Origin of the sequence: Ruegeria discodermiae (assembly GCF_030758345.1) — a bacterium.
Classification (GTDB): domain Bacteria; phylum Pseudomonadota; class Alphaproteobacteria; order Rhodobacterales; family Rhodobacteraceae; genus Ruegeria_C.
Genome location: NZ_JAVAMO010000017.1, coordinates 57,672 through 115,342 on the forward strand (window position 1 = coordinate 57,672; position 57,671 = coordinate 115,342).

The following is a 57,671-nucleotide window of genomic DNA, read 5'->3' on the forward strand; positions in this document are numbered from 1 at the left end:
GGGCTCTGCTCCAAGCGCCGCATCGAGGCCGACCTTGTAGCTGGGAACCAGAAACAGCGTGTAGGCGGTGCTTTGTTCCAGCTTGCGGCAGGCAAAGAGCCGCGAAAACCCGCGCCCGGAATCGTTGTGCAGCACTTCTCCCGGAGTACCGCTGACCCCGTCCATGTCCACCTGCACATGTGCTGTGGCCCAGGCATGGGCCAGATTGGGCAGGCTCGCCTCGGCGGACGCCACTTCGATCCGCGGACACAAGGCAGAACCCTGATCGAGATAACTGAACTCATCGCGTTTCAACACAATGGCTACAAGCCAGGGGGTCAGGCGGTTCACCGCGCCACTGTCCAGTGTGTAGCGCCAGGGAAGGTCTGCGTCCTTCAGCTGGACGAATGGGAAATAGTTGGGCTCAAAGCCTTTGTTGGCATCCTCAGGCTCAACTCGCATGATCTGTCCTGGGTCGAGGCCTATCACGTCGCCCGGCCCCATCAAGTCTGATGAAACCGGAACGGCGGACCCCTGGACGCTGCCGTTGCCGAGAATCTCCAGATCATAGCTCAGGCGCTGCCGGATACCGGCCAGGTCGGCATCCGCCGCCGCGCCGCTGCGAAGGTTGGGAAGAAAGGCGAATTTTCCGACGCTCATATCTCTCTGCCCTTACGCTGCTATGTAACTGGCAACTGGTATGTCATCGGTCGTCTCTCGTTGCGCAGTCAGGCTTGGGCTGACCGCGTCAACTTCCTGGATCAGGATTCTTAGGCTGCCGCCTCGAGTGACCTTCGATTGCAGGCCAGCCACCACATCTTCTGTCACGAACGATGTCTGGGCCACCGTCACCGGCGCCGATGAAACAAGTTGCGCCTTCTGCGCTGTCATCCCGCGCAGATCGCGGTGCAGCGTTCCGGCGGACACCCTGGTAAACGTCGCCGATGACAGCGCCGCCTGGTGAATACGTGCGGGTTGGTCGCTGTCATGGAGCGGTATCTCAATGATTTCATAAGCATACTCATCCTCGACCAGTGCCGGACCGCTGACCATCGCATCGTCAGAAAACTGAAAACCCGCTTTGTGGAGTTCAAAGACAGGGTCCGACAGCCGCTGCGCGTCACTGATGGAAAAGAAGTGACCGCGGACAAACTCCGCCTCTGCCGGAACCATGTCCAACGGAGTGCCATTGTTCAGCACGCGAATATCGACGTCCGCCGGACCGGACACATCTGCCTCGCCGATTTTTTGCAGGGTAATCTGCAACGGGACGGCCGATTGCATGAACCGTAGACCGCCCAGCGGGTCGACGGGTTTGTCCTCATCCGCTAGGGTGCGGAAGCTAACCGCAGGTACGGCGCCCGACTGCTCGACAGGCTGAAACCCCTCGGAGCGCTCTACTGCGTCACGCAACAGATCGACGGCGCTGGCCACAAAGGTTTCGATGGTCTCGCGCTGGCCCCAGCGATGCTCCACCGCGAATCGCACTTTAATGCCCAGGACTTTCACCCAAACCTCGCCGTTGATGTACCAGGTGTTGGGTCCGTGCAGCTCGATCGAGAAGTAGAGGCTGGCCTTGTCCTTGCCATCGACCAGAATACGCAGACTACCGCGCAGCGAAACCTGGAAGCTGAACGGGTTGAAATAAATCAGCGCATCGAAAGCCACATATCCGTCTGCCGCCACCCGTCCCAAGAGTGGCACCTTGGGACCTTGCGCGTACATATCGGCCCTGGCACCCACTTGCAGCGAGTTATATGTGATCGCCTGATAAGCCGAAAACGTCAAACGCGGGTTGTTGCCGCCAAAGCTGATCGACAGCCGCGCCAAATCTGGCAGGTTGTCAGGCTTGGGATAGTCCGGGTGCAGACCCCCGAAACTCGCCACCTGTTTGATGTTCTTGCCCCAACCGGTGCGGATCGCCACGTCGCCATCCACAGCGAAAGTCAGCACACGGGAACCTTCCAGTGTCGCGTCAAAGTCAATTGTGCCGGCGGTGAAGTCGATCTCGCCCATAAACTGAAGTTTGAGCGATACCAGGACCTTGTCCTCGTCCGGCAGGATCATCGACACCCCGCCCAGGATTACAATCCGGACGTCCTGACCGAACTCCAGAAGCACGCCCATGGTGATATGGATGAGGCTCGGCTGCCCCCAGCTAATGCGCACGCAGGGGCCCACGATATGTTGACCTTCTTCTGCCGGCATGATCAGCGCCATGTCGTCCAGGATTTGTCCCGCACTTTCGATTGGGTCCGGCGGGAACAGCAACCCGTCCAGCCGTCCGTCAAACAACACCTCGCGCATCGCGTCGGTGTCAATGGTACGGTTGATGCCGATAAAGCCGCCGACTCCGGTGAGGAAAAACCCAAACGCCAACGGCACTGTGAATTCGGCAAAGATCGACCCGGCAAAGCTGAAACCCGGTTCGCCATCGGGCATCTGAGTGGTCAGGATCGCGAAGGCGGAAAAGCCGAAATTCTCGAACTGAAGCGCCATCGCGCCGCGGTATTCGTGATCGGAAACCGAGATATACCCGCCGCCGGTGATGGGATCAGCGTTCAGTGACAGCGCATAGCCGGATGGTGGCTGAAATCCAAAGTCGATCTGTGCCGAACCTAGGTTGCCCGGATCAGCGGAGCTGCGCGGCGTGACAGTGGCCTTGACACCAACGCCTTCCGCTCCGGCAAATAGCGGCCCCAGCTGCAGCGATCCATCGACCGTTGCCGTCATCACCGTGGCTTGCTCGGTCAGATCGCCATAAAGCGAGATGTTGACCTGATCGAGTGTCAGCACGTTGGCGAGGGTCTTGTCGATGGGAATGACAAAGCTCAGGCCCAAACCACCGCTGATCTCGAGCCCGCTTTTGTTGCTCCAATTCAGGCCTGCCTCGAAGGGGATTTCCAGCTCGATCGCTTCTAGAATCTTGTTGAGCAGACCGTCGCCTTCGCCCGCGCCGAGATATATAACAGCGTCCTCAATTTCCCCGTGCAAGGTGAATTCGGGATCGCTCGGCGCGCCGGCAATACCCAAACCGAGGCCCGCGCCCCTCAATTCCAGCCGAGTGGCCTCGGGTCTGCCAAGGACAAGGATCGGCGCGTCGACCGTGTCCCAGACGATGTCGGCGATGACATTGATGTCGGTGCGGCTGCTCAGCATGCGAACACCGTCCGGTGAGACCCCGACCCGCAACGGAGCGGTCGCAAAATCACCTGCCAGCGCCAGTGTCACCGGGCTGTCGTTGTCGGGGATTCCGATACTGGCCGCTGCGCCGCCGAAGACCGTCGGCGACAGGGCAAAGCCGGTTGGCGCGCCGCTTGGCTGGCCGTCCGGAGGCAACGGTGTCATCAGGATCGCAGGTTTGATCTGGGTGCCATCGCCTGGCCGAAAGGTGATCGGTGGCATGGCCGTCAGCAGTTTCATGTCAATGGCATGCGGGTTGTCCGCGGTCACTTCCGGACGCAGCACGTCCGGGCCGGCGCGGCTGACGCTTGCGGTTGCTCCCAGTCCACTTAGCGCGCCTTCAAGGGCATCGAGGAAAGTCGCGTGATCAAAAGTGCCGCCCCAGCCATAGACTTCAGGCAAGATCTGGTCAGGGGCCGAAAGCGCGCGCGCGAGCGCGCCCCAATCGACTATGCGCTTGTCATAGACTAGGCGTCCGGTTGTGGCATCCGCTGGCTCCGGCTTGCGCTGCAGGACACCGAGGAATGTCAGAATGCCGAAGAAGCCTGGGGTTTCCTCGGCCAGACCTTCGAAGAGCAGGAGGGCAAGAACATCCTCAGGTAGGCTTTGCCAGAATGCGGCCTCGTCAAACGGATGGTCCATTTGGCCCATGGGCGGCAGGTCGCCCAGATTATGCAGCGCCGCTACTGCGCTTTGCAGAGCAACCATCTGACCCTCACCGTCGCTGACGGCATCAGAAAGCCCATCCACAGCGGAGCCGACCGCCGTAAAGCGGCCCAAAACCGCGTCGTCAAGTGCAGCAGCCCGCCAGCCGAAGTCATCCAGGAAAGCGCGCAACGAAGTGGTGCTTTGCGCAGCGTCCGACAACGGCGACAAAATTCGCGAAGCCAGCGCCAGCATATCGTCGAGGAACTGGTCGCTCATGCCGCGCCACCCCCACCATCACCCGGCAGCAGCGGGATTGCGACCGAGGCTGGCTCCCAGCCGCCGGGGTTGCCCCAGGCGACATTGATGTCGCACCAGGATGCAGCTCTATCGTCCTGCGGGAAAGGTGGTGCAGCCAGAACCGCGTTTTTTGGCCAGGTCCAGAATCCGGTGGGGCCGGCGGAGGCCAGCCGGATTTGCCAGAGGTTCGCCTGCGGCCAGGCACGAAGGCCAGGAGATGTGAAGAACCAGCGGTCGGCCTGGTTTCCTGATTTGGGAACCCCAACAGGACGTCCAAAGGTATGGGCCATGGACTGCCAGAAATGCGTCGCCAACCCAGCGCGGTAGACCGCGTGGAGAACCTTCACAGGCGCATAGGCTCCGATGTAATAGGGCAGGGCACCGTCCTGAACGATGTAGTCGCGAAAATAGACCCGGCGGATCGTGCGATAGAATCCAAGCACCGCAGCGAAGTCGGGCCCGATTTTGCTGAGGACTTTTCCGGCATCATCTTTGAGCCATTCCGCCTCCTTCCAATTGTCGCCGTCAACGTCGACATCGACCGCAAAATAGATTGGAGTAAATGGAGGTTGGCCAACTGCCATGGCGTTTTCAAAGGCTTGGCGCATGGAGCTTTCTCTCATCCGGTGCGCAGGGTCAGCCGAGCCCAGCGGGTCAGCGGCTTGTTGGTACAGGCTCACCACCTTTAGGCCACCTGCAGCGATGTCCATGGCTTCCTGAGCGGACAAGTCAGGTCCGCCCCTTGGTGGTAAATACCGGCCCGTGAACGTTGGTTTGTGAATGATCGGATCATGCTCGAAATCGGTGCCGCCATCGGAGTTTTCGCGTGGGGTCCGAACCGTGAAGACGTCTTGCAGAAAGCGTATCTCCACTTCCGTGTCACTGGCACGCTCGTAGTCCGCCTGGCTTGCTGGGTCCAGATGGTCCAGGCCGATCTGCGTGGGCGGCGTGTTGATGTCTTCCGAAGAAATGTTGGTATTGGTGAACCAAAAGACGTTTGGCTCGCCATCAGAGCTGGTGAAATTGTAATTCCCCTCAGGCTCCGGTCCGTTGATCTGATAGCTTTTCTGTGGGCGCAACGCCCAGTCCAACGGGTCCGGACCGTCAGTGACCGGCGGCGCCTCATCAATCGTGACGAGCCTAAGCATGTCGATCTCGTTATCGGTCAGGGCCGGATCATCCGTCGGAATGGTGTCCAGAGCGCAATCCCAGACGCGACGGAAATGCACTGGCAAGTCCGTGGTACTGCTGAACCATCCGATTGACATCAGCGGAACGACCTCGGCCGCCTCCGGCATTCTGCGCGCCCAGATGCTGATGGGCGCGGGCTGAAGCCAGGTTTTGATCGGGCGGTTGTCCTCCTGCCCGTCCTCTGGCTCAGGGCCGACCGGTCCTTCGGTTGCAAGTGCGCCTAGGGCGTTGCGGACAGCGGTCTCTGGCCAATAGGTGTCCGTCACGCCGTCCGGCGCGGTTCCATATAGTTCGAAGTCGCAAATGATCCCTGGATAAAACGGATGGGCCGTTGACCCGGCACCGTCCGAATAGCCGTAATTCATGACCGCCTTTGACCAGTGCCGCCAGTAGTGAGGCGAAAGCTGCCCCGGCGCTGTTTCCAGATAGACGACCAGTGTGTTTCCCTGTGCGATCAGGTCGCCAACCTTCAAAGCCGCCTTGATGGCATTTAGGGTAGATTCGGCCTCGAGTTTCGCCAGAATTCTGGCGTCGCGCCCGGTGGCCGCCTGCCACTTTGCATTCGCGCGCTGGATGGGAAAAATCTTTTCGGGGACTTCCGCGTCACCACCCTCTCCGTGGGCCCAGAGGCAAAACGCCTCATCAACGGCGACCTCGTCATCGGAGGCATGGCCGTGAAAGTAGCGTCCTGCGAACGCCGCCATGTCGCTGCTGGTCATGAACGGCGGTAGGACAAACCAGTTGATCTCGCGGTTGCCTTTTGTCTTGTCATCAAGAAGATCGAGCTCCGCCGCAAACCCCGGCGTCGGATTGGCGCCCGCAAAACCCGGGATTGCGGCGTCGCCCTCATACATCATCTGCAGCTTGTTTAGATGGGCGCGGCCTGTCGTAATTCCATAGCGCATCGCGAGTTCACTTCTAGGCTAGATCCACATGCACATCCAGAACAGCGGTTTCTAACCCGATCCGCTCCACTAAAATCTACTGTTAGAAACCCGGCTTTTTCAAAGCTCTAGACCTAGTGTCGAGGCTCTCGTATTTGCTTGTATATTTCAACGCTGCGCTCGCATGGCCCTGATTTCAGCGCTTTCTTGCCTGCCTGCCAGTAATGAATGCTTAGACGGGCGTTGTTGCGTAATTTACGCTTGAGGCGTGATGGCCCCTTTCCCCGCTGATGTCATGCCACACGGGATCTGTTGCAAACTTTTGACTGTTGACGCTCATGAGTACTTCGAGTGAATGGATATCGAAATATTGAAGTCGAAGGTCTTTTTTATGATCTCTTTCAAAGGCGCGCAGTACCCGAAAGATGTGATCCTCTTCGCAGTGTTCTGCTATGTCCGATACGGTGTGTCCTATCGCGATCTAGAAGAGATCATGCAGGAGCGAGGCGTTGCAGCGGATCACACTACGCTGAACCGATGGGTGACGCGGTATGCAGGCTCAATCGCTGAAGCGGCGCGTCGTCGAAAGGGACCGTGCGACCGCTCTTGGAGAATGGACGAGACTTACATCAAGGTAAAAGGCAACTGGGTCTATCTCTATCGAGCCGTCGACAAACACGGCAAAACTCTCGATTTCATGCTTTCCCCGCGACGAAACAAACCGGCTGCGACAAAGTTCTTCGCCAGGATGCTGGAGGTCAACGGGCTTCCGAGGAAGATCGTCATTGACAAAAGCGGCGCTAATACTGCTGGCATCAAGGCGATAACTAGGATGCTCAAAGGCTTTGGTTGTCCGATCCCGATCGAGATGGTGAGGCGGAAACACCTCAATAACATCGTCGAACAGGACCACCGTTTCATCAAAAAACGAACCTGCCCGATGCTCGGCTTCAAATCTTTTGCTACGGCTTCAGCGACTCTCGCAGGCATCGAGGTCGCGCACATGATCCGTAAAGGCCAGTTCACACCCGGACTCTGTCCATTTCGTCAATTTGCAGAACTGGCAGCATAATCCGCAGGTTCGGTGCCAACTCTTTGTTTAGTCAGAAACTTCGCAACAGATCCCAAAGCCGTTGATGCGTTGACGTCAACGCCGAAAGTGGCCGTTTCAACCCGCAAAGCGCCCACGAAAACACGCGCAGCAAAAAGCAAGACGTCGCCAAAGACAGGAGCGGCACCCAAGGCAAAAGCAACGACCGCTGCCAAAAAGCCGCGTGCTCCCAAAGCGACAAAAACTGCCAAGGCCTAAATCCACGCCGATCTGCGACCGCGATGGTGGACCTAACCAAACACCATCACAGTCGTTTCGACCGAACTAGAAAGCAGCAAGGGTATGTTCCAAACCCCGCTCAATATGCAGCTGCAGAACCTGCGCCGCTCGGTCCACATCTCGGTCCAGCGCTGCCTCGAACATGCGGCGGTGTTCTTCCACCGCCTCTTCTCCCCGATAGGTCAGGACGAGCATCTGGTAGCGCAGATATTTGTCGTAGAGTACGGCGTGCAGCGACAGCAGGTTCGTTGATCCGCAGGCCTGGATCAGCGCCTTATGGAACTCCCAATCGTAGCGTTTCCAGTCTTCCTTCTGGCTGTCATCGCCGCCAAGCATCTTCTGCTCCATCAGATGCAGCTTGTGATGCGCGGCGACCAAATTGCCTTCCCAGTCGGTATCTCCATTATTGATCGACAGCCGCAGGGCGTGGCATTCCAGAAGCACCCGAAGTTCGGCAATTTCAGTTAGATCCTCGCGCGACACCGGTGTCACGAAGAACCCGCGCTGGTCCTGAGCTTCGACGAATCCTTCGCTAGCCAAGCGGTTCAGGGTCTCGCGCAGAGTGGACATGCTCGCCGAGTAGCGTTGCCGCAGACCATCCAGCTTGAGTTTGGTGCCGGGGGCGAGATCGCCGAAGATGATATCGCGCTTGATCCGCTGATAGGTGGAGGCGCCAACCTCGTTTAGGGACTTGGCCATCGCTTTCTGCCTGACGTCTTTGATTTTGTCCGTCAATCTATCACCAAGAGGCCCCCGCACAACCCGTCATATCGTCAGGGTAAAATAAAAATATCCGATGATATTGATATTGCCATATAAATCATCTTAATGTGCGCCCGGACACCGGGAACCCAGGGGACTCCATACATGCCAGATGCAACCTCTATCGCCGTAGTTGGCTTTGGCCTAATCGGACGGCGCCACGCTGACGTGGTGCAGCGATCGCCTGATCTATCGCTTGCCGCGGTCGTCGACCCGGATGGTGATAGCCGGAATGCAGCCATTGAATTGGGCGCCCAGGCCTTCGCATCACTGGACGAGATGTTCGATACCGTGACACCTGACGGTCTTGTGTTGGCTACGCCGACGCCGATGCATCTCGACCAAGGTTTGGCCTGCATTGCACGGGGCTGCCCGGTCCTGATCGAAAAGCCAATTGCGGTCACTTCGACCGAGGCGGGCATCCTGACCGATGCGGCAGAGGCAGCAGGCGTACCGCTTCTTGTCGGACATCACCGGCGCCATAACGGCATGGTGCGAGCGGCCAAGGCCCTCCTAGCCGACGGGGCGATCGGAGATATTCGCGCGGTGCAGGCAACCTGCTGGTTCTACAAGCCGGATCACTATTTCCAAGCAGCGCCCTGGCGGATGCGCAAAGGTGCAGGCCCGATATCGGTTAACCTCGTGCATGATGTCGATCTGCTGCGCCATTTCTGCGGTGAGGTTCGATCTGTTCAAGCTATCGCCGTTCCCTCGGCCAGAGGATTTGAAAACGAGGATCTAGCAACCGCCATTCTGACTTTTGCAGGCGGTGCTGTCGCGACGATTTCGGTCTCGGACAGTATAGTCGCACCGTGGAGTTGGGAACTCACTTCTCGAGAAAACCCCGCATATCCCGCAACGAATGAAAGCTGTTATCTGATCGGTGGCTCGGAGGGTGGATTGTCCCTGCCTGATCTCAGGGTTTGGCGGCACGAGCCAACGCCGGATTGGTGGACGCCGATTTCGGCGAAATCAGTGACCTGCGGGTCTGAGGATCCGCTGGCTACACAGATGCATCACTTTGCAGAGGTCATCCAAGGCATCGAAACACCATTGGTTTCCGGGCGCCAAGGCAAGAGATCGCTGGAAGTTGTCGAGGCCATAGCGGTTTCCGCCCAGACCGGTGCCGAAGTGTGCATTTCAGATGCAACAGATGCAAAAACCGGCATTCGCAAGGTAGCTGTTAAAATACAAAACATCAGATATTATTGAAAATATCTTGCAAAATATCAAAAATCAGCAATAACTATTGTGACCTCGTTGCGATGGTCTGATCCAAGGGAGGAAACCATGATCACCAATTTTACCCGTCGTGCGGCCATCGCGTCGCTGGCTGCCCTGGGGCTGGCCGCCGGCATCGCGGCACCCGTTTTTGCTGCTGACAAGATCACATTGCGGATGGCGACATCTGGTTCGGAAACGGATCAGCGTTCGGTGGCAATGGCCGACGTATTTGCGCCGATGGTGGCCGATTTCGTAGACTACCAACCCAGCTATAACGGCACGATCTTCGCGCAGGGCACCGAGCTTGACGCGATCAGCCGGGGCAATCTGGAAATGTCGATTACCTCGGCGCAGGAACTGGCGCAGTTCTTCCCCGAGTTTTCGATTTTCACGGCAGGTTATGTCCATCAGGACGCAGACCATCAGGTGGCCGTGTTCAACGATCCTCTGATGGACGCGTTCAAGGAAACAGTTGAAAACGACCTTGGCGTAAAGCTCCTCTCGGTCATGTATCTTGGTCGCCGCCAAGTAAATCTGCGCCAGCCCAAAGAAGAACTAACCGTCAGCACACCGGCGGATCTGGCGGGTGTGAACCTGCGGATGCCCGGCACAGACGCCTGGCAATTCCTTGGCAAGGCACTGGGCGCGGCACCTACTCCGATGGCCTTTTCCGAAGTCTATACCGCCCTGTCGACCGGTGCCGTCGATGGGCAGGACAACCCACTGCCAACGGTCGTTGATGCGAAATTCTACGAAGTGACCAACCAGATCGTTCTGACTTCGCATTTGGTGGACCTGAACTACATCGCGATCGGAAAAGAAGTCTGGGACGGGCTGACACCTGAGCAGCAGGAGGCGGTTCAGAAAGCCGCTGATGCCGCTGCCGAATCCGGCCGTCAAAAGCAGCTCCAGAAGGAGGCCGACCTTGTCGCCTTCCTCGAAGAGCAGGGTTTGGCCGTCTACGAGCCCGACCTAACCGAATTCCGCAACCAGGTTCAGTCGATGTACCTCGACAGCGAGTTTGCTGAGACCTGGCCGGAGGGTGTCTTGGACAAGATCAACGCGCTCGGCAACTAAGCCATACCGGCACGATCAGGAGGGAGAACAGCCATGAAAACATTCATCAGGGGGTTCTCCCGACTTGCAGAGGCTATTGCCGGCGGCATGCTGGCGGCAATCTTCGCGATCTTTCTTTTGCAGATATTGCTTCGCTATTTCTTCACGCCTGCCGGATGGACGCTTGAACTGATCGGCATCCTTTGGGTCTGGGTGATCTTCTTTGCCTGCGCCTTTGTCGTGCGCGAGCAAGATCATGTGAAATTCGACATCATTTATCTTTCAGTGGGCAAACGGACCCGGCAGATTTTTGCGCTGATCGCAGCAGCGGCTATCGCCATCGGCATGCTTTATACGTTCCTGCCGACCTGGGACTACATCGAGTGGATGAAAATTCGCAAGACTACCACCGTGCGAAACCCTTTCACTGGCGCCAAGATCCCCATGCGGGATGTGTTCTCGATCTACGCGGTATTCATCCTCGCGGTCGCGGCACGCTACGCCTGGCTGTTCTTTGACGTGTTGCGCAACGGACCCCCGAAAACCGAATTGGAGCTTGTCGTCGAAGCGGTTCACGAGGCTGAGCAGGATGAAGAGGGAGATGCGAAATGAGCTTCGAACTCCTCACATGCCTGCTCACTCTGTTTCTGCTCGCTGGTGTCGGAACGCCTATCGGATATTCGATCCTGCTGGCCTCTGTGGCGTATCTTGGCGTTGCCGGGCTGGACGTGGCCCTTGCTGGTGAAAAGATCCTTCAGGGCTTCTACAAAAGCACGATCCTTTTGGCGGTCCCATTGTTCATCGTTGCAGCGAATATCATGAATGCGGGCTCGATCACCGACCGGTTGCTTAACTTCTGTGTCGCCGCAGTCGGACGCTTCAAGGGCGGCCTGGGCCATGTGAATGTGGTCGCCTCGCTGATCTTTTCGGGGATGTCGGGATCTGCCGTGGCTGATGCCGCCGGGATCGGAAAGATCATCATCGAGATGATGACCAAGGACAATCGCTATAGCCGGGGTTACGCGGCGGCGATTACAGCGGCCTCTGCCACCATTGGTCCGATCATCCCGCCGTCGATTCCAATGGTTCTCTATGCGCTGGTGTCGAAAGCCTCGATCGGATCGCTGTTTCTTGCGGGGATCCTGCCCGGTCTGATCATGGGCGCTGTACTGATGGCGATGAACACCTATCTCGCCGGAAAGCGGGGCTTCGCCATCGAAGACCCGGTTCCGCTGCGGGAATTGCCTGCCAAGACCGCCAACGCCTTTCCCGCACTGCTAATGCCCGCGATCCTGCTCTACGGCATCTATGGCGGCGTTACGACCCCAACCGAAGCGGCGGCCGTCGCGGCGTTCTATGCGCTGATGCTAGCAGCGATGTTCTACCGCGCGATTACGCTGGGCGGTCTCTATCGAGTCTTTGTCGACAGTGCGCGGTCTTCCGCTTCGGTGGGCATCGTGATCGGTGGCGCTTTCATCCTGAATTTCATCGTTATTCAGGAACAGATTCCGCAATCTATCTCGGCGATGCTGGAAGGTGCGGATATCAGCCCGATCGTCTTCCTTATCCTCGTCAATATCCTGATCCTTTTGCTGGGTTGCGTGCTGGACGCTACGACGATCATTCTGGTGATCGTGCCGCTGTTCATTCCAACCTGCGAGGCACTCGGAATCGATCTGGTGCATTTCGGAGTGCTGGTTGTTGTCAATTCCATGATCGGCTTGATCACCCCGCCTTATGGCATCCTGCTTTTCGTGATCAATGCAGTCACGGACATCCCGCTCCGCGAGATCATTGCCGAAATCTGGGCCTTTCTCGCAGTCCTGATCGTTGCCCTGCTCGCCATGCTGCTTATGCCCGAACTCGTTCTCTGGCTGCCGCGTGTCTTCGGCTATCAGGGATGATCGGCGAGGTTGGGTATGGCAGGGCTGTCCATCGCAACGACGTCGGTTCCCGGTGACCTGATGACGAAACTGGATGTAATTGCTGCATCCGGTTTCAGCGGAATCGAGCTTTACGAGCCTGACCTTACCGGGTTTCCAGGTCGTGCGGCGGAGGTTGCGGGCAAGGCCCGCGATTTGGGCCTGTCCATAGATGTTCTTCAACCCTTCCACGAATTCGAAGGTCTGGCCGGTGCCGAACGCGCGGCTGCGTTCATCAGGCTCGACCAGAAACTTGCCCTGATGCAGGCGCTTGGCGCCAAAACGTTACTTGTCGGGGCCAACACCCGCGCCAATGCGTCACCGGACCGGGATACACTTGTGGCAGATCTTTCAGAGCTGGCAGACCGGGTCGGCAATTCCGGGTGCCGCGCCGCTTTCATCGCGCTGCCATGGGCGGCGCATACCCGAACAGAGATGCAGGCGCTGGATCTGATTGAGGCTGTAGACAGTCGGCATCTGGGGCTCGCGCTGAATTCCTATTTCGCGCTGGCTGACGGCTCGCAGGCCGCCCGTCTGCGCGACATTCCCGGCAATCGCGTCTTTCACGTTCAATTGTCGGATGCCCCTGTCATCGATGTCGATATCTCACAGCTCAAAAGCCATTTCGGCCTGTTGCCGGGGCAGGGCGGACTGAACCTGCAAAGTTTTGTCCGGATCGTGGCACGTGCGGGATACAAAGGCCCGTGGTCACTGGCGCGGATAGGTTCAAGCGCCGGGGACAGTCGCGACACATACGCAAGGGACGGTTACCGCGCCCTTGTTTCGTTGCTCGACGAGGTCGCACAACGCGAACCCGCCCTGCCGCGCCCACTATGTGATCTTCCGCCGCGCGTCTATCCGACCGGTGTGGAGTTCATCGAGTTTGCCGTAGACGAAGCCGGGAACCGTTCGCTCACACAGCTTCTGCGCAGCATGTCCTTTCGCAAAGAGCGCAAGCATATATCGAAGTCTGTCGAGCTTTGGCGACAGGGCGCCGTCAACATTGTCGTCAATTCTCAGACCACGGGATTTGCGGCGCAAGCCCTGTCAGAGCATGGGCCCTGCGTCTGCGACATGGGATTGCGCGTGAAGGATGCCGAACAGACTGTCGCCCGCGCCATGCAACTTGGCGCGCCCGCCTTCTCGCAGCCGGTTGGTTCGGGTGAACTGGACATCCCTGCCATCCGGGGTGTCGGCGGTACGGTGGTGCATTTCATCGATGAAAAATCCGATCTGCATCGGGTCTGGGATATCGAATTTGACCCGGTGCCAAAGGACGCTGCCCCGCAGCCGGCCGGGCTCAGGCGGATCGATCATGTGGCGCAGACCATGCGCTATCAAGAGATGCAAAGCTGGTTGACCTATTACACCTCAACCTTCCAGATGGAAAAGGCCCGGGTCATCGACGTCGCGGACCCGTCCGGCGTTATCCTCAGTCAGGCGCTGGCCAGTCCCGACGGAGAGGTTCGACTCAATCTCAATGGGGCGGGTCAGCGGCGGACGATTGCTGGCGCTTTCCTTGCCGATGGTTTCGGTGCGGGTATCCAGCATATCGCTTTCTCCACGGATGACATTTTTGAGACCTCAGACCTATTGGCTGCGGCGGGCTTTGAACGGCTGCCGATCGCGGACAACTACTACGACGATCTGCAGGTTCGACACGGCCTGTCAGATGCATTCATCGCCAGCTTGCGCGCAGGACACATCCTCTATGACTGCGAGGGGCAGGCCGAGTATTTCCAGATCTACAGCAGGCCGATCTTCAACGGCTTCTTCTTTGAAATCGTGCAGCGCAAGGGCGGCTACCAGGGGTACGGCGCGCGGAATGCGCCGATCCGGCTGGCGGCTCAAATGCATCTGAGCAAAGCAAAGGTATCCGCATGAGCGACGACGCGCAGGCCGTCCGCCGTTGGTGGCGCACATCCATCATCGACATGAAACCCGGTCATATCGCCTTTCGCGGACGCCCGATCGAGGAGCTGATCGGTAAAGTGGGTTTTGGTCAGATGATCTGGCTCATGACCCGCGGCGATCTGCCGTCGGCGGAACAGGCCGCGTTGCTGGAATGCGCTCTGGTTGCAGGCGTTGATCACGGACCGCAGGCACCCTCCATCGCGGCGGCGCGGATGGCCGCGACCTGTGGCGTCGGACTCAACAGCGTTATGGCCACCGGCGTCAACATGCTGGGTGATGTTCATGGCGGCGCAGGCGAGCAATGCGCCGAGCTCTATCTGGACATCGCAACGCGGCTGGACCAGCGGGGTGATCTGGCTGCAGCCACGCGCGACGGCATCGCGGATTGGCGGAAGACTTATGGCAAGATTGTCTCTGGGTTCGGGCACCGCTTTCACAAGCCTGTCGATCCCCGCGCGCCACGCCTGATGGCGCTTGTCCGAGAGGCTGCGGCTGCGGGTGTCGTCACCGGACAATTCGCCGAGATCGGCGAAGCGGTACAGGCCGAGATCGGCGCGCAGCGCGGCACCCCGATTGCCATGAACATCGATGGCGCGACAGCAGTGATCTTCTGCGAGCTGGGTTTTCCGCCGCCTCTTTCGCGCGGGCTGTTCTGCCTAAGCCGCTCGGTCGGCGTGTTGGCGCATGGATGGGAACAGATGCAGCAGGGCGGGCGCAACAAGGGGCCTATGCCGCCGGCATATTTGCCGGAACACCAACCACAGGAGAGCAATGGGTGAGACGCCGAAATCCTTCCGGGTCGGCCTGATCGGGACAGGCCGCATAAGTGACATCTATCTGACAACGCTAGGCAAATACCCGCAGGTCGATATTGTGGCCTGTGGATCGCTCGATCTTGAGGAAAGCCGCGCGAAGGCCCAAAGATACGGCGTACCCCGCGTCGCAGCGCCGCAAGAGATCCTGGCCGATCCCGATATCGACGGCATTTTGAATCTGACCATTCCGGCCGCGCATGCGGATGTGTCGATGGCGGCGCTTGAAGCGGGCAAGCATGTCTACTCCGAGAAGCCCTTGGTTAGCGATCTGGCCGACGGGCAGCGCATACTCGATCTGGCCACCGTGCAGGGCCTGTGCGTCGGCAACGCGCCCGACACTTTCCTCGGGGTTCGTTGGCAGACCCTGCGCAAACTGCTTGACGAGGGCCGCATTGGTACCCCTACCGGCTGCGCCGCCTTTGTCGGCACGCATGGCACAGAGCGGCACAATCCAAACCCCGATTTCTACTATCAGACCGGTGGCGGTCCGATGTTGGATCTGGGGCCCTATTATTTGACGGCAATGGTCTTTCTGCTCGGCCCCATCGCGCGCGTAGCGGGCATGGCCAACCGCGCCTTTGACCGCCGGATGATCGAAACCGGCCCACGCAATGGAGAATGGATGGCAGTTGAGGTTGATACCCATGTGCAAGGTCTGCTGGAATTTTCCAACGGTGCCGCCGGGACCATCACGATGAGCTTTGACATATGGGACAGCGAAATGCCTCGGTTCGAAGTCTACGGCACCGAGGGCACGATCTGCATTCCTGATCCGGACCCGGTGCATGGCGCCAACATCTTTCAGGGCGAGGTCTGGTACCGCACCCGCGATACGGCGCGCTGGACCCATCAGCCCCGCCCGGCAGGTCGCGATACCTGGCAGATTGCCGACACGACCCACGGCCTGAACGAAGACAGCCGTGGCATCGGTCTGATCGAAATGGCCGACGCGATCGCAAAGGGCCGGGTCCCGCGATGTTCCGGCGCGCTCGCCTATCACGTGTTGGAGGTAATGACGGGAATTCTGCAAAGCCCAGCCAGCGGTCGGTATGTGACGATCAACTCCCGTCCGCCGGTGCCGGACATCCTGCCAGAGAATTTTCCCGAAAGCTGACCCATGACCATTGAAACCATAAATATCGGGGACCCGTTCTTTGCCATCCGGATCATAACGGATGAAGCGGTTCACAAGATAGCTGACAAGACGATCGCGCTGAACCTGGGCGCTCATCCGATCCGGATCCGCCAGCAGAGCCTCGGGCCGCTGCAATCGGCGATCGTGCAAAACACTGAATTGGAGCGGATCGAGCATGCGGTTCTGATCAACGGCTTCGCCCGGCATAGGGATGAAGTCGCGCTAATGAGTCGGATCCGCGCGACTTGGCCGACGGCTTTTGAGGTGCGTGCCGAGGAGCGTCTGCGCGGTATCGAGCACTACATGTCCCCAAAGGTCTGGGTTGGACAGGTCGGCCTTACGCTATATCACGCTGCTTCGGTTCCGCTGAATGTCGGATTGCATCGTGATCACCCCTTCTGCCCGGTCCCGGGCTTTCGCGAGGTGCACACCCAGATCATGGGCATCGGTAAGATGCAGCAATGCCGCGAGCGCGATATTGCGACGCTCTATCTCGAAGAACCGATGGCCCCCGGCAGCACCCACCGACCGATGTATGACGAGCACGGCAATTTCCCCTGGCACCAGTTCGAAACGATCACGCCATCGGTGTTCATGGCCGTCGAAATGCTGCCCGACGGCGTTACACCTCCGCAGTGAAGGAGCCCGCGATGAGAGAAACAGAGATGCTGCTTCCTAAGACATTCGACCTGGACGGCCCGTTCCCCCAGCTATCGCGCCGATTGCGCCTTGGCGTGGTGGGCGGCGGGCGCATTTCGGTCATGCAGGCCACCGCCGCCCGGCTTACAGATCGCTGGGAGGTGGTCGCGGGTGCCTTTTCATCCGACCCGGCGCGGGCCAGGGCCGCCGCCGCCGCGTGGCATCTGCCCGAAGATCGCTGCTACGCTTCGTTCGACGACATGGCGCAGGCCGAAGCTGCGCGGCCTGACGGTGTTGATGCGGTGATGATCACCACGCCAAACCATGTGCATTTCGCTGCCGCGCGGGCCTTTCTGGACGCGGGCATAGATGTCCTTTGCGACAAGCCGCTGACCAACGAGGTTTCGGAGGCCGAAACGCTTGTGGAGCTTACCACGCAAACCAGCTGTGTATTCGGGGTCTCTTACGTCATGTCCTGTTTCCCGATGATCCGCGAGGCGCGCGCTATCGTGGCGGCGGGTGGTATCGGTTCCATCAACCAGATTCACGTGGAATTCATGCAGGATTGGATGACACCGAAAGAGGTTGCCGACGCGCCGCATGTGCAATGGCGTTTGGACCCGAAGAAATCCGGGCGCACATCCTGTGTCGGCGATATCGGCACCCACGCAGCGCATCTTTCGAGCTTCGTCACAAATCTTGCACAGACCGATCTGCGGGCCGAGTTTCATGTCTGTGGAGCACCGAAACCTCTGGAGGACACGGTCTTCGCCTGGACACGCCACAATGGAACCGTGCCCGGAACGCTGATGGCCACCCGTCTTGCACCGGGGAACCGGGGCGGGCTCCGGCTGCGGGTATTTGGCTCCGAAGGCGGGTTGGAATGGGATCTGGAGGATTGTGAGCGGCTGAGATTCAATCGCTTTGGTGAACCGGATCGGATTATCTCGCGCGGTCAAGGGCACGGGGTTTCGGCACGGACCGAGCGGTTGGTCCGTACTGCGCGCGGCTTTCCCGAAGGCATCATCGAAGCCTGGGCCAATCTCTATACGGAATTTGCCATGGCCGTCGCTGCCCGCCGCGACGGGCGCGACGTGGACACGGGTTGGCTCGACCTGCCGCGCGTTGCCGAAGGAGCCACTGGCGTACGGTTCATCAATGCATGCGTTCGCTCGAATGATGCGGGTGGGGCTTGGGTATCTCTTGGCAGATAAAATGACGATTTACAAAACATCTGATATTTTTTATAACTTAGGAGAATAACGACTCAAGACACCGGAAGCTGGGGACAATGCCTGACAGTCAGACAACAAGAGAAGGCGGGCCGATCTATTCGCTTGCTCATCTGACGCTGATCAATTGTACCCCGGCTGAGCTTGTATACGTGGCTGCCCGTGCGGGGTATGACGCGGTCAGCCCACGGTTCATTACGATGAACGTTCCTGGCGAGTTCGACCATCACCCACTTGATAAGGCGCAGGTGCAGGCCACCCGAACCGCTCTGGCAACCACTGGCCTGACGGTGCTCGATGTGGAACTTGCTCGGATCACCGAGGATTGCGATCCACGCGATTTCATCCCTGCGCTGGAACTGGGTGGCGAGCTGGGCGCGCGCCATATGATCATGTCGGCATGGACTACACGACGCGATGACCGGAATTTCCTGTTGGATGTCTATGCCGAGACCTGCGATCTGGCCGTGCCCTACGGGATAACCATCGATCTGGAGTTTCCCTCTTTTTCGCGCCTGCGCACCCTGGATGAAGTGCTTGATATCGTGCGCGCGGCAGACCGGCCCAATGGTGGTATTCTTGTCGATACGCTCTACCTGCATCTGTCTCGGGTCGATCTGGGTGAGCTGTTGCACGTCCCGCCCGAATGGCTGCACTTCCTGCATATCTCTGATTGCCTGCCGGGGATCGCCGACACCCGTGAAGGCATGGTGCAACTGGCCCGCGATGCCCGCCTCTATCCGGGTGAGGGGTGGATCGATTTCGCTGGAATCATCGAGCGCTGCCCGCCCATGAACTATTCCATCGAGCTTCCCAATCAGAGCCGGGTCGAGGAGCTTGGTTATGAAGAGCATGCCCGCCGCTGTCTGACCCATGCCAAACGGACCTTCGGGCCCGCCCGCTCCAAGCGTCGCGAGATCACCCACCTCGCAGCTTGAACCATTATATCAGAACACCAGCAAGGACGCCGCACATGGCACGAGAATTGACCGAAGACGAACGCAATCTGGCCGAGGATTTGCTGGCCCGCGCCCGCACCGCCATGGCCGAGATCGAAGACTGGAGCCAGGACCGGCTCGACCGCCTCAGCCAGGCGATCGCCTGGTATGCGGGCAACGAAACGAGCTTTACCCGACTTGCCCAGCAAGGTGTCGATGAAAGTGGCATCGGCGATCGCCAAGGCCGTCCCGCCAAACGGTTCAAGATCCATATGGTCCTGCGCGACGTATTGCGTACCCCCTCGACGGGCATTGTTGAGACCGACGAAGCGCGTGGTCTGGTCAAATATGCCAAACCCGCCGGTGTCATCGCCTCGCTCATTCCGATGACCAATCCGGCGATGACACCGCCGGTGACTGGCGTGTCTTCTGCCAATGCACGCAACGCTGTCATTTTCTCGCCGCATCCCCGCACAGCAAAAACGACCTACGAGATGACCGAACTGATGCGCGCCGCTTGCAAGGCCGCTGGCGCGCCCGAGGATCTATTCCAGGCGATCCGTCACCCTTCGATTCCACTGACCCAGTACTTGATGAGCCGCGCTGACCTGACACTCGCCACGGGTGGCAAGCCCATGGTGCAGGCAGCCTATTCAAGCGGCAAACCGGCTTATGGTGTCGGCGCTGGAAATTCATCGATTGTGATCGACGAGAGCGCCGATATCGATATTGCCGCACGGAATACCCGGATATCAAAAACGTCGGATTTCGGGTCGGGTTGCTCGGCAGATGGCAACATCATTATTCAGCGTTCTATCTACGAGCAGATGGTCCAGGCACTTGTTGCCGAAGGCGGTTATCTGTGCACTGAAGAGGAAAAGGCCCTGCTGGAACAGGCGATGTGGGATGCCAAAGGCAACCGCACGTTCCCAACCATTGCTTGTCGACCGCAACAAACAGCGGATGTTGCCGGGTTCTCTATCCCTGAAGATCGGACATTTCTGATGGTCGAAAATCAAGGTCAGATCGGGTCCGAGCACAAGTTTTCGAAAGAGAAGCTCACAACTCTCATGGCGCTTTATCACTTCGAGACGTTCGACGATGCGCTCGATATCGTGGAGGCCATCTATGACACTGGCGGCAGAGGCCATTCTTGCGGAATCTACTCGCATAACGACGAGAATATCGACCGGCTGGCTCGTCTTGCGCCGGTCAGCCGAATGATGGTGCGGCAGCCGCAATCTAAGGCCAACGCTGGCGCCTGGACGAACGGGATGCCGATGACCTCCAGCCTTGGTTGCGGGATCTGGGGCGGCAACATTACCAATGAGAACGTCACGATGAAGCAAATGATGAACTACACGTGGGTCAGCCGCCCGATCCCCGAGGACCGGCCATCGGAACAGGAACTGTTCGGTGAGTTTTATGGACAAGAGGTGGCGTGATGGATGGCTCAAAATTGGACGGCAAAACCGTCGCGGAACATATCGTTGATTTCCTTGAACGCCGCGAGGTGCAGCATGTGTTCGGCCTGTGCGGCCACACCAATATCGCTGTGCTTGCCGCTTTGGCCGACAGCCCGATCGACTTCGTCACCGTCCGCCACGAACAAATCGCCAGCCACGCAGCCGATGCCTATGCACGCGTGCAGGGCAGGGCGTCGGTGGTGCTGTCGCACCTATCTCCCGGGTTGACGAATTGCGCCACCGGCGTCGCCAACGCAGCGCTCGATTGCATTCCGATGGTGGTGATCGCGGGCGACGTCCCGACGCACTACTATGGCAAGCACCCCCATCAGGAGGTCAATCTGCATGCGGATGCTGCCCAGTGGGAAATCTATCGTCCCTTCGTAAAACGGGCTTGGCGCGTGGACCGTGCCGACCTGATGGCGGACATACTTGAAAAGGCATTCCACCTGGCCGAAAACGGGCAGCCCGGACCGGTGTTGGTCAATGTGCCAATGGACATATTCTCGGAGGTGATCCCTGCCGATACGTTCGAGCGGGTAGCCCAGAATACGAAGGTCTTGAAAAAACCATCGATCGACGACGACACTGCGCGCGAAATCGTTGAGACGCTGGCCGACGCGAAAAACGCGGTGGCCTATGTGGGTGGCGGCATTCTGTTAGCGCAGGCCTCTGAAGAGCTGGCGAGCTTTGTTGAGCATATGGGCCTTCCGGTTGCCCACAGCCTCATGGGCAAGGGCGCGCTGCGCGACGACCATCCGCTTGTTATGGGTATGACAGGCTTCTGGGGGACATCACTGGTCAATCAGTCCTGTCTGAATGCGGACACTATTTTTGCGATTGGTACCCGCTTCAAGGAGGCCGATTGTTCCAGCTGGTACCCGGGCTACACCTTCAACATCGGCGGTATGGATGACAGCACAAAGGTGATCCATATCGACATCGAGTCACAGGAGATCGGGCGCAATTACCCGACCAAGATTGGCGTGGTGGCAGATGCCAAAGCCGCGTTGCGAGTCCTGGTCCGCGTGGCGAAAGAGATGTATCCGGACGGCTTTGATCGCGCAGCAAAAAGGGCCGAAATCGCGGACTTCCGGGCAAGCTACAAGAAAAGCAACCGCGAGATGGCGGAAAGTGTGGCCTTTCCGATGATGCCCGAGCGCATTCTTGCGGACACCCGCAAAGCGCTGCCCGATGACGCTATCATCACCACCGATGTGGGCTGGAACAAGAACGGTGTTGGTCAACAGTTCGACATTCTGACGCCCGGATCAATCCTAACCCCCGGCGGTTTTGCCACCATGGGGTTCGGCCCCCCCGGTGCGATCGGCGCGAAACTCGCGGCGCCCGAACGTGTGGTCATCAGCCTCGTCGGCGATGGCGGGTTCGGACAGAATCCATCGATGCTTGCCACCGCCGTGGAGCTTGATCTGGGCATCATCTGGCTGGTGATGAACAACAACGCGTTCGGCACCATCGCTGGCCTTCAAAAGGCGCATTATGGGCTGACCTATGGAACCACCTTTCCCGGCACGGCGGAGGCGCCTACCAACGGTCCAGGCTATGCCGAGATCGCGCGGGCATATGGGGCTGAAGGCGTCCGGGTCAGCTCTGCAGATGACCTGCTTCCCGCGCTTGAAGCCGCGATCGCAAGCGGAAAGCCCACCGTTCTTGATGTCCCGATGATCAACAACCCGACGCCTACGACGGGTCACTGGAATATCCTTGATATCTATTCACCCGACAAGGATGTCAGCCACGTCTCGACCTAAGAGCCTGTGCATCTCAGAGCAGACATTCTGCGATTGGATGCACCCAGCAAACACCTTCTGGAAGGTTCCGCCATGTACACGAACATCCTGATCCCCATCGCACTGGACCATGAATATGATGTGCAACGGACCATAGAGACTGCGCGGCGGCTGATGGCAAAGCCCGGTAAGATCACTCTCGTCGCGGTGCTTGAAAATGTCCCTGCTTATGTCGCCGAATACGCGACCGTGAAACCCGCCGACCATGTCCGGGCGGAGATCGAGCAGCGCCTTCGTGCTTTGGCAACGGGCCAGAACCACATCGATGCCGCCGTGCTGTCGGGCAAACCTGGGGTCACGATCCCCGATCTGGCGGCAGAAACCAGCGCCGACCTGATCGTCATCAATTCCCACAGGCCTGGTGTCGAGGATTACTTTCTTGGCTCCACGGCTTCTCGTGTGGTTCGTCGCGCGCCGTGTTCGGTGCTGGTTCTGAGGTAAGTTGCGGCATCGGGAAACCTCGGAGGTGCATTGACTGCTCGGTGTTTGCGCTTCCAGGACGCGTGGTCCCGACCGAGCCGCCTTCGAGCACTCACACCTGAAAGCCAGAAAAAACAAATACTAAGCCAAGTTCTCTACCTTGCTGAGGTCAGGAGGATTTGTGGTCATTCTTTCTGCCATGGACGTGACTTACAGCCACCATGAATAAGTATGCCATATCAATATACAAATCACATAGCTGTTAACAGTGGTACCTTAACGACATCGCAATGTGTTCAGGACCCCAGCACATCTGGTGGAAGCGGTGTCGGGGTTGATCGACGAAACGCAGCGTGTCGCAGGTTAAGAAAGACCTGCTGCCGAGGAACAAAAACTGGAGGAAATATGTCCCTATTCCAGACATTTACCCGTAGAGCCGTCCTTATGTCTGTAGCTGCTATTGCGTTGACCGCAGGCACGGCACAGGCAGGCGACGTCAAGATCGGATTTCTGCTGAAGACGATGCAGGAGGAACGCTACAAACGAGACCGCGCAGCGTTTACTGCCAAGGCCGAGGAGCTTGGCGCAGAGGTCATCTTCGACTCTGCAAACAATGATGAACTCACGCAACTTGCCAAGTTCGAGAACATGCTTGCAAAAGGGGCGACCGTCATCGTTCTGCAGCCGGTGAATACCGGTACTGCCGGCAGCATGGTCAGCATGGCCAACAGTGAGGGCGTCCGCGTCGTGGGCTACGACTCCATGCTTGTGGATGGTCCGCTGGACGCGATGGTCATGCAAGACAGCTGGGCGGTGGGTCGCCTGCAGGGCGAAGCCATGGTCGATTGGTTGAAGGACAAGAATGGCGACGTCACGGGAAAGATCGCCTTGATCCAAGGTCAACCGGGAGATTCAAACGCCATCGCGATGAGCAGCGGAGTGCTGGAAATTGTCGAAGCCAACCCGGGTTTGGAATTGGTGACCAATCAGGCGCACGAAGGCTGGTCTTCTGAAAAAGCAATGGCCACTGCAGAGAACACTCTGACGTCGAACAGCAACGGCATCGATGCATTCATTGCCAACAACAGCGGGATGGCGCGTGGCGTGATTGCGGCGCTCGAAGCGCAGGGGCTAGCATCTGCGGACAAGGTGTTTGTCGCGGGATCTGATGCTGACTTAGCGAATATCCAATACGTGGCGCAGGGCAAACAGGCGGTTGAAATCTGGAAACAGATCGACCCGCTTGCCGAAACTGCCGCCGCAGTGGCCGTTGCACTGGCCAACGCTCCCGATGGCGACCCGGCTGATCTCGTCAAGGTCGATAAGGTGATCAACAATGGCTATGCCGACGTGCCGACGATCGTGACACCGATCACCTTGGTGACGCAGGACAATATCGACGACACGATCATCGCCGGCGGCTTCTACTCCAAGGAAGAAGTCTACGGGAACTGATCCTGCGGATGACTTTCTGAAGGAGGGCGTATCGCCATTCAGCCTCCAAGCGTACTTCTCCCCGCGCGGTTGCGTGGTGCCCTCCTTCCTTTGTTCGCTCTGTGACAGCCGGTTTTAGAAGCCGCGGTCACAGCAAGGATAACAACCTGAAACTGATGGGAAAAAACATGTCTGAAGTCGTCCTGAAAATGCAGGGTATCATCAAAGATTTTCCCGGAGTTCGCGCCCTGAACAATGTCAATTTCGAAGCCCGCTCGGGCGAGCTTCTGGCGTTAATGGGAGAAAACGGAGCGGGCAAATCCACGTTGATGAAAGTGCTCAGCGGGGTTTGGCCCTATCCGACCTACGAAGGCGATATCTTTCTGCGCGGCGAAAAAGTTCGGTTTGCGAATACGAAAGAGGCCGAGGCTGCCGGCATTGGCATCATCTATCAGGAGCTCAACCTGATCCCGGGCCTATCGGTTGCCGAAAACATCTTTCTGGATCGTCAGTTCACCGATGCCAAGGGCAGGATTAATTGGAACCAGACCTTTGCCGAAACACAGAAGCTGTTGACCGAACTGGGTATCAACGACATCGGCCCGACAGATCTGGTTCAGAACATCACTGTGGGCAAACAGCAGATGGTCGAGATTGCCAAAGCTCTGTCGCTCAAGGCAGAAATACTGGTGCTGGACGAACCAACATCGGCGCTGACGGATAAGGAGGTCAAGGATCTATTCCGTATCATCCGGAAGCTGAAAGCCGACGGTGTCTGCATGTGCTACATCTCGCACAAGATGGAAGAAATAGAGCAGATCGCCGACCGGATTGCGGTTTTGCGCGATGGTCAGACGATTGGCGAAGTCACTCCGATCGCGGATATCACGCTGGATCAGATTATCGCCCGAATGGTTGGGCGGGACATTAAGGATATGTTCCCCAAGGTCGATTTCACTCCGGGTGAAGTGACCCTGGAGGTCGACAATCTGTCCGTTACAAACCCCGACCTGCCTGGCAGCTATCTGGTCAAGAACGCCAGCTTCGTTGCCCGCAAAGGCGAGATTTTGGGCATCTCCGGCCTAATGGGCGCAGGCCGGACCGAACTGGTTGGCGGGGTATTCGGTGCCTATCCGGATCAGACCACTGGTGATGTGAAACTGAACGGGAAAGAGCTGGACATCAAATCTCCAAAGGACGCAATCGATGCTGGCATTGCGCTGCTGACCGAGGACCGAAAGGCACTGGGTCTATTTCTCGACAAGTCCATCTCCTTCAACACGACAATTTCCTCGCTTGAGACGATCAGTTCAAAGGTTCTTGGCATTATCAACACCCAGCAGGAACGCAAAGTCGTCAAGGAATATGTCGATCAGCTAGGCGTCAAAACACCATCGATTGACACAGTGATAGGTACGCTCAGCGGCGGTAACCAGCAGAAGGTCATTCTGGGTAAGTGGCTGAACTCGCGCCCTGATGTGTTCATTCTGGATGAACCCACACGCGGGATCGATATCGGCGCCAAGGTCGAGATTTACAAGCTGCTGAACGAACTGGTCCAGCAGGGTGTCACCGTCATCATGATTTCTTCGGAGCTGCCCGAGGTTTTGGGCATGTGCGATCGGATTCTGGTGATGTGCGAAGGCGAGATCGTGTCGAACTTTGAACGGGACGACGCGAAGAAAGAAGCAATCATGGCGTATGCCACCGGCAGCGCATAAGGGAGGAAGCAAATGAGTGCTGACAGCAACGTTGCAGGTGTTGGCGTCAATGGCGCCAAGGAAAACCACCTGATAAACTTCATAAAGGACAACGCGACTCTAATTGCGTTGATCGTGCTTGTCGTTGGGCTCAGCTTTGCCGACGACGCGTTTTTCACCGCGCGGAACCTTAGCAACCTGTCACGTCAGGTTACCATCATCGGGATCATTGCCGTAGGCATGACCATGGTCATCCTGATTGCCGGTATTGATTTATCTGTTGGCTCTGTCGTCGGGTTATCAGCGGTCGTCTGCACGCTCATGATGCAATGGGGCGTGCCGACAATATTGGCGGTACCTGCAACCCTTCTGATCGTAGGTGTCGGAATAGGTCTGTGGAATGGGTTCTGGATAGCCAAGTTCAACATACCACCATTCATCATAACCCTTGGAATGCTGACCATCGCACGCGGATTGGCACTGACCCTGACCAACGGTAGTTCTGTACCAGTAACGAGTAATGTGTTCCCATTGATTGGTGGTGCTTATATCCCGCCGATGTTGTCCAGTATCGTGCTGATCGCCTGTGCCGCGCTCGCAGTTTATTCGATCTTCCGGGACGTTCAGCAAAGCAAGGCGCATGGCGTCGAAGTGAATATGCAGGAACTGCTGGTCAACGGGGCCGTGATGATTGGTGGCTTTGCTTTAGCCTTCCACGTGTTCACCAGCTACAAAGGGATCCCCGTTCCTGTTGCGATCTTTGCAGTCATTGCGTTTGCCGGGATCTATACGCTGAACAGCACCCGCTTTGGTCGTCGCCTTTATGCGCTTGGCGGCAACGAGGATGCAGCACGCCTGTCCGGCATCAACGTCGTCCGCACCAAGATGATTGTTTATACGGTCATTTCGGTTCTGTCGGCCCTGGCCGGTATCATCCTGGCCTCGCGTCTGAACGGTGCCTCGCCCAACCTTGGAACCATGTTCGAGCTCGACGCGATTGCGGCGGTTGTTATCGGCGGCACCAGCCTGGCCGGTGGCTCGGGCAAGGTGAGCGGAACCATTATCGGTGCCCTGTTGATCGGCGTCCTGAACAACGGCATGAGCCTGTTGGGGGTGGTCACGTTCTATCAGTTGATCATCAAGGGCCTGATCATCATCCTCGCCGTCTGGTTCGACGTGATGCAGAAAAAATGATGCTGCAGGTATGCCCCCGGTCATACGCACCGGGGGCAACGCAAATTCCCGAAACCTCAAATGACTGCTGGGAGGTGAGCTATGGTACCGTCCATTTTAGCAACTTTACGCACAAACGGCCTCAGAGCTTTGGGTTTGGCCGGCCTTCTGTCGGCATCTTTTCCGCTAATCGCGGCAGCGCAGGACAACGTCAAGATCGGGTTCCTGCTAAAGACCATGCAGGAAGCCAGATACCAGACAGACAAATCTCTGTTCATCGCGCGCGCGGAATCCCAAGGCGCCGACGTGATCTTCGACAGCAGCGGCAATGATCCATTGCGTCAGTTGCAGCAGGTTGAGGAAATGCTGGATTTGGGGGTGGACGTTCTGGTTTTACAACCTGTCAACACTGCAACCGCTGGCGCCTTGGTTGATCTGGCCCACGATCAAGGCGTTAAGGTCGTCGGTTACGATTCGATGCTGCAGGACGGACCACTTGACGTCATGGTCATGCAGGATAGCTGGGCCGTCGGACAGCTACAGGCCGATGCAATGGTCGATTGGCTGAATGACACCCGCGGCGAGGTTAAGGGCCGCGTCGCCTTGATCCGGGGCCAACCTGGTGACGCCAATGCCGAAGCGTTGAGCAGCGGAGTACTAAAAGTTGTCGGGGAGCATCCCGGTCTCGAACTTGTTGCAGATCGCAGCCACGTGGAATGGTCTCCGGACATGGCCAGAGACACAGTCGAAAACCTTCTGGTCGAATATGATAACGACATTGATGCGTTTATTGCCAATAACAGCGGGCTTGCCTTCGGAGTGCTGGCGGCACTGTCGGATGAGGATCTGGCATCGGCGGATCAGGTCTTTGTTGCCGGTTCAGACGCGGATCTGAGAAATGTCCAAATGGTCGCCAGCGATGTGCAAGCGCTGGAAATCTGGAAACAAATCAAACCTCTGGCCTATGCGGCGGCCGACGTAGCCGTCAAGATAGCGCATGCTCCAGAGGCTGACGTCAGCGATCTGATCACCAATTACAGTCTGATAGACAACGGATATGCCGAAATCCCGACGATCATCACTCCGGTATTTGCTGTGTCAAAGGATACGATTGATGCCACAGTTATCGAGGGCGGGTTCTATACCATTGAACAGGTCTATCCGGACTGAAAGCTGATCGAGGTTTCTCGTGCAGGACTTCCTGCATGGAGACCGGTCAGTCCAAACAAGATTTCAAGCAAGGGCGCGCCATGTATGATAAGATCAACGTTGCCGTACTCGGCCCGATCCCACGGGACAACATCACCAGCTATCAGGGTGAAAACTTCGAAAAGTTTGGCTGCGCGGTTTACACGGCGGTCTGCATGTCGTCACTGGCCGGGCCTGGATCGAAGATCAATGTCGTTAGCCATGTGCGTAAGTCGGACGTCAGCAAGGTCCGCAATCTGCTGTCGGATTTTCCGCATGTTGATGTGAGCCATGTGACGGGCGACGCCGATCAGGGTGCCGTGATCGATCTGGTCTATGTCGATCAGAATAGGCGCAATGAAACTCAGACCGGTTTCATGAACCCTATCCTACCCGATGATATCGAGCATCTAATGGAGTGCGATGCCTTCGTATTCGTTCCAATTACCGATTTCGAAATCCCGCTTGAGACCGTGCGCTACATAAAGTCCAATAGTGACGGCTTGATCGTTTTCGACGCACATGGCCCCACCAACGGGTGTTCGGCGCATGGCGAGCGGTATCACAAGTTCTGGGTCGACCGGGACCGGTGGCTTCCTCATATAGATTTGCTAAAGATGAACCTGGAAGAGGCCCAATGCAGCTGGTTCAAAGGCGAATACCGTTCAGAAGAGTTGAACGCCATCAGCGAGTTGACCATGGACCAACTGCCCAAATTTGCCCGACATTGTCTGGATCGCGGAGTCAAGGCCCTCTACGTCACACTCGATCAGCATGGCTGCGCGGTCTATCACTTGGACGACAACGGCAAGATGCGCGAGCATCTGGTTAAACGGGTGCTGGTTGAGGATGTAGTTGACACCACCGGTTGTGGCGACAGCTTTGCCGGTGGGCTGGCCTTCGGCTATCTCAAGACCCGCGATTTTGTCAAAGCCTGCCAGTTCGGAAACTGCGCGGGCGCGCAGCGCTGCTCCAGCAGCGAACTGGACGTTTATAAGTCCTTGGACGAGACCGAACGTCAGATTGCCGAAACCTACGGCGACTGAATTATCCGAAATATCACCCGAATGGAGCCCTGACATGCAGACAATGCTGAGCAGTACCGACTGGCTGATCGAAGAAACTCAATTCAGTTTGGATGAAGCGAACTTCAAGGAAACCATTTTCACGGTCGGCAACGGCTATCAGGGCACACGTGGGTCGCTGGAAGAGGGCCACAAAGGAGAGCTGTCCGGCACCTATCTGGCCGGTGTCTACGATCACCATGACTCGACGGTGATCGATCAAGTCAATGTACCGACCTGGTTGCCACTTCGGGTTCGTGTCGAAGGTGAAATTCTGGATGTCCAGACGTGTAAAGTCGTGGAACACAGGCGGGTATTAGATCTGCAGACCGGATTTCTGCATCGCGATACCGTGTTTGAAGACAGCACAGGCCGTCGCACCCACATCAACAGCATCCGGTTTGCCAGTTTTGCCGATCAGCATATCTGCGGCATCCGCTTGACGGTGACGCCAGAAAACCACTCGTCCAGGATAACTGTCGAAAGTTCACTTGATGCCCAACGGTACAATCTGGACCGCCTGCCAGCTTATCAGGGAAACCCGGAATTCCATCCCGAGGTCAATTGGGAAAAGTGGGCCAAAAGCCGACATCTGAAGGTCACTCAGTCTCATGCAAGCAGCGATTCGTCATATATCGAGGCTCTGACCCTGGACACTGGTATTTCGATCGGAATGGCGTCTGCCTTGGATCGACCCTCTTTCTGTGAGCTCAATAGTGCGAGCCGCGACTATGAGCAGGTTTCACAGACCGTTTCGGTTGAGGCGCTCAATGGGCAAAGTCTGACGTTCGAAAAGCTGGTTTCGATCTTCACATCGCGAGACCTGAATGGGGCCGAACTGGCAGCTAAATGCGAAGCGTCGCTGGAGACTGCACAGGCCAAGGGGTTCTCAACCTGTCTGAGCGAAAGCGCCGCAGCCTGGCGTGCAAAATGGGACGCTTGTGATTGCGTGGTGACATGTGATCCTGAAGCAACGCTGGCAATGCGTTTCAATATTTATCATCTGCTGATCGCCGCCAACAAAAACGACCCACGCGCGAACATCGGTGCCAAGTCCATGTCAGGGGAAGGTTACAAAGGTCACGTTTTCTGGGACACCGAGATTTTTCTGCTGCCTTTCTACATTTTCACGCAGCCGGAGACGGCCAAAGCCCTCCTGAAGTACCGTTACAATACGTTGAACGGCGCGCTTGAGAATGCCCGAATGAATGGGCTTAAGGGCGCGCAGTACGCGTGGGAATCCGCTGATACCGGGGTGGAGACGACGCCAAAGTGGACAGCGGACGGTGCGAACCGGATCTGGACCGGCGAGGAAGAGATTCACGTCACCGCATGCGTGGCATATGGCATCCTCAGTTATGTTGCGGCGACCGGAGACAAAGATTTCCTTCGCGATTTCGGTGCCGAGGTTTTGTATCAAACCAGTCGGTTCTGGATCAGTCGGCTGGAACGGAACAAAGACAAGGACCGGTACGAGCTGACAAACGTTATTGGGCCCGACGAGTTTCACGAGCATGTCGACAACAACACGTTTACCAACCGGATGGCGAAATGGCATCTGGAGCAATCCGCATGTGTTTTTTCTGAACTCAGCGAAACCTCAACTCTGACCCACGATGACCTTCTGAACCGGTTGGGGCTGACAGCGAACGAAGTAGAGCAGTGGGTTGAAACCGCCGAAAAAATCTACGTTCCCTTTGATCCGTCTCGTAATCTGATTGAGCAGTTTGAAGGGTACTTTCAGCTTCAGGACATTCCCATCACGGAATGGGACAAAAACCGTATGCCGGTCTATCCCAAAGGGCATGATCACTTTTCGCTGAACGGTTCAATGCTGCTTAAACAACCGGATGTGATCATGTTGAACTATCTCTTACCTGATGAGTTCTCGGATGAGGTCAAAGCGGCAAACTACGCGTTTTACGAGAAACGTACGATGCACAAGTCTTCACTTAGCCCGGCAATTCATTCGATCATGGGGATTGAAGTCGGCGACATTTCCTCAGCGCATCACTATTTCGAACGGTCTGCCTTTGTTGATCTGGTCAATAATCAGGGTAACACGCAAGACGGGATGCATATCGCCTCGGCAGGCGGAACCTGGCAATCGCTTGTGTGTGGATTTGGCGGATTTCGGGTCAAGCATGGTAAGATGACCTTCAAACCCTGGCTGCCCGAGGCATGGTACGGAATCCGGTTTAACCTGAAATGGAAAGGGAATGACGTCATGGTCTCGATTTCCCACGACGAGTGTCGGTTTGAGCTCATCGCTCCGTCGGGCACTAAAGAAACTATCGAGGTAATGGGCCAACCTGTTACGTTGATTGCAGGAGAGAATGTGGTCGTCGCGCCGCAGCCAGCGTGACGACCGGGCAAATTTCGCAGGTAACGATCAAGGTTTGCCGAGGTGATGAAGTCAGTCTGCAAGAGCCTCGGCAACGCGCGTGTGCAATTGTTCCGCCGCCGCGTGATCGATGAGCAATTCGTTAACAAGCCCTCGGGTGATCAGTTCGAATACCGTATCACCTCGCTCCTTCTGAATCGCGACGACCACAACACCACTTTGATCAGGATCGTTAAATGCCCGATCTGCGATGGCCTTGATATGTTCTGTTTTGATCCCGGTCCACAGCCCGTTCAGTTCGTCAATCAGGTCCATCTTGGTCTTGGAAATTTCGGTTCTCGGGATCAAAATACCGCCAAGGTCCCCCACAACCAATTGCCTCAGGTCAACTGCCCGTAAACCGCCAGCCTGAACCAGCTCTTCAAAACTGCCCAGAACCGGAGTGCTTGAAGAACCGACGCTGGAAATCAGCATATCCATTTTATCTATCAACGCGTCGGGCCCCGAAAACACGCGGTGAAATCCTGGAGTGTCAGAGATATACTGCCAGATCGAACGGCGCATGGTCTCATCATAATGACGGGGTATGTACGCCGGGAAACCAGTGAGCTGGGGGCTCTCCTCCGGCTGATCGTTAAATAGCTCATCAAACGTTCCGGCAAGCCGGCTGGCAGAGTATCCATGCTGAGCCAGCGACATCAATTCTGCGCAAACTGCTGCAAACTCGGTCTTTTGCGACTTATTTATGGGTTGCCTTGAGGCTGCAATCCCTTCTGCCAGAGCTTTGATTGTTCGACCCCACGCAACGCCGATGACATTCGATTTCTCAATCAGTTCTATCAATCGCCCGGATGCGGTTCGCCCAAATCTGGTACGGCGCTGTGAAAGCGCAGCTTCAGTGTTCCCTGGGCCGCTTTCAAACACCCCAAGCCGGGGTGGTCTGAGGTTGTTCCTGTTGCAATAACGTTTCAGATCAGAACTAAGGCCTGAAGGAGCCAGTAACTCGTCCATCTGGGCAATCCACTCATCAGAGAATTGTTCTTTGACGAAGCGTTGTTCGATGACCAGATAGTTTTGGCGTTCCGCGTGTTTCAGCAACCGCGATACATGCGGTTGAGACAGGCCACCAAGAATGGCCCCGATCTCTACCTGTGACATGTTGTGCGTTGCGCGCATATAGGCAGCGCACTGGGCGCGTTCTTCGAATGGAAGTCTTTTAACGTCAATCATTTGTGTCAACATTGTCCGGTAACGGAAGCTTGGTGGCGTGAATAACTATGCCAGATAAACATTCACATACCAGCCGATTGAAGAAAATTCCCTACATGCTACGTGTTTCTGGCACAGGCTCGAACCAGGAGATTCAGCATGCCCATCAAAGGACTGATCTTTGACCTCGATGGTGTTTTGGTCGACACCGTTCCGGCGCATTTTGCGGCATGGAAACGCATGTTCGAAGAATATGGGTATGAGCTTGGAAGGGCGGAATACCGGCGGCTTGTCGATGGGCGACCTCGTTTTGACGGCGCGCGCGCGGTCATGACCCGGCATTCGGAAAATGAAGTCAGATCCGCCGCAGACAAAAAAAATGACTATTATGTTGAAATGATCGAGCGAGGCGAATTTCGTGTCTTCGATTCTGCTGTGCGCCTCGTAAGACGATGCCAGTCGGAGGGGTACGGGCTGGCGGCCGCTTCCAGCAGCGCCAATGTCCGAGCAGTTCTTGAAAAAGCCGGTTTGTTGGATGCCTTTCCAGTTGTTATCGGAGGCGACGATGTCGAAAAAGGGAAACCCAACCCTGATATATTCCTCACTGCCGCCAACGGGCTGGGGCTAAGAGTGGGTGAATGTATAGTAATCGAGGATTCCTCTTCCGGGGTCGAAGCGGCAAAGAATGGTGGTTTCTATTGTATAGGTCTTCTTCATGAAGATCACGAGAGTGAACTAAGGGCTGCGGATCGCGTCATTTCTTCGCTTGCCGAGATTGACATTGAGCAGATAGACGAATCCAGGTCGGAACTACCTATCTGAATACTATTTGGGGTGTTGCCACATTAACTTTCGCTCTCTTGCGGCTGTGATGGAATGGACATCCCCTGATCTCTCATCTGATAGGTTTTGGGGATGGAAGCCATCAGGAGGTTAGCAAAATGGCGGATCTGGACCTTGTCGGCATCGATCTTGCGAAGAATGTGTTTCAACTTCATGGCTGTAGCTCAGCGGGGGAAGTGGTGCTTCGCAAGCAACTCAGACGTAACAAACTTCTGTCGTTCGTCGCTGAACTTCCAGCCTGCACCATTGCGATGAAGGCATGTTCGGGGAGCCACTATTGGGGGCGAGAATTTGAAGAACTCGGCCATACGGTTCGTTTGATCGCGCCCAAATATGTCAAAGCGTTTGTGAAGCGCAGCAAGAGTGATGCGATCGACGCGGAAGCCATTTGCGAAGCAGCGCTGCGGCCGACGATGCGGTTTGTGCAGGTCCGCTGTGAATACAATCAGGCAGCGGCGCTGGCCTTCAAAGCGCGGGATCTGTTGGTCCGGCAACGCACATAGATCATCAATGCCTTGCGCAGCCACCTGCCCAGCCAAAATCCAAACGGTCAGGTCCAAGTATCTGAATAACCTGATCGAACAGGATCATCGATTTATCAAGCGTCGCGTACGGCACATGTGTGGGTTCAAATCGTTCAGATCCGCATCAGCTACTTTGGACGGCATCGAGGTCGCCAACATGATCCGGAAGCGGCAATTTCCCAGCAATACGACGTCTGGCTTCCAGTTACTCGCCGAGATCGCAGGATAGGTGTATCCAGTAAGTCGCTGACTTTGGCCGTTCCAAATGCTTGTGACACATCCAAACCAGGGCCCCATAATGGTCCATCAAGGCTTGGAATTGGGTTGTGTCGCGAACTTTGCAAAAGGTCCCCTTGGTCTCATTTCTGATCGGGTCATCATGGACAAGCTCCAGTCACAAAGGGTGGCCCGATTGCCAAGAGCTGTTTTGCCGCCCGTATCCGCGTCTCTCGCGGTAAAGTTGATTTCAACTGGCTTGATTTGAGACGGCGGATGTCGGAGACTCGAGGCACACCTACTTGATAGCATTGTTGGAGACGGATTCATGTCTGACTTTGCGGTTTCTGGCGGTGCTCTGAAAAAGTTGGTGACGCTCGCCCGCAAAACCTCACTTTCGTTTGCTTTCAACCCGGGAAGAGGGTCCGACGAGCACATGTTCGGATTGGACAAGCGCAAGGCCCCCGATTTGGTTGGCCGGTCGGTCAAGAAATCAGGGCCGGGTGCCAAGGTCGCCTTTGGGACATGTTCGGTCGATGGCAAGTTGATGACCCTGGTTTGCGAAGATCCGTTGCCGACGATGGCAAAGAAGCTGAAGGCGTTTCTAAAGCTCAATGGCGCGCCTCTTAACGTTCAGGTTCTGGGTCCAGACGGCTCGGTATTCGAGTCGGACATTGATGATGGCGACGGAGACGGCACCAAACCAGCGACCTCCGAAGAGACCGCACCCGTCGACAAACCATCCGCAACTGCAGGGGGCGCTGAACCGGCCGATTCCCCGCTTGACGCGGGCGCGCTTTCCCAGCGGTTCAAGGCGCTGAAACTAAAGATTGAGGCACTTTCCAACCCGCAACGCGGTAGGCTTTCCGCCGCGATGATGCAGGCCGCCGCGTTGATAAAAGGCGGCAAACTGACAACGGCGGCGGGATTGCTAGACAAGCTGGACCAGGCTTTGGCCAGCGTTACCCAAAGCGATGGTGATCAGGTCCAGCAGGGAGCGGCAGATTCGAAGCTTGAAAAGCTGCGACTGGCGCATGCCCGGCTGACTGAGCTTGTGGGTGCGCATCGTGATGAAGGGGTGAAAGGCAAATTGCAACAGGCGCTTGGGAAGATCAGGCAGATGCTCCACTCAGGCGACACCGAAGCGTCAGCGAAGGGCATCAAGTCAGTACGGACGGCATTGCAAAAAGTCAGCCGTGCGGCGCAGGACGCAGCCGTGCCTGAGCCACCACCTCCCCCGCCGATCAATCTGGCAGCTTTGCGTAGCCAGCTCAAGGATCTGGCCAATCAGATCATGAAGGTCGACGGGCTTGATACTCCAGAACGCGAGGCATTGGTCGCGTTGGCACAAGACGGCAGCGCTGCGCTGAAAGCCCAAGACCCGGACAAGGCCATCACCCATATTGCGGAGTTGCGCGAAGCTTTACAGCCGATTCCGGGTCAAATCCCGCTGACCTTGCCGATCTGGCGTCATGCAAAAGACAACGCGAATGAGCAGCTTGATCAATTGCAGGACGCGATGAAAAACAGTGGCGTGCCGCTCCTTGAGCGCATTGCGGACGTGGGTCTGAACAGCGCCACCGAATCCCGGCTGGTCGCCTTACAGGTTGGATTGTTGGAGTTTGACGCGGCGGCGGACGCTGACGCGCGATCCAAGGCCGAGCAGACGCTGCGGGCCGCCATGCAGAATATGCGCAGTTTCGTCGAAACAAGCCCGATCTTGCCGTTGCTGGATGCCAATCCCCTGAAAGTGCCTCTGAAAATCAAGGCGACGTTGACCAATGCTTTGGATGAGATTGATCGAGCGCTGGCTGTCTGATCGGAAAGGCTGTCGCGATGCCGAACAACAACGACAACAAAAAAGACAAGGGCGCGGAGGAAAAGGTAGAACTTCCGTCCGATTACATGGATTGGGGGGAGGCGCTGGCACCTCACTACGGCGTGTCTTTGAGCGAAGGTGGAGACCCTCAGCAGGATCAACACCAAGGCACAGACCGCGACGACAATGAAGACATCGAGGACGACAAAAACTCCCCACCGCCAAAAGATCACGATGAGAAAGAGAAAGAAGCGGGCAATGAAGGGGACGAAGACGAGGACAAAACTGATACAGACGAACCCGAAGATGATGATCCGGAAGAAAGAGAAGCAGGCGATTTGCGCGAACAACTGCGTCAGCGTGTTCGCGATGTCGTTCCGGAAAACTCTACCAACGAAGATGTAGTGCCGGGCTCGGATCCTGCCGAACTCAGTGGTGCTATCATTCAAGCCGAAAAGCTCTTGGCAGCAATCGCAACCCCTGATCTGCAAACCCTGAGGTCCTACGCGGAGAGAGATGTTCCCACGCTCGAAGACGAAGTTTTGGAAATCAAGCAGAAGGTTGCCAGTCGAAAGCACGAGGCCGACCGTATCCGGGATGAAGAAGCCCGTATTTCTGTGCCGGAAACGGCACATGACGGTGAAAAACGGCGGCTTGAAGAAGCTCGAAAGAAGGTCACGGATTGTCTTGCAGTTCTGCCTCTAACAGATGAGGTCCTTACGAAGGCTGATACTGCATTAACGGCTGCGAAGAAGGTCGCGTCTGAAATCGAAACCAATGTGAATCGCCGGCTAGAGAACCACCAGCAAATTTCGGAAGAACTGTCCGGGATAGAGTTGGACGCCGGTGCGAATGACGAAGATAAACAGGCCTTTACGGAGGCTCGCGAAAATGTTGTTAGCAAGCTGGCTGAGACGCCACTGACCGATCAGGTGCTGACGGACGCCGCCTTAGCACTGGAGGAAGCCAGGAAACGGGCCGAACTTATCCGGGAAGCGGTGCAAGAACGTCAGGAAGTAAAACAGCGGATCAAATCCGAGGCCGAACAACTCGAGGATCATGGCGATGCTGATGAGAACGAAAAGTCGACACTGGCCAAGGCGCGGAAAAAAGTCACGGAAAAGCTGGACGAAACGCCACTGACCGATCAGGTGCTGACGGACGCCGCCTTAGCGCTGGCGGAAGCCAGGAATCGGGCCGAACGTATCCGGGAAGCGGTGCAAAAACGCCAGGAAGAAAAACAGCGGATCAAATCGGAGGCCAAACAGCTCGAGAATCCTGCCGATGCCGATAAGGACGAAAAGTCGGCACTAGCCGAGGCGCGGGAGAAGGTTGCGAACACGCTGGCCGAGACGCCACTGACCGATCAGGTGCTGACGGACGCCGCCTTAGCACTGGAGGAAGCCAGGAAACGGGCCGAACTTATCCGGGAAGCGGTGCAAGAACGTCAGGAAGTAAAACAGCGGATCAAATCCGAGGCCAAACAACTCGAGGATCATGGCGATGCTGATGAGAACGAAAAGTCGGCACTGGCCGAGGCGCGGGAGAAGGTTGCGAACACGCTGGCCGAGACGCCACTGAGCAACCAGGTGCTGAAGGACGCCGCCTCGGCACTTGAGAAAGCCAGGGAACTGGCCGAACGTATCCAGCAGGCAGCGCAAAAACGCCAGGAAGAAAAACAGCGGATCAAATCCGAGGCCGAACAGCTTGAGGATCATGGTGATGCCGATGGGAACGAGAAGGCGGCGCTGGCCGAGGCCCGGAATAAGGTTGCGGACAAGCTGGACGAAACGCCCCTGATACAGACGGTTTTGGATGATGCTCAATCGCTGCTGGAAGACGCAAAGCGGACAGCACTCGAACTGAGCAAAGCCGCCCAAATCCGACGCGACACGCATGACCGGATCCAAAGTGATGGCGAAGGTGTCAAAATTGTCGGGGTTCTGGCGGATCAGATTGAAAAAATGAAAACCGCGCGCGAAGAACTGGCGTCTGAGCTTACCAAGCCTGTCACGCAGGAAAACAACGAAGCAGCGCAAGCCAAGCTTGAAGTGTTGCAAAAGACTGCGCGCAATGTTTCGGATGAGTTGGCTGTTCTGGGTGATGCTAAGGGCATCCACGACCTTTGCGACGCGGCCGGTGTCTCGCACGACGAATATCTGGCGCTGGAAGACGGCCTTGGCGGGCGGAAAGAACTGCTGGCATGCCGGGCTGCGTTTTCGGCGACCAAGCTTGGGGAGCTGTGCAAAGACCTAGGCGGTGCCGACAAGCTTGGGACACTGATCAAAGAACTGGGCGGTGCTGAAGAGTTGCAGAAGTTACTGGGCGAGCTTGGCGAGAAGGACTTTCTGCTCAAACTCGTCAATGACACAAGTTTGGATGGCAAAGAGATCAAGAAGCTTTGCACCGATCTGGAACCCAAGTTGGTGGCTGACATGTTGGGTGCCGGTGTCAGTGCAAAGGACATTGAAAGACTACATGCGGCCATCGGCGACAAAGTCAGTGATTTCAAAACTCTGGCCAAGGATGCAGGGCTGAGCGCTAAACCAAAGGCTATGATGGCGTTGTTCACGACCGGATGCGAGGGCGATTCCAATAAGTTTCAGGCCCTTTGCACTGGTTTCTCCGGAGGCGATGACGCCGACAAACTCAAACGCGCAAACCTCAAAGGTCTTGTTGACAAAGGCGGGCTGGGTGATGCGCCTGAGGCATTTGGGGAACTGCTGGCCACCGGGTGCGATGGCGATCCGGCCAAACTGATCGAACTTAGCGGCGCCTTTGATACCGATGAAAAGCGCGATGGGATGAAGCGGATGTTGTCCGATGGCGGACTGGCCGGCAGGACAGCACCGCCTCCATTGGCGGATAAGGAGATTGACGCCAAATGTCTGGCGATGATGCTGAAACACGCTGCCGGGCCCGCACCGCACGGGTTTGCCGACAATGACGCGAGGCGCCGCTCCGACGCGCTTGCAAAACTGTTCACCAACATGGACGAAGACGGATGCAAGGATCTTAGACTTGCTCTGAGCGACGGCGGATTGGGTCAGGCGCCGGAAGCTTTGGGTCACGCCATTGGCATCGGTTGCGGTGGCGATGCGGCACAGCTTACGGCCTTCGCAGGTGCCTTCAAGGTCAACCCGGGTCCGAAAAAGTTGGAGCAATTGCTGACGGATGGCGGGCTAAAAGGTAAATCCGGCCCGCTTGTGTCTGGAGATATCGATCCGAAATGCCTGGGTCAAATTCTGAAACATGGCGCAGGCCCAACCCCAGCTAATGCCAATACCCGAATGGGTAAGATGGCCGATTTGATCAATGGGCTGGAAAAGGGCGATTGCGAGACCCTCAAGGATGTGCTGGGCGAAGGCGGTCTGGGCCAGGCGCCCGAGCCTCTGGGCCATCTGATCGGTGTCGGGTGTGAAGGCGCTCCCACCAAGCTGAAGGCGACGATCGGCGCGTTCGATGACAAGCCCAAGCGCGAGGGATTGGCGAAGATCCTTAAAAAAGGTGGGCTGGATAGCAGCGTTTTGGGCGTCGATGGCAGGCCCAAGGTCGATCCGGCCTGTCTGGCGCAATTGCTCAAACACAGTGGCGGTCCGCGTCCCGACGCTGCGGTTGATCCCGAGGATAGCCGCCGCGCCAAGGCGTTGGCTGCTTTGTGCACCGGCATGGGCGATGTCGGGTTCGACGCGCTGAAAGAGGTGCTGGAGGACAGCGGCCTGGGCAACGACCCGGTGGTACTAGGGCATTTGGTAGGCATTGGCTGCAAGGGCAATGGCACCAAGCTTGAGGCACTGACGACCGAGCTGAACAAGGGACAAAACAAGAGCAACCTGACCGATCTGCTGCAAAAGGGTGGTCTGGGCACTCGGGACGATGCGAATAAACCCACGGGAACCGATGCGAAATGTCTGGCCAACCTGTTCGAGCCGGGCTCTGATGGCGATCCCGCCGAATTGATCAAGCTGATGACAGCGCTGAGCGATACAGCGGCCAACCCCAACGCGCTGAGTGATCTGAAGGGTGTGATGACCACCGGCGTGCTGGGGCACCATCCCGAGGTTCTGGGGTCGCTTTACAAGCACGGTTGTCTGGATAACTCTACTGGGTCAGCGGACGGGGCCGGGGCGAAGGACCCGCAGATCCTGATCGATATGGTGGGCGAATTCCGGGGCGATACCGAGGCGGCCAAATTCAATGAGTTGCTGACAGCGGGCGGGTTTGCCAAGCGCGGCAAGGCCAATGTTGGTGGGCGCGACATCCACCGTGACCGACTGGCCAGTGTCATGCGGTACGGGTTCACGCTCAAAGGCGGCACGAAGCCGGACGGAAAGAAGCTTAAAAAGCTCTATGACGCGTTCAAGAACAACGCGGGTGATCATCTCGGCGATCTGGATTCTATGCTGGACGCGATGGAAACCGCCGAGGATTGGATTCTGGAGGAATCCAAGGCGAAAGAGCCCAAGCAGCCCGGCAAAGGGCTGCAGAATGTTATTGGCGCGACTGGCCATGGCGGCAACGTGACCCATTTACACAGCAAGTTCTTCACGAAGCTAAAGCAGCGGGCCACAAGCGCAGCTGTGGGCGATCCTGCTCACGTTCCTAGGCTCAGTCAAGACCAACTGATCCAGCATGCCGCTTCGTTTGAACACGATACTACGCATCCGCCGCGAACATCGGTGACACCAACCGGCGGTGCCGCGACAGAGGTGCGCTTGAATCACATCGTCGAACGGCATACGCGTAAGCACTGCAACTTCACTCTGAAGCCAGCGAACGACCCCGTTCCCGTCACGCTTTATCCCAGGGGCACCGATGTAACAAACATTGAGGGCAGGGTGAAAGGAGCGTTGGAAAATTTGGCGAATCCACAGCCACTTGATGAAACCGCGTTAGGCAATGGCGGTACCTATTCTTTTGAAGACAATATAAATGATGGTAACGGCGGGACGGCGAAGATTGGTTTCAACAAGGACCCGAATTCGGGCGCCAATCCGCAGGCAGCTTACGTTGGCCAATTTTACCCTCGCGGTGGTGTAAATGTCCGAAAAATCAAGAACCTCGATATGCTCGGGATGCAAGATGCACTCGTGTAAGACAGCAAAAGGGATCGATTCATGATGGACCAACCCGTATCGGTGACGTTGTTCGTTTTTGTCCCGCCTAATGAGATGGTGCCCGAGGCCGAACTGGCTGGGTTCGAACGATCCCGGCTTGATGTCAGTTATCAGCAGGAGGGCAGCATGCAGATTTCGACGCGTGAGGTCATGGTGGACATCAGTGATGCCTTGCAATGGATGGTGCCGGGCCTGTGCTTCGACGGGATCGTCGCGCTGCGAAAATCGGGCGAATACAGCTTGGATCTCTTCGCTTCTGACGAGAGAATCGCAATGCGGCGGAATGGAGATGAGATCGAACTGAAAGGTGAATATATCGAACCGAAGGTCTTTCCGGCAGACGCGTTCGAAACGGCGATGATCGAGGCAGGGAGGCGCTACTTGGCGCTCTCTGCGCGGTTGTGGCCTGACCGATCCGAGTCAGAAGTCCAGAACCTTAATGAGCGCGCTTCGGCTGCAGGAGCGATCGTACCTTGAGGGGACGTTGTTACATGCGTGGATAGGCCTTGTTGCACGGATAATCTGGAGCTCGAAACGCGCCCTGCCCGAGATGAGATTCAGGCGGTCCGTTCGAAACTTGGGCGACCAAGGCCGGTCATCCGGTTGAGAACTCGGACGCCGATCCCGGCTTCTATTTTCGGCTTTGATGGCTTCCATCCCCAAAACCTATCAGATGAGAAATCAGGGGATGTCCATTCCATCAAAGCCGTCTTGGCTCAAAAGCCAGCGAACTGTAAGCCAAATTATGTTAAAAAAGCCGGTTCGAGGTCCTTTGCGGAACCGGGCGAAATAGCACTCAAAGAGCTAACGATAAAGCCGCCGCTGGCGCGTGGCGCAGCGGATTCAACGAATGAGCCCAAATTGACTTGGCTGCGGCTTAGGCAAACTTTGAAACTAAAGCGATGGAGCAAGTGACGAATAGCAATGATTGGCGGTGATGACGCCGAGTAGACAATCCTGACACCTGATTTGCTAACCTTGTTGCAGGTTATATTGTTGGCTTTCAGACTTAAAATAGGAGACTACGAGTCCCAAAAATAACCGCCATTCTGCTCGAATAGTTTCCCTCTTCCTTTCGCAAGCACACTCGGGGTCAAAAGGATGATCGCCATCGCATATTGTGCAAATGAGCGAGTCAGAAAACAATTCGTATTCGGAGCCGTCGATTTTCATGCCCGCATGATATCGCGCAACATCAGAAAACTTCTGCGCACGTTCAAAATCGATCTGGCTCAGGTAGTCGTGTATGAATTGGACACTGACTTCTAGAGCGTCATCCAGTTTTTTCGCTTGATCTGCGAACTCATCCGTCCTGAACAACTCCTTCATTCTAAGCGGGCCAATGGCATTTCTGAAATTTCCATAAAACGAAAGCAGAAAATCATCTCTCTTCCTGCATCTAGAAAGGCTTTCCTCTACGTGCACAAAAATGCGTTCTTCGACATGCTTAAGCTCGTGCAGAGCGTCCTTGACGGTTTGATAACGTTCGTCCTTCCTACTTCGCGTCATTCCTTCAAATACGCGACAGATACTGTCTGGAATTCCCAATGCCTCTCCGTCTAGGTGTGGAGGGTCCGCAAATGCAGATGTCTTGACTTTTAGTATATGATTAATGATCGCGGTCAGGTTTTCCTCTTCAGGTGAAATATTGTAAAATACAGAAGGCAACCGGCCTGTTAGCATGTGGAATGCCAGTATGCCGAGTCTATAAACATCAGCCTGAGCAAAGTCGCGACCATGGTTGTAATTGGTGCTGAAACACTCCGGCGCGTTATACACTATGTCCTCAAGTCGAAGCTTGACATCTTCACCATTAAGAGCAGCTTTTGATGCGTCATGAAGCGTATTAACTACTTCAGCGCCGCCGACAAAATCTAGTCTTACTCGGGGAGTAAGAAACGGTTCGCACTTTTCATCTAGAAAAATATTCGATGGCTTGAGATTGACGTCAATATGCCCAATACTATGTGCGCTTGTTGTGGCTTTCCCAATTTTGTAAATGTACTTCCTAACTTCAAGCCAGTGCATAATCGCCCTAGGCCTCGGAGGCAGTACATTTACATCTGCAGTACTGCTAATTGTAATCTGTTTTCTTATTTCACCAGCTAGACTGCCGCATGCGAAGTACGGCATATGAAAATATGGCCTTTCCTTGACTTCAAGTGACGCGCGATAGATGGCGGCAAAATTGGGAAGATTGGAAACGCGCATTCCCGCTAATACGCTTTGCGCGAACCTTTCAGCGCCATTAGATGCAATGAACCTCTTTTCGACGAACCTTCTTTTTAAGTGTTTGTCTTCGCCTATCCTAACTGTCGTCTGGCTTCCAATTGTAATATTTGAGCGAAATTGCTGAACTCTGTCTTCCAACTGTCTTATATCATCAGAACTGAATTGCACGCTCTCTCTGTCGTTTGGGTCTGTGAGCGAATAGCTTATGTACGTGACACCTCTTAAATCAGCTCCCAGTTTTGGCTTGTCTGTCGTTGGAAGTGCTATGAATGACCTTTCGGTTCCGACTGTTCCAGTGAATAATCCAAATTCAAAGACGACATTCTCTGACGTAAGATGAGTATATTGCTCGTGATTGATCTCTCTGTCCGGTCCGAATATTGAGATATAGAAATCATAGATGTGTGGAAGTTGCTTTATGTGTTCAAATAGTATTTCCCCGTGTTTAGCGCTAGCGTCCTGCCACGAAACAACTTCCGCAAACTCGCGCACTTGCTCCTTAAGACATTCAGCAATTTTCAAATTCTCTTGGGAAGATGCAACGAAAATTGTTGGTTTGTAATGTTGAACCTCCACACAAAAGCCCTCCACACAATTTCCTGTAACACTACAATTATACGATGTTGGCCTGCACGGCGCAAACGCACAGTTTGTGGTTCGAAGCAGGAGTGAAGTTCATTGCTGATTTTAGCCCTAAAAGTTGCGATGGGCTTGTCCTTAACTCATAAGTTCCGCGCGGCAATCGCGCCTTGCACACTACCGATTTCGGCTTGCCTGTCCTCAGTGCGATTTGTTGAAACCAACCAAAGAAGCATCGAACTCAAAGGCAGTTTTGTTGGGCGTTGCGAGAGATCGACTACCCCGAGATTTTGCATTCGCAGCGAATAGCAGCAATCCGGGCAGCAGGCGCAGCGCCAATTCAGGGTTGTGAATGATCGGTTTGGGCAGTTCCTGATCTGAACGAGAGGGGCTTTGAATTAGGAAGCTGCGTTTGCACTGATGTCGGCTTTGAGCCGAGGCTGTGTGAAAACTCTGACTGTCCAGCGCGGTATGCCGAAAACAGCCTCTATGTGCGTTCTCTCGCACTTCTGAGAGAGCTTTTGCACAAGTGTCGAAAACGAGCGCGACGAGAGAGCTCAAGGGCCACAGCTTTAACACACCCTCAGCCCTTTGGCGACATTCGTTCGCATGCCCCCGCCATTTCTTTGAGGTGAGGTTTTTGATATACTTACCTCGGTAGTTTGGGGATCTTCCAATGCAATACAAAGAATTCGCCGACGCCGAAAAATCCGGATGGTCCGAGGACTCTAAGGCCGACGCATATGTTGGCCTTTTCGCACCCATTTCAAACCAACTAATCCCTTCACTCGTGCAAGCGACGCGCGCCGCTCACGACGGCATCGTGCTGGATCTTTGTTGCGGTCACGGGAATGCTGCCGAAGCTCTCGTACAGCAGGGGCGAAGGTAACCGGGCTTGATTTTTCGCCAGCAATGCTGGCTCGTGCCCGTCGTCGGGTTCCGAACGCCTCGTTTGTTGAAGGTGACGCAGCGAGCCTGCCGTTCGATGACAAGAGCTTCGATGCAGTCGTGTGCAATGTGGGCTTTGGTCATCTACCCGAACCAGATACGGTTCTCGCTGAGATTTCGCGGGTTCTCAGACCCGGCGGCGTCGCTGCGATGACGTCATGGCGCGAGCTCGAGCATTCTGCCAGTTTTCAAATTGTTTTTGGAGCAGTAAAGGCACACGGCGACCCAGGACTTGCGCCACCGGCACCTGACTTCCACCTTTTTTCCAAACGCGAGGCCGCTAATAATGCGCTTGCGGCGGCTGGATTCTTTGATCCCCAATTTACCGACATCGAGTCCGCGTTTCAATTCAACGACCCGAGCGGCTTTGCAGACGTATTTGAGCGTGCGACCGTCCGAGCGGCCATGCTTATCAGTTCGCAGACCTCTGCTGCGCGCGATGCCATTCGTCGGACCATGACACAGCGCGTCGCAGATGAATTCGGCGATGAAAACGGTGGGTGGCGTGTTCCATTTCCAGCGACAATGGTGACTGCGCACACGTAGCGTTGGTTATGCTGAGGCTTGAGTGGTCCAATCCAAAGCCTACGTCCGGTTTGTCCCGCACAGCCGACCTACGAACTTCCATTGATATTGGCGAGATGGCAGGGTGCGGGAAGATCTATTGCCTGTCATAACGCGTGTGTAAGGCTAACGGGCATCAGCCGTTTTCGGAGGCGGTTCATGGGTTTGCAGGTTTTAAGATGAGGGTGGGGTCTTGATTAGCAATCAAGTTTTTTAAGGCGCTGATCCGTACGGCGGGCCTTACCATCATAGAAGCGGATCGACGCCAGGTATTGCAAGGAAGGGTGCCGGAAGATGGCGGGACCGGTGAATGGAAGGCTAGATCTCGTACTTCTTTCGGTCCTTGGCGGCGGGCACCAAGACGTTGATCGCAATAAAGGCAGTATCTTCTTTCCACCCGCAACGGCGCGCTTCAGCCGCTAGTGGCATGTCTGTAGAGAATTGGGCGGCTATATCGCCAGCCAGATCAGTGGGGAGATAACCCAACATCGTATTGCCGCACTTCACTGCAACGGCGTTCTCATCGAATTTGTTGTCGGGCTCTCTCTCAAGGGCCACGGGCATCTTCGACCCTATCTGCTTCTTGATTAGAGCAATCGCTTCAGGGCGTTTGGCAACGCCCTTTACGCCAATGTCAGTACCGCCCTGCATCGCAACTATGCCAACGGGCCGATACTTCTTGCCCCAGTCCAGATCGACGGAATGCCACGCGTCTTGCTTGATTGGTGTGTTGGTATTGATAGTTAGGGGCACATGAGTGCTGGATGGGTGGTCTTTGCTTTTTTTGTTCTTAGGGATGAGAAACCACACGACAGCCGCAGCGGCCAAGATAATCAGCAGGAATTCCAAAGCGCAATCCTCTAGTCAACGGTTGCCACAGCATAAGATAGGCACGAATGCGATAGCAAACGACGGCGCAGATAAAATTGGCGGGAAATCCCCGAGTAGCCGGAAGATTGATCTCATAAGGATGGTATCTGCCCATTTGGAGCTATCGTCGCAGATTCCAAGGAGGATCATTTGCCGCAATCAATTGAGACTCAAGCGTGGCGATATCATCATCTTGATGCATCGGCAGCAGCCAAAGTGAGATATCTCGTTCTGAAGAGGTGATACGTGAGTTTAAGTGACAGTTGGTCGCTTGCCCATCGAGATAGCAGTTTTTGGGGTGGATCTTTCCATAGCCCTGATTGATACGCTTCTTCATAGCATCGCGACATCGACCAATGTACATAATCTCTTGGTCAACGAAGTAAGCGTATACTCCTCTTAGACCCCAGAACTCAGGATCTGAGATTGCGAATTCTGAGAACTCAAGGTCACCATATTTGTTCAAAAAGCTAAGGTAGAAAGCATCCCCTGACTTCTTGAGGTTTAGCAAGAAATCCCCCAAGGGTAGGTCCAAACTGGCTCTGAATCTTTCGGTCGCAGTGCTACTCAGCTTTTTGTACCGCTTATGCAAAAGTGTCTCGCGCAGCGTCTTGTTATTTTTGTGCGCAAATACGTTTCTAAATCGCTCGCAGCCAAATCGCAGGGGAACACTCACGAACTCCCTAGTGCCAAGGGACTCTGGCTTGTCAATTTGCATGGGCAAGTACTCCATACGGACACAATGTTTCAGTCTCTCACACCAATTGCTAGCCGTCCGTCGCACCGCCACGGGCGACAATCTCAAGCACCCCATCAGGCAATGCGCGCTGTAGCGCCCCAGCCTCGGTCCAAGGCGCTTTCAGCCACGTCTCAACCTCATCGGGCGTTTGAAGGATCACGGGCATAGCCTTTGGATGGATCGCACCCACAACGTCATTGGGTTCTGTGGTCAGGAAGCCGTAGAGGTCCGCGTTGACCTCACCTTCCTTGACCTTTCGCACGCTCGTCCAGTTCACCCAGACGCCCGCGAAGAACGCCAGGGGCCGATCCTCATTGAGCGCAAACCAGACCGGCTCGGATTTCCCGTCTGCATTCCTTCCCGGCTCAGAGAACGAGGTGAAGGGCACGACGCAACGGCTCTCCACAGCCAACCAGCGCCGCCAGTGTGGGCTTTTCGTGTTCCTGACGTTCGTCACGCCCCGATCCACCTTCTTGCCTTTCAGTGCGAAGGCAGGGCTTGGAATGCCCCATCGACCCATAGCTAGTTCCCTCTGGCCGTCGTTGTTGCGGAAAATCGGGGCAGTGTAGTCGGGGTAGATGCCGGGCAGCGGAGGCATGTTTCCAACCGCAGGGGTGGCTGTCATGGCCTTGGTGAAGTCAAGCACCGCCTGACGCGCGGATGTGTGTGAGTACAAGTTGCACATGGTTTTCCTAAGTCAATTTAGGACCGATGGCGTTGGCCGATCAAGGTACTGATAACCGGCAAATTGGCTCCCAGAATTCGCTTGGCTGGCCAGTGTCAATGAGAGCAGCTAGTGTCTTTAGGCCATCCCAGGGTGAGCCAAGCCATTCAGGGGGCATTGGATTTTTTGAGGGACTAACCTTGGTTATATTGCTGTGCGGTCTTCAGTCCCCGATAAATATCGGGATGATATTGCGAACTGCAGAACTATTCGGCTGGGAAGTTCAGCTATGCGACCGGTTCGGCGTAATGGGATCATCTGACAATGTGGATACGATAAGGGATTTTTCTTGCGGAGCATTGGACCGGGGTACATTGGCTACTATAGCCGGTTCCTTCGATGGTCTTGAGCTAACTAAAGCAAACAGACTAATTGCTGCCAGTGGATCACCCGATGCCACTCCACACAGAGAAATGAAATGGCGTAAAGGAGACTGGCTTTTGATTGGGAATGAGTACGATGGCCTCCCAGACGAGGCGCGAGCAATCTCTAACATCGAAATTCGGATTCCGGTTCCCAATGGGTATTTTGTTAAACCACCATCAAACTCGCCTATCGACCAGATTCGGCAGCTTCCACCGTCGCGTCATGGAGAGCCAAGCTTGAATGCTTCGGTTGCCACTGGAATCATCTTAGCCAGCGCCTTTGATGGTGGAAGTAATTGAGTGCTCTATTACGTATTACTGCGACGGGTGAAAAAGGCACACACAGATGATGGAATCGCAGAAAGTTAGCAATGATGAGTTTGGCTGGCGTGGCTTGTTGCGGCAAGCAGCATTTAATGACACCTATTCTCCAATTCTTAAAAAGAAGGTAGTCATTCCTGTTGTGGCTTCGCCAATAGTAGTTGGCGTTTTCATTGCGCTTATCACCCAAAACACTAAGGACGAGTTGCTCATTGAGCAGATGTTGACTCAGTGGGCCAGCGGGGTCACGGGTCGTGACCTGTTCTTGGTCGCCCTGATGCTGGGTCTGCTATTCCTAGTTGATCTAGTAGTGAGTGCCTCCAGACTGGCAAGTGCGAGATTCAGCGCCATGACAGGCGAACGCGCCGCTGAGGTAGATGGGCTAAAGGCGCAGATGCAATCGCAAAAAAGGGAACATGAGCAGGTTCTCACTGAGGAACGGCAGGCATTTTCGGAAGAAATCGCATTGAAGGATCAAATCATACTAGATGAGAAGGCAGCGGCACGTATCGATCGAACTACAGGTGTGCCAAACGAACTCTCGCTGCATGACCAAATGGCTTCGCTTATCCGCCCAGGCGTGGTCCTTATCATGGTTGATCTTGTAAACTTTGGTGAGTTCAACACCAAATACTCTACAGGAAAGGCGAATTTGGTGTTAAAAGAGATTGCACAGTACATGTTTCGCAACTCACGCCGCGTCGAGCACATATTTCGCATGCTGGAAGACGAAAAGGGCGGACGACGGGTCATTCAAGAAGACGGTTGGACATTTAGATTGCACAGACGAGGCGATGAGTTTCTCATTGTTTTGAATGGCGGGGAACTCGACGCCCTGGGGTTCCTGAATCGATTGCGGAAAGAAACTCAATCAGCGAATTCAAGGATATCAAAAGCTGGCGCTGAGGACATTCTCTTTTATGCAGGTATTTTTTCTGTGATTGGTTCAATAAGCCCGGCAGAGTGTCTGCACTACGTTGATCAGTGTCTGGCAACTGCTCGCGCAAACCCCGAAAGCGGTCGGGTGGTATGGCACTCAGGGAACTCTTACGAGCAAATGATACAAGAAGAAAACGAACCTGATAGAGCCTTCCAATTCCGTGTTGGCTTGTTCAAGTCGTTCGAGACCGAGTCTTATTGGCGTGGAAAGAAGCCTCTGGCGGAGAGAGAACCGGACAGCGATTTAGAGCCTTGATGGGAACAACGTTTCTATCTTTGGTCATAGTCCCCAGCATCACTGTCTTCCACGTCTGGATGAGCTTTGCGGGACGGCGGCCCAGGCGTGGCGGGGGTGACAGGCTTCGTTCCCCAACCCTTCATCATCCGCATCAGGCGAATATGCTCCGGGCTTCCGAGCACAAACCGCGCGCCCTCAACATCGTCAGGATCCGGCATGGGGCCTTGATACTTTCCAATCTTCTCGTCTTCAAAATCAGGCATGGTCACCTCGAATCAAATTGACGGTATCAGAATGTTCTCTAAATGTTCCTATCATGCCTGCGTCGAATCCACCAGCCGGACCGGATGTGTCGCAAACTTTGGTCGGGATGTTGCGCCTTGGCGCGGTTTGATCCAATGGCTGGTTGGTCTTTGACAGAGTTTAGGAATGTCTGATGATCGACTTCAAAGGTGCGCATTACCCGCAATCGGTTATCCTGTTCGCGATCTACTTCTACGTCCGGTACGGCGTCTCGTACCGTGACCTGGAAGAGATCATGGCGGAACGTGGCGTGTCGGTTGATCATGCGACGCTGAACCGCTGGGTCGTGAAGTACTCACCCCTGGTCGCTCGCGCTGCGCAGAAACGGAAGGCCAGCAGCGAAGAATCCTGGCGTATGGATGAGACCTATCTCAAGGTTCGTGGTGAATGGGTGTACCTGTATCGTGCCGTCGATCGCGACGGTCAAACCCTTGATTTCATGCTTTCTAAGAAGCGAGATACGAAGGCAGCAAAGAAGTTCTTCGCCAATGCACTGCACAACAATGGCATTCCGAAACGGATCACGATCGACAAAAGCAGGAGCAATGCGGCCGGGATCAAAGAGATCAACAAAATATTCAAGCGATTGCGGATGCCGGTTACGATTGACACTGTTAGATCAAAATACTTGAACAACATTATCGAGCAGGATCACCGGTTCATCAAGCGGCTCACAAGGCCGACGCTCGGTTTCAAAAGCTTCGTCTCAGCAGCAGCGACACTTGCAGGCATCGAGACCGCCAACATGATCCGCAAGGGCCAGCTGGGACCTTCGACAAGCGGATTCCGTCAATTTGCAGAGCTCGCAGGTTAAATCCACCCACTCAATGCGATAGCTCTGAAGCACTCCAAAGTTTGCGACACAACCGGCGCGGGGCTATTCCCGTATGTCATCGTGATTCTGGGGCTGGCAAATGTGCTGGCCGACGGCTTTTCCATGGCGGCTGCCAATTACTCGGGCGTGAAAGCTGAAAGGGATAACATAGCGCGCATTCGCAAGATCGAAGAACGCCACATCCAGGACTACCCCGAAGGTGAACGGCTTGAAGTGCGGGAAATCCTGTCGCGCAAAGGGCTCAAAGGGCATGTTCTCGACCAAGCGACGGATGCGATAACCGAAGATCGGAACAATTGGATCGCGCTTATGTTAGAGGGCGAATACGGGTTGGGCGGGGTTGATCCTCGCCCGCTACGATCGGCGACGACAACATTCCTGTCTTTTCTCGTTGCGGGAATGATCCCCTTGTTGCCTTTCATGCTCGGGCTGACAGACGCATTCGCAGTATCGGCCTGGGTAACCATGGCGACCTTCTTTGCGATCGGGGCGTTCAAGAGTTTCTGGTCGCTCAGCCCGTGGTGGCGCTCGGCTATCGAAACGTCGCTCATCGGAGGGGTTGCGGCGATAATCGCATTTGGAGTGGGCACCATGTTTCACATCTGACGACCGGGTCCGCAACAACGACCTGTTAAGACTCTTTAGTGCGGAAATCCATCCCGGTTGCAAGCAACCAACCCAAGCGGACCTTACTTCGCGCAATGAAGGATAATGTCATGAAACCAGCACGTTACCTCACACTCTCGTTCCTAATCTCAAGCACGATTTCGGGCGCATTGTCCGCCGAAGAAGGCGATGTCGAAATGGGGCGCAACATCGCCGAGGAATACTGTGTGCATTGCCATGATGTGAGCAGGAGTGGACCATTCAAGATGGACCCGCCGAGCTTTGCGGCGATCGCAAAATACAGATCCGAAGATCAGATCAGAAAACGCATCGTAAATCCTACTCATGAGGACATGCCACGCTACATAAAATACATGATCGGCGGGAATATTGGTGACATGGTGGCTTATATCGTTTCATTGGAAGACTGATCTGGAATTTGAGCCCCAAGCTGACCTCAGCACGTGTTATCCTTGCTTTGCAAAATCACTGGATTTACGGGCTAGCCATCCCGCGCGACAGATCGCCGGAAGAGGCCGAGGCTCATCGTCAGTAGCGCGATCCCCAGCAGAGCCATCCACGCGAATTCCGGCCACACCGTTTCGATGCCGGCACCCTTGAAGATGATGGCCTGACTGGCCGACATGTAGTGGCGCGACGGCAGGATAAGCGTACCGACCTGCAGCCAATCCGGCTGACCTTCGATGGGTGTTTCACCTCCTGATAGCATGAGCATCGGCAAGACGATCAGCATCACCAGCAGTGCGAATTGTGCCATGGAGCGCGCCAGCGTGGCCAGAAAGACCCCGAGCGCTGTTGCGGTGAAGAGAAAGAGCGCAGTACCAAGCAGGAACAGCGCCTTGGATCCGGCGATGCTGATCCCCAGGGAGCCCTGCATGACAAATGTCAGAGACAGTCCGGCGGCGACCAGCACCACCGCGGCATTCGCCCAGATCTTGGCCACCGCGATGTCAAACGGGGAAATCGGCATGGCCAGCAGATGCTCGATGGTGCCGTGCTCGCGTTCCCGGATCATAGCGGCCCCTGTCAGAATCGTAGTCAGCCACATGATCTGACCGATCAGCGCGACAATGCCGGCAAAGCGCACCGTATCGCGGTTCAGGTTGAACGCGCTGCGCAGGATGACATCCACCGGAGGAGGGTCAACCAGATCAGCGCCGATGGCAAAGCGGCGAATCTCGTCGCCCAGGATATTGATGATGTAGTTTGCGCCGATCCCCGCCTGCTCCATAGCAGTCGCATCGATCATGACCTGGATTTCCGGCGCACGCCCCGCGCGCACGTCCTTTTCGAAACCGGGCGGCACCGCGACGACGAACAGAAACCGTCCCGCATCCATTTGGACAGCGCCTGATCCCGGTACGATCTGGACAACAGGCTGAAACTCAGGTGGAAAGAACGCGGTGGCCAAGGCACGCGACAGCGGCGAATTGTCTTCATCCGCAAAGGCGATGGAGGCGTTGTTCACGGAACTCGCCACACCGGTTGCTTCCATGATTGGCGCAAGTGTAAAGGACCAGACCAGCAGGGCCATCATCACCCAGTCGCGGCGCAGGCTCATCATCTCCTTCAACCCAAGCCAGAAAATGCAGGACAGGCGTTGCATTCATTTCTCCTGCGCGCGGAGAGAGAGAACGGCGATCGCGGTCAGCACTGGCCCGAAACAGGCAAGGGCCAGAAGGTCAGGCGCGAGTGCCTCCCACCCCAACCCCTTGGTAAACGCGCCCACATTCAAGTGCAGAAAGTAGGAGGACGGCCAGAGTGATCCGATCATTTGGGCACCTCCCTCAAGCGTCGAAACCGGCTGAAGCAGACCCGAGAACTGGATCGTCGGCACAACCGAGGCAATGGCCGTCGCAAAGGTTGCAGCGACCTGGCTGGATGTCATGGTCGCGATCAGCAGACCGTAGGAGGTGGTTGCCCAGACATACAGCAGCGCACCTATGGCAAGAGGGATGGGATTGCCCTTGAGCGGCACGCCGAAGACAACAATTGTCATCCATGCCAGCAGAACGAAGTTCGCGTAGGCGATCACGAGATAGGGGATTTGTTTGCCGATCAGAAACTCCAGCCGCGTCGTCGGTGTGACGTAGAAGTTGATCACAGACCCCAATTCCCGTTCGCGCGCGACGCTGACCGCTGTCAGGACTGCGGGCAGCATGATCAGCAAGATCGCGGGCATGGCCGGGGCCATCGCAGCAATGCTCTCGAAGTTCTGGTTATAACGAAACCGGGGTTCGATCCGGGCAATCTCGCTTTGTTGCGCGCCATCGTCGCGGGCCAGCGCGTCCAGAAAGGTTTGGTGCAACCCTGCGACATAACCCTCAACCGTCTCTCCCTTGAATGGAATCGCGCCGTCCACGGTCGCCAGAACTTCGGTTGCCTCGCCCGCGCGCAGCTTGCGCCCGAAATCGGGCGGCAACTCGACCACCAGAGAAACATCGCCCCCAATCAACCGATCACGACCTTCCGCCGCGTCGGTCAAGTGTGCGGTGGGCCTGAAGTATCGCGATCCTGCGATCTCAGCAGAATATGCGCGGCTCTCCGGACCCTGTGACAGATCCAGGACGGCGAAGTCCAACTCATCGATATCGAGGGTGATCCCAAAGCAGAAGACCAGCATCAGCAGCGCCGACCCAAGGAAGGCGAAGGCAAGGCGCACGGGGTCGCGCAACACTTCAACCGACTCGCGCCGCGCATAGGCGAGAACGCGACTGAGGCCAGCAGCGGCCTTTCTGGTGGTGGCATGAAGGTCTACTTTGGGGGCGACTACCGGCGCTGGAGACTCGGCGGCTTTCAATATCGAGATAAAGGCCTCTTCCAGGCTGTCTGTATCTTCGGCGGCGATCAATTCACCCGGCGTTCCCTCGGCCAGTACGCGGCCCGCATGCATGAAGGAGACCCGGTCGCATCGTTCCGCTTCGGCCATGAAATGAGTCGAGACGAAGATTGTGACGTCCTCTTCGCGGGAAAGCTCGATCAACAGATCCCAGAAAGCGTCGCGCGCCTCGGGGTCAACGCCCGATGTTGGCTCATCCAGAATGAGCACGCGGGGTCGGTGGATCACCGCAACGGCTAGCGACAGGCGTTGCTTGATGCCAAGCGGCAGCGCCGCGGCCAGCGTCTTATCGTGTGCCTTCAGTCCAAAGCGTTCCGTCAGCTGCTCGATCCGGGCCGCCCGGTCCGCGATCGTAAAGACGCGGGCATGAAGTTCGAGATTCTGGTAAACGGTCAATTCGCCATAGAGCGAAAACGCCTGGCTCATGTAACCGATCTCGCGGCGCATCTCGCAGTCGCGCGCATCGACTGGGTTGCCGAAAAGCAGAGCCTCGCCTGCACTTGCTGGAAGCAGGCCGGTCAGCATCTTCATGGTTGTCGACTTGCCGCAGCCATTCGAACCAAGAAAGCCAAAGATCTCACCGCGATTGATCGAGAAATCGACGCTATCGACCGCAGTGAAATCGCCAAACCGCCGGGTCAGCCCGCAGGCGACGATCACAGGTTCTGCATAATGTTTTCGAACGACGGAATGATCAGGTATTGGACGAGGCTGTTCCGTCGCGCGCAGCTGCCGATAGGCGGTTTCAAGATCGTCGTTTTTCCCTCGTAACGTGTCTGGCCTGCCCTGAAAGATCACCCGCCCCGCATCCATTGCGACGATCCAGTCAAAACTCTGTGCCTCTTCCATGTAAGCGGTCGAAACCAGTATGGAGAGGCAGGGGTTGTCTTGTCGGATGGCATCGATCAGCGCCCAGAATTGACGACGCGACAATGGATCGACGCCAGTCGTCGGCTCGTCGAGCACCAAGAGCTTCGGGTCATGGATCAGCGCGCAGCAAAGCCCGAGCTTCTGCTTCATGCCACCAGAGAGCTTGCCCATAAGACGGTCTTCAAACGGCGCAAGCCCGGTCGCCATCAGCAAGGCCGAAATCCGAATGTCACGTTCCTGCTCATCCTGTCCAAAAAGGCGTGAGAAGAACTCAAGGTTCTCGCGCACCGACAGTTCGGAATAGAGATTTCGGCCCAGGCCCTGTGGCATGAAAGCGATTGCCGGGCAGACGCGGCGCCGATGCGAGGCGTCGTCAATCGACCCGCCAAGAACCTCAATCGATCCCGATTGCAGTTTCTTCGCTCCGGTGATCAGGCCTAGAAGCGTTGACTTGCCGACCCCATCTGGCCCGATGAAGCCTACCAGTTGACCATTGGGCAAATCCAACGAAACCGCATCCAATGCAGTGTGTCTGCGGTAGCGATGCGTAACGGCTGCGACTCGAAACGTCTCCGTATCGGCTTCGACACTCATTCGAACAGCTCGGGTGGGATACGTCTTTCCAGCGCGTCCGGCCAGGCGCTGTTGGTATCATACCGGATCACGGCGACGCCGCGAAGACCGGTTTTGACATGTTGGATTCGGTCCTCGACCAGTTCTCGCGGGATGCGGACACGAACGCGAAAGACAAGTTGATCACGCTCGTCGATTGTCTCGACTTGCTTCGGCGTGAACTGGGCTTCTGGCGAGACGAATGTAACAGTCGCCGGGATGGCATATTCCGGTAGCGCGTCAAGCACGATGCGCGCCTCTGCCCCGATCGGCAAAAGCCCTGCCTCGCGGGCGGGAAGGAAGACCTCCATATACACGTTCTCGAGATTGAGAAGCGTCAGGATCGGTGCGCCGGCGCCGACAACCTCGCCTGGTTCGGCCAGCCGGTAGAGCACACGTCCCAATACCGGCGCGAATAGCGAACTGTCTTCGATCTGCGCTTCGATGACGCGTGCACCCGCTTCAGCCGCCGCGATCTGGCTGTCGGCTGTTGCGACCCTTGCTTTTGCCGCGCCCAGAACCGCCTCGGCGACCCGATGGGTGGTTTCGCGTTCTTCGAAGACAGCCTCCGAGATGTTCTGCCCGGCCAGCAGCGCCGTCGCCCGGTCGAAATCGTGCTCTGCCTTACGTTGCTCACTCTGACGTTGAACGACCACCGCTTCGGCTTCGGCCTTGGTCTGCTGCGCCAGTGCGATCTCGGCTTTGGCCCGGTCGAGCGACGCCGCAAGTTCATCGGTATCCATTAGGACCAAAGCGTCACCCGTTGCGACCAGGCTCCCCTCAGCCGCCATGACCTTTGCAACACGACCCGCAAGCGTTGGTGCGATCTCGACCTGCTCCGCCTCGATCCGGCCATTGCCCTGGACGAAGCCATCTGGAAGTGCGTTTTCGTTTTCAGAAAGGAACAGATATCCTACGGCACCTGCGATTAACATTGCTGCCAAGGCAAGACCTACTCGTGTTGTTTTCCCCATAATCTGACCCCGCCGGTAGCCACAGCTTCGAAGTCTATGTCCGATCAGCCTGTCATGCCTTGCGTTGGATCAACTTTACCGTCACGACAGTTGAGGTTTTCGACAGGCCGGGTCGCCGCAAGCCCCACTCGGGCTCAATGAAAGCAGCACCTGCGCATTCAGGCTGCCGTCAGTTCGGGTCTGGAGTCTTGCCATGCCTGGCTTTGGCCAGACCAGTCAGTCCAACATCTTTGATAACGTGGTTACGTTCGAGTTCGGGGCTGACGCCCGACGATGCAGTTAGTTGCGGCTTAGGTGCTTTTGATTTGTACTGCTTGTCTCGTAGATCCACACCCCGATCTGCTCGCTTTTTCCCCTAAGGTCCTGCATACCCACAAGCTTCAGCTTTGAAGTCAGCGTTTGCTTTATTTTTCCTCTTTGACTGATTGATTCAATCAGATCATTGCTGACTACCAAAGATGTGTTCAGCATCCTGGTGAGAGTTTCAAGTCTGCTTGCAACATTTACCGTATCCCCGATGACGCTGTATTCCAGCCGTCGCTGATTGCCTATGTCGCCGGAGATGACAGGACCGTAGTGAACCCCGATGCCAATGTGGACCGGGAGACTTCCATT

Annotated in this window: 45 protein-coding genes and 2 pseudogenes (2 of these 47 cut by a window edge); 32 read left to right on the forward strand and 15 right to left on the reverse strand. The window is 56.2% G+C overall.

Annotated elements, in window-relative coordinates; all coding sequences use genetic code 11:
• The 3 genes in view from Q5Y75_RS23725 to Q5Y75_RS23735 are tightly spaced (at most 12 nt apart) and all read right to left on the reverse strand, a layout consistent with a single transcriptional unit that may run on beyond the window.
• Positions 1 to 639, reverse strand: the 5' portion of a protein-coding gene (locus Q5Y75_RS23725) for a hypothetical protein (protein ID WP_306202189.1). 2,046 nt of this gene lie to the left of the window's left edge; only the first 639 of its 2,685 coding nucleotides appear in the window; the start codon lies at positions 637 to 639; the stop codon falls past the left edge of the window.
• Between the two features lie 12 nt (positions 640 to 651).
• Positions 652 to 4,086, reverse strand: a complete 3,435-nt coding sequence (locus Q5Y75_RS23730; RefSeq protein WP_306202191.1) for a DUF6603 domain-containing protein — start codon at positions 4,084 to 4,086, stop codon at positions 652 to 654.
• On the reverse strand, positions 4,083 to 6,203 hold the full coding sequence (locus Q5Y75_RS23735; protein WP_306202194.1) for a glycoside hydrolase domain-containing protein: 2,121 nt from the start codon (positions 6,201 to 6,203) through the stop codon (positions 4,083 to 4,085). The genes Q5Y75_RS23730 and Q5Y75_RS23735 overlap by 4 nt, the downstream gene beginning before the upstream one ends.
• A gap of 370 nt (positions 6,204 to 6,573) precedes the next feature.
• Between Q5Y75_RS23735 and Q5Y75_RS23740 the strand changes: the two genes are divergently transcribed.
• Complete coding sequence (locus Q5Y75_RS23740) at positions 6,574 to 7,254, forward strand: IS6 family transposase (RefSeq protein WP_306202275.1); 681 nt, start codon at positions 6,574 to 6,576, stop codon at positions 7,252 to 7,254.
• On the opposite strand, the gene Q5Y75_RS23745 is transcribed toward Q5Y75_RS23740, so the two are convergent.
• Positions 7,230 to 7,484, reverse strand: a complete 255-nt coding sequence (locus Q5Y75_RS23745; RefSeq protein WP_306202195.1) for a hypothetical protein — start codon at positions 7,482 to 7,484, stop codon at positions 7,230 to 7,232. The genes Q5Y75_RS23740 and Q5Y75_RS23745 overlap by 25 nt on opposite strands.
• Positions 7,485 to 7,557: 73 nt before the next feature.
• On the reverse strand, positions 7,558 to 8,211 hold the full coding sequence (locus tag Q5Y75_RS23750) for a GntR family transcriptional regulator (RefSeq protein WP_306202197.1): 654 nt from the start codon (positions 8,209 to 8,211) through the stop codon (positions 7,558 to 7,560).
• A gap of 168 nt (positions 8,212 to 8,379) precedes the next feature.
• Here Q5Y75_RS23750 and Q5Y75_RS23755 point away from each other — a divergent pair, with 168 nt between their 5' ends.
• From Q5Y75_RS23755 to Q5Y75_RS23845, 19 genes are all read left to right on the forward strand, one after another.
• Positions 8,380 to 9,486 carry a Gfo/Idh/MocA family protein gene (locus Q5Y75_RS23755; protein ID WP_306202199.1) on the forward strand — a complete coding sequence of 369 codons (1,107 nt, stop codon included), beginning with the start codon at positions 8,380 to 8,382 and terminating at the stop codon, positions 9,484 to 9,486.
• A gap of 78 nt (positions 9,487 to 9,564) precedes the next feature.
• Complete coding sequence (gene dctP / locus Q5Y75_RS23760; protein WP_306202201.1) at positions 9,565 to 10,575, forward strand: TRAP transporter substrate-binding protein DctP; 1,011 nt, start codon at positions 9,565 to 9,567, stop codon at positions 10,573 to 10,575.
• Between the two features lie 33 nt (positions 10,576 to 10,608).
• Positions 10,609 to 11,166: a TRAP transporter small permease gene (locus tag Q5Y75_RS23765; RefSeq protein WP_306202203.1), complete on the forward strand. Its 558-nt coding sequence runs from the start codon at positions 10,609 to 10,611 to the stop codon at positions 11,164 to 11,166.
• Positions 11,163 to 12,458 (forward strand): TRAP transporter large permease, encoded by a 1,296-nt coding sequence (locus Q5Y75_RS23770; RefSeq protein ID WP_306202205.1) that lies wholly within the window; start codon positions 11,163 to 11,165, stop codon positions 12,456 to 12,458. Before Q5Y75_RS23765 ends, Q5Y75_RS23770 begins: the two co-directional genes overlap by 4 nt.
• Positions 12,459 to 12,473: 15 nt before the next feature.
• Positions 12,474 to 14,360 (forward strand): bifunctional sugar phosphate isomerase/epimerase/4-hydroxyphenylpyruvate dioxygenase family protein, encoded by a 1,887-nt coding sequence (locus Q5Y75_RS23775; protein WP_306202207.1) that lies wholly within the window; start codon positions 12,474 to 12,476, stop codon positions 14,358 to 14,360.
• Positions 14,357 to 15,169 (forward strand): citryl-CoA lyase, encoded by an 813-nt coding sequence (locus Q5Y75_RS23780; RefSeq protein ID WP_306202209.1) that lies wholly within the window; start codon positions 14,357 to 14,359, stop codon positions 15,167 to 15,169. The genes Q5Y75_RS23775 and Q5Y75_RS23780 overlap by 4 nt, the downstream gene beginning before the upstream one ends.
• Entirely contained in the window at positions 15,162 to 16,319 is a 1,158-nt protein-coding gene (locus Q5Y75_RS23785) for a Gfo/Idh/MocA family protein (protein ID WP_306202211.1), read from the forward strand. The genes Q5Y75_RS23780 and Q5Y75_RS23785 overlap by 8 nt, the downstream gene beginning before the upstream one ends.
• A gap of 3 nt (positions 16,320 to 16,322) precedes the next feature.
• A complete protein-coding gene (locus Q5Y75_RS23790) occupies positions 16,323 to 16,979 on the forward strand; it encodes a hypothetical protein (RefSeq protein ID WP_306202213.1) in 657 nt (218 codons plus the stop codon).
• A gap of 11 nt (positions 16,980 to 16,990) precedes the next feature.
• Positions 16,991 to 18,193, forward strand: coding sequence for a Gfo/Idh/MocA family protein (locus Q5Y75_RS23795; protein ID WP_306202215.1), 1,203 nt, complete (start codon positions 16,991 to 16,993; stop codon positions 18,191 to 18,193).
• Positions 18,194 to 18,270: 77 nt separating this feature from the next.
• Positions 18,271 to 19,149 carry a sugar phosphate isomerase/epimerase family protein gene (locus Q5Y75_RS23800; RefSeq protein WP_306202217.1) on the forward strand — a complete coding sequence of 293 codons (879 nt, stop codon included), beginning with the start codon at positions 18,271 to 18,273 and terminating at the stop codon, positions 19,147 to 19,149.
• 35 nt (positions 19,150 to 19,184) lie between these two features.
• On the forward strand, positions 19,185 to 20,594 hold the full coding sequence (locus Q5Y75_RS23805; RefSeq protein WP_306202219.1) for an aldehyde dehydrogenase family protein: 1,410 nt from the start codon (positions 19,185 to 19,187) through the stop codon (positions 20,592 to 20,594).
• Positions 20,594 to 22,387 carry a thiamine pyrophosphate-binding protein gene (locus tag Q5Y75_RS23810; protein WP_306202221.1) on the forward strand — a complete coding sequence of 598 codons (1,794 nt, stop codon included), beginning with the start codon at positions 20,594 to 20,596 and terminating at the stop codon, positions 22,385 to 22,387. The genes Q5Y75_RS23805 and Q5Y75_RS23810 overlap by 1 nt, the downstream gene beginning before the upstream one ends.
• Positions 22,388 to 22,459: 72 nt before the next feature.
• Positions 22,460 to 22,867: a universal stress protein gene (locus Q5Y75_RS23815; RefSeq protein WP_306202223.1), complete on the forward strand. Its 408-nt coding sequence runs from the start codon at positions 22,460 to 22,462 to the stop codon at positions 22,865 to 22,867.
• A gap of 423 nt (positions 22,868 to 23,290) precedes the next feature.
• Positions 23,291 to 24,301 carry a substrate-binding domain-containing protein gene (locus tag Q5Y75_RS23820; protein ID WP_306202225.1) on the forward strand — a complete coding sequence of 337 codons (1,011 nt, stop codon included), beginning with the start codon at positions 23,291 to 23,293 and terminating at the stop codon, positions 24,299 to 24,301.
• Between the two features lie 167 nt (positions 24,302 to 24,468).
• Complete coding sequence (locus Q5Y75_RS23825) at positions 24,469 to 26,001, forward strand: sugar ABC transporter ATP-binding protein (RefSeq protein WP_306202227.1); 1,533 nt, start codon at positions 24,469 to 24,471, stop codon at positions 25,999 to 26,001.
• Positions 26,002 to 26,013: 12 nt separating this feature from the next.
• Positions 26,014 to 27,174 (forward strand): sugar ABC transporter permease, encoded by a 1,161-nt coding sequence (locus tag Q5Y75_RS23830; RefSeq protein WP_306202230.1) that lies wholly within the window; start codon positions 26,014 to 26,016, stop codon positions 27,172 to 27,174.
• Positions 27,175 to 27,309: 135 nt separating this feature from the next.
• Positions 27,310 to 28,323, forward strand: coding sequence for a substrate-binding domain-containing protein (locus tag Q5Y75_RS23835; RefSeq protein ID WP_306202232.1), 1,014 nt, complete (start codon positions 27,310 to 27,312; stop codon positions 28,321 to 28,323).
• Between the two features lie 80 nt (positions 28,324 to 28,403).
• Positions 28,404 to 29,387, forward strand: a complete 984-nt coding sequence (locus Q5Y75_RS23840; protein WP_306202233.1) for a carbohydrate kinase family protein — start codon at positions 28,404 to 28,406, stop codon at positions 29,385 to 29,387.
• A gap of 34 nt (positions 29,388 to 29,421) precedes the next feature.
• Positions 29,422 to 31,770, forward strand: coding sequence for a glycoside hydrolase family 65 protein (locus Q5Y75_RS23845; protein ID WP_306202235.1), 2,349 nt, complete (start codon positions 29,422 to 29,424; stop codon positions 31,768 to 31,770).
• Positions 31,771 to 31,821: 51 nt separating this feature from the next.
• Here the strand turns inward: Q5Y75_RS23845 and Q5Y75_RS23850 are convergent, their stop codons facing one another.
• On the reverse strand, positions 31,822 to 32,979 hold the full coding sequence (locus Q5Y75_RS23850) for a sugar-binding transcriptional regulator (RefSeq protein ID WP_306202236.1): 1,158 nt from the start codon (positions 32,977 to 32,979) through the stop codon (positions 31,822 to 31,824).
• A gap of 138 nt (positions 32,980 to 33,117) precedes the next feature.
• Here Q5Y75_RS23850 and Q5Y75_RS23855 point away from each other — a divergent pair, with 138 nt between their 5' ends.
• From Q5Y75_RS23855 to Q5Y75_RS23880, 6 genes and pseudogenes are all read left to right on the forward strand, one after another.
• On the forward strand, positions 33,118 to 33,780 hold the full coding sequence (locus Q5Y75_RS23855; RefSeq protein ID WP_306202239.1) for an HAD family hydrolase: 663 nt from the start codon (positions 33,118 to 33,120) through the stop codon (positions 33,778 to 33,780).
• Between the two features lie 119 nt (positions 33,781 to 33,899).
• Positions 33,900 to 34,301, forward strand: a pseudogene (locus Q5Y75_RS23860) (IS110 family transposase); the annotation flags it as partial.
• Positions 34,302 to 34,347: 46 nt separating this feature from the next.
• Positions 34,348 to 34,554, forward strand: a pseudogene (locus tag Q5Y75_RS23865) (DDE-type integrase/transposase/recombinase); the annotation flags it as partial.
• Between the two features lie 315 nt (positions 34,555 to 34,869).
• Positions 34,870 to 36,360, forward strand: coding sequence for a hypothetical protein (locus tag Q5Y75_RS23870; RefSeq protein WP_306202241.1), 1,491 nt, complete (start codon positions 34,870 to 34,872; stop codon positions 36,358 to 36,360).
• A gap of 17 nt (positions 36,361 to 36,377) precedes the next feature.
• Positions 36,378 to 41,456: a hypothetical protein gene (locus tag Q5Y75_RS23875; RefSeq protein WP_306202243.1), complete on the forward strand. Its 5,079-nt coding sequence runs from the start codon at positions 36,378 to 36,380 to the stop codon at positions 41,454 to 41,456.
• A 21-nt stretch (positions 41,457 to 41,477) separates the two neighbouring features.
• Complete coding sequence (locus Q5Y75_RS23880; RefSeq protein ID WP_306202245.1) at positions 41,478 to 41,954, forward strand: hypothetical protein; 477 nt, start codon at positions 41,478 to 41,480, stop codon at positions 41,952 to 41,954.
• A 495-nt stretch (positions 41,955 to 42,449) separates the two neighbouring features.
• On the opposite strand, the gene Q5Y75_RS23885 is transcribed toward Q5Y75_RS23880, so the two are convergent.
• Positions 42,450 to 44,285, reverse strand: coding sequence for a TIR domain-containing protein (locus tag Q5Y75_RS23885; protein ID WP_306202248.1), 1,836 nt, complete (start codon positions 44,283 to 44,285; stop codon positions 42,450 to 42,452).
• 840 nt (positions 44,286 to 45,125) lie between these two features.
• On the opposite strand from Q5Y75_RS23885, the gene Q5Y75_RS23890 reads away from it, so the two are divergent.
• Complete coding sequence (locus Q5Y75_RS23890) at positions 45,126 to 45,782, forward strand: class I SAM-dependent methyltransferase (protein ID WP_306202277.1); 657 nt, start codon at positions 45,126 to 45,128, stop codon at positions 45,780 to 45,782.
• 336 nt (positions 45,783 to 46,118) lie between these two features.
• On the opposite strand, the gene Q5Y75_RS23895 is transcribed toward Q5Y75_RS23890, so the two are convergent.
• The 3 genes from Q5Y75_RS23895 to Q5Y75_RS23905 all read right to left on the reverse strand — a co-directional run bounded on the left by Q5Y75_RS23895 (position 46,119) and on the right by Q5Y75_RS23905 (position 48,094).
• On the reverse strand, positions 46,119 to 46,649 hold the full coding sequence (locus Q5Y75_RS23895) for an HIRAN domain-containing protein (protein WP_306202250.1): 531 nt from the start codon (positions 46,647 to 46,649) through the stop codon (positions 46,119 to 46,121).
• A gap of 142 nt (positions 46,650 to 46,791) precedes the next feature.
• On the reverse strand, positions 46,792 to 47,388 hold the full coding sequence (locus Q5Y75_RS23900) for a GIY-YIG nuclease family protein (protein ID WP_306202252.1): 597 nt from the start codon (positions 47,386 to 47,388) through the stop codon (positions 46,792 to 46,794).
• A 49-nt stretch (positions 47,389 to 47,437) separates the two neighbouring features.
• On the reverse strand, positions 47,438 to 48,094 hold the full coding sequence (locus Q5Y75_RS23905; RefSeq protein ID WP_306202254.1) for an SOS response-associated peptidase: 657 nt from the start codon (positions 48,092 to 48,094) through the stop codon (positions 47,438 to 47,440).
• A gap of 179 nt (positions 48,095 to 48,273) precedes the next feature.
• Here Q5Y75_RS23905 and Q5Y75_RS23910 point away from each other — a divergent pair, with 179 nt between their 5' ends.
• Both Q5Y75_RS23910 and Q5Y75_RS23915 read left to right on the forward strand, forming a co-directional pair.
• Positions 48,274 to 48,798, forward strand: a complete 525-nt coding sequence (locus Q5Y75_RS23910) for a TrmH family RNA methyltransferase (protein WP_306202256.1) — start codon at positions 48,274 to 48,276, stop codon at positions 48,796 to 48,798.
• A gap of 46 nt (positions 48,799 to 48,844) precedes the next feature.
• Positions 48,845 to 50,014, forward strand: a complete 1,170-nt coding sequence (locus tag Q5Y75_RS23915) for a diguanylate cyclase domain-containing protein (protein ID WP_306202257.1) — start codon at positions 48,845 to 48,847, stop codon at positions 50,012 to 50,014.
• A gap of 14 nt (positions 50,015 to 50,028) precedes the next feature.
• Here Q5Y75_RS23915 and Q5Y75_RS23920 read toward each other — a convergent pair whose 3' ends face one another.
• Positions 50,029 to 50,259, reverse strand: coding sequence for a hypothetical protein (locus Q5Y75_RS23920; RefSeq protein ID WP_306202259.1), 231 nt, complete (start codon positions 50,257 to 50,259; stop codon positions 50,029 to 50,031).
• A 173-nt stretch (positions 50,260 to 50,432) separates the two neighbouring features.
• On the opposite strand from Q5Y75_RS23920, the gene Q5Y75_RS23925 reads away from it, so the two are divergent.
• The 3 genes from Q5Y75_RS23925 (at position 50,433) to Q5Y75_RS23935 (ending at position 52,171) form a co-directional block, all read left to right on the forward strand.
• Positions 50,433 to 51,113 (forward strand): IS6 family transposase, encoded by a 681-nt coding sequence (locus Q5Y75_RS23925; protein WP_306202261.1) that lies wholly within the window; start codon positions 50,433 to 50,435, stop codon positions 51,111 to 51,113.
• Positions 51,114 to 51,137: 24 nt separating this feature from the next.
• Positions 51,138 to 51,740 carry a VIT1/CCC1 transporter family protein gene (locus Q5Y75_RS23930; protein ID WP_371933303.1) on the forward strand — a complete coding sequence of 201 codons (603 nt, stop codon included), beginning with the start codon at positions 51,138 to 51,140 and terminating at the stop codon, positions 51,738 to 51,740.
• A gap of 110 nt (positions 51,741 to 51,850) precedes the next feature.
• A complete protein-coding gene (locus tag Q5Y75_RS23935; RefSeq protein WP_306202265.1) occupies positions 51,851 to 52,171 on the forward strand; it encodes a c-type cytochrome in 321 nt (106 codons plus the stop codon).
• Between the two features lie 71 nt (positions 52,172 to 52,242).
• On the opposite strand, the gene Q5Y75_RS23940 is transcribed toward Q5Y75_RS23935, so the two are convergent.
• The 4 genes from Q5Y75_RS23940 to Q5Y75_RS23955 form a co-directional block, all read right to left on the reverse strand.
• The gene (locus Q5Y75_RS23940) at positions 52,243 to 53,367 is read right to left on the reverse strand and encodes an ABC transporter permease (protein WP_306202267.1); all 1,125 of its coding nucleotides are present in this window, start codon (positions 53,365 to 53,367) and stop codon (positions 52,243 to 52,245) included.
• Complete coding sequence (gene rbbA, locus Q5Y75_RS23945; RefSeq protein WP_306202269.1) at positions 53,368 to 56,064, reverse strand: ribosome-associated ATPase/putative transporter RbbA; 2,697 nt, start codon at positions 56,062 to 56,064, stop codon at positions 53,368 to 53,370. It lies immediately after the preceding gene.
• Positions 56,061 to 57,017 (reverse strand): HlyD family secretion protein, encoded by a 957-nt coding sequence (locus tag Q5Y75_RS23950; protein WP_306202279.1) that lies wholly within the window; start codon positions 57,015 to 57,017, stop codon positions 56,061 to 56,063. Before Q5Y75_RS23950 ends, rbbA begins: the two co-directional genes overlap by 4 nt.
• A 318-nt stretch (positions 57,018 to 57,335) precedes the next feature.
• Positions 57,336 to 57,671, reverse strand: part of the annotated coding region (locus tag Q5Y75_RS23955) for an adenylate/guanylate cyclase domain-containing protein (protein ID WP_306202271.1) (this coding region is incomplete at its 5' end). The annotated region continues 317 nt past the right edge of the window; 336 of its 653 annotated nt are in view.

Bases quoted from the DNA above. Each gene is read 5' to 3' on its own strand.
- Q5Y75_RS23730 (WP_306202191.1), bottom strand. From the start codon at position 4,086: ATGAGCGACCAGTTCCTCGACGATATGCTGGCGCTGGCTTCGCGAATT.
- Q5Y75_RS23735 (WP_306202194.1), bottom strand. From the start codon at position 6,203: ATGCGCTATGGAATTACGACAGGCCGCGCCCATCTAAACAAGCTGCAG.
- Q5Y75_RS23740 (WP_306202275.1), top strand. From the start codon at position 6,574: ATGATCTCTTTCAAAGGCGCGCAGTACCCGAAAGATGTGATCCTCTTC.
- Q5Y75_RS23750 (WP_306202197.1), bottom strand. From the start codon at position 8,211: ATGGCCAAGTCCCTAAACGAGGTTGGCGCCTCCACCTATCAGCGGATC.
- Q5Y75_RS23755 (WP_306202199.1), top strand. From the start codon at position 8,380: ATGCCAGATGCAACCTCTATCGCCGTAGTTGGCTTTGGCCTAATCGGA.
- dctP (WP_306202201.1), top strand. From the start codon at position 9,565: ATGATCACCAATTTTACCCGTCGTGCGGCCATCGCGTCGCTGGCTGCC.
- Q5Y75_RS23765 (WP_306202203.1), top strand. From the start codon at position 10,609: ATGAAAACATTCATCAGGGGGTTCTCCCGACTTGCAGAGGCTATTGCC.
- Q5Y75_RS23770 (WP_306202205.1), top strand. From the start codon at position 11,163: ATGAGCTTCGAACTCCTCACATGCCTGCTCACTCTGTTTCTGCTCGCT.
- Q5Y75_RS23775 (WP_306202207.1), top strand. From the start codon at position 12,474: ATGGCAGGGCTGTCCATCGCAACGACGTCGGTTCCCGGTGACCTGATG.
- Q5Y75_RS23780 (WP_306202209.1), top strand. From the start codon at position 14,357: ATGAGCGACGACGCGCAGGCCGTCCGCCGTTGGTGGCGCACATCCATC.
- Q5Y75_RS23785 (WP_306202211.1), top strand. From the start codon at position 15,162: ATGGGTGAGACGCCGAAATCCTTCCGGGTCGGCCTGATCGGGACAGGC.
- Q5Y75_RS23790 (WP_306202213.1), top strand. From the start codon at position 16,323: ATGACCATTGAAACCATAAATATCGGGGACCCGTTCTTTGCCATCCGG.
- Q5Y75_RS23795 (WP_306202215.1), top strand. From the start codon at position 16,991: ATGAGAGAAACAGAGATGCTGCTTCCTAAGACATTCGACCTGGACGGC.
- Q5Y75_RS23800 (WP_306202217.1), top strand. From the start codon at position 18,271: ATGCCTGACAGTCAGACAACAAGAGAAGGCGGGCCGATCTATTCGCTT.
- Q5Y75_RS23805 (WP_306202219.1), top strand. From the start codon at position 19,185: ATGGCACGAGAATTGACCGAAGACGAACGCAATCTGGCCGAGGATTTG.
- Q5Y75_RS23810 (WP_306202221.1), top strand. From the start codon at position 20,594: ATGGATGGCTCAAAATTGGACGGCAAAACCGTCGCGGAACATATCGTT.
- Q5Y75_RS23815 (WP_306202223.1), top strand. From the start codon at position 22,460: ATGTACACGAACATCCTGATCCCCATCGCACTGGACCATGAATATGAT.
- Q5Y75_RS23820 (WP_306202225.1), top strand. From the start codon at position 23,291: ATGTCTGTAGCTGCTATTGCGTTGACCGCAGGCACGGCACAGGCAGGC.
- Q5Y75_RS23825 (WP_306202227.1), top strand. From the start codon at position 24,469: ATGTCTGAAGTCGTCCTGAAAATGCAGGGTATCATCAAAGATTTTCCC.
- Q5Y75_RS23830 (WP_306202230.1), top strand. From the start codon at position 26,014: ATGAGTGCTGACAGCAACGTTGCAGGTGTTGGCGTCAATGGCGCCAAG.
- Q5Y75_RS23840 (WP_306202233.1), top strand. From the start codon at position 28,404: ATGTATGATAAGATCAACGTTGCCGTACTCGGCCCGATCCCACGGGAC.
- Q5Y75_RS23845 (WP_306202235.1), top strand. From the start codon at position 29,422: ATGCAGACAATGCTGAGCAGTACCGACTGGCTGATCGAAGAAACTCAA.
- Q5Y75_RS23850 (WP_306202236.1), bottom strand. From the start codon at position 32,979: ATGATTGACGTTAAAAGACTTCCATTCGAAGAACGCGCCCAGTGCGCT.
- Q5Y75_RS23855 (WP_306202239.1), top strand. From the start codon at position 33,118: ATGCCCATCAAAGGACTGATCTTTGACCTCGATGGTGTTTTGGTCGAC.
- Q5Y75_RS23870 (WP_306202241.1), top strand. From the start codon at position 34,870: ATGTCTGACTTTGCGGTTTCTGGCGGTGCTCTGAAAAAGTTGGTGACG.
- Q5Y75_RS23875 (WP_306202243.1), top strand. From the start codon at position 36,378: ATGCCGAACAACAACGACAACAAAAAAGACAAGGGCGCGGAGGAAAAG.
- Q5Y75_RS23880 (WP_306202245.1), top strand. From the start codon at position 41,478: ATGATGGACCAACCCGTATCGGTGACGTTGTTCGTTTTTGTCCCGCCT.
- Q5Y75_RS23900 (WP_306202252.1), bottom strand. From the start codon at position 47,388: ATGCAAATTGACAAGCCAGAGTCCCTTGGCACTAGGGAGTTCGTGAGT.
- Q5Y75_RS23905 (WP_306202254.1), bottom strand. From the start codon at position 48,094: ATGTGCAACTTGTACTCACACACATCCGCGCGTCAGGCGGTGCTTGAC.
- Q5Y75_RS23915 (WP_306202257.1), top strand. From the start codon at position 48,845: ATGATGGAATCGCAGAAAGTTAGCAATGATGAGTTTGGCTGGCGTGGC.
- Q5Y75_RS23920 (WP_306202259.1), bottom strand. From the start codon at position 50,259: ATGCCTGATTTTGAAGACGAGAAGATTGGAAAGTATCAAGGCCCCATG.
- Q5Y75_RS23925 (WP_306202261.1), top strand. From the start codon at position 50,433: ATGATCGACTTCAAAGGTGCGCATTACCCGCAATCGGTTATCCTGTTC.
- Q5Y75_RS23935 (WP_306202265.1), top strand. From the start codon at position 51,851: ATGAAACCAGCACGTTACCTCACACTCTCGTTCCTAATCTCAAGCACG.
- Q5Y75_RS23940 (WP_306202267.1), bottom strand. From the start codon at position 53,367: ATGCAACGCCTGTCCTGCATTTTCTGGCTTGGGTTGAAGGAGATGATG.
- rbbA (WP_306202269.1), bottom strand. From the start codon at position 56,064: ATGAGTGTCGAAGCCGATACGGAGACGTTTCGAGTCGCAGCCGTTACG.
- Q5Y75_RS23950 (WP_306202279.1), bottom strand. From the start codon at position 57,017: ATGTTAATCGCAGGTGCCGTAGGATATCTGTTCCTTTCTGAAAACGAA.